Origin of the sequence: Peribacillus sp. NPDC076916, from assembly GCF_050269675.1 — a bacterium.
In the GTDB taxonomy this organism is placed as follows: Bacteria; Bacillota; Bacilli; order Bacillales; family DSM-1321; genus Peribacillus; species Peribacillus aracenensis.
This window is the reverse complement of record NZ_JBNNIU010000005.1, coordinates 1-57,671: the sequence shown is the minus strand read 5'-3', so window position 1 is coordinate 57,671 and position 57,671 is coordinate 1. Positions and strand designations below refer to the sequence as shown.

Annotated in this window: 56 protein-coding genes, 1 rRNA gene and 1 riboswitch (1 of these 58 running past the window's edge); of the genes, 35 read left to right on the top strand and 22 right to left on the bottom strand. The window is 41.8% G+C overall.

The window, feature by feature from the left end; all coding sequences use genetic code 11:
• From ACQKFG_RS17050 to ACQKFG_RS17035, 4 genes are all read left to right on the top strand, one after another.
• Window positions 1-609: the 3' portion of a DUF4097 family beta strand repeat-containing protein gene (locus ACQKFG_RS17050; RefSeq protein WP_353871496.1), read on the top strand. 186 nt of this gene lie to the left of the window's left edge; the window shows 609 of its 795 coding nt (coding positions 187-795); its start codon lies beyond the left edge, outside the window; its stop codon occupies window positions 607-609.
• Window positions 610-1,016: 407 nt separating this feature from the next.
• Window positions 1,017-1,979 (top strand): sensor domain-containing diguanylate cyclase, encoded by a 963-nt coding sequence (locus tag ACQKFG_RS17045; protein WP_427560906.1) that lies wholly within the window; start codon window positions 1,017-1,019, stop codon window positions 1,977-1,979.
• A gap of 344 nt (window positions 1,980-2,323) precedes the next feature.
• Entirely contained in the window at window positions 2,324-3,529 is a 1,206-nt protein-coding gene (locus ACQKFG_RS17040; protein WP_427560903.1) for an MFS transporter, read from the top strand.
• A 159-nt stretch (window positions 3,530-3,688) separates the two neighbouring features.
• Window positions 3,689-8,353 carry a hypothetical protein gene (locus tag ACQKFG_RS17035; protein ID WP_427560900.1) on the top strand — a complete coding sequence of 1,555 codons (4,665 nt, stop codon included), beginning with the start codon at window positions 3,689-3,691 and terminating at the stop codon, window positions 8,351-8,353.
• 329 nt (window positions 8,354-8,682) lie between these two features.
• Here the strand turns inward: ACQKFG_RS17035 and ACQKFG_RS17030 are convergent, their stop codons facing one another.
• Window positions 8,683-9,609, bottom strand: a complete 927-nt coding sequence (locus tag ACQKFG_RS17030) for a hypothetical protein (RefSeq protein WP_427560897.1) — start codon at window positions 9,607-9,609, stop codon at window positions 8,683-8,685.
• 228 nt (window positions 9,610-9,837) lie between these two features.
• Here ACQKFG_RS17030 and ACQKFG_RS17025 point away from each other — a divergent pair, with 228 nt between their 5' ends.
• From ACQKFG_RS17025 to ACQKFG_RS17005, 5 genes are all read left to right on the top strand, one after another.
• Window positions 9,838-10,068 (top strand): excisionase family DNA-binding protein, encoded by a 231-nt coding sequence (locus ACQKFG_RS17025; protein WP_260287907.1) that lies wholly within the window; start codon window positions 9,838-9,840, stop codon window positions 10,066-10,068.
• 207 nt (window positions 10,069-10,275) lie between these two features.
• The gene (locus tag ACQKFG_RS17020) at window positions 10,276-11,295 is read left to right on the top strand and encodes an AI-2E family transporter (protein ID WP_228467614.1); all 1,020 of its coding nucleotides are present in this window, start codon (window positions 10,276-10,278) and stop codon (window positions 11,293-11,295) included.
• A 340-nt stretch (window positions 11,296-11,635) separates the two neighbouring features.
• Complete coding sequence (locus ACQKFG_RS17015) at window positions 11,636-12,457, top strand: basic amino acid ABC transporter substrate-binding protein (RefSeq protein ID WP_427560892.1); 822 nt, start codon at window positions 11,636-11,638, stop codon at window positions 12,455-12,457.
• 78 nt (window positions 12,458-12,535) lie between these two features.
• Window positions 12,536-13,192 (top strand): amino acid ABC transporter permease, encoded by a 657-nt coding sequence (locus ACQKFG_RS17010; RefSeq protein ID WP_061461716.1) that lies wholly within the window; start codon window positions 12,536-12,538, stop codon window positions 13,190-13,192.
• Window positions 13,189-13,911: an amino acid ABC transporter ATP-binding protein gene (locus ACQKFG_RS17005; protein ID WP_192207860.1), complete on the top strand. Its 723-nt coding sequence runs from the start codon at window positions 13,189-13,191 to the stop codon at window positions 13,909-13,911. The genes ACQKFG_RS17010 and ACQKFG_RS17005 overlap by 4 nt, the downstream gene beginning before the upstream one ends.
• 70 nt (window positions 13,912-13,981) lie before the next feature.
• Here the strand turns inward: ACQKFG_RS17005 and ACQKFG_RS17000 are convergent, their stop codons facing one another.
• From ACQKFG_RS17000 to ACQKFG_RS16990, 3 genes are all read right to left on the bottom strand, one after another.
• Window positions 13,982-14,353 (bottom strand): hypothetical protein, encoded by a 372-nt coding sequence (locus ACQKFG_RS17000; RefSeq protein ID WP_427560887.1) that lies wholly within the window; start codon window positions 14,351-14,353, stop codon window positions 13,982-13,984.
• A gap of 161 nt (window positions 14,354-14,514) precedes the next feature.
• Window positions 14,515-15,396: a cidABC operon transcriptional activator CidR gene (gene cidR / locus ACQKFG_RS16995; protein ID WP_192207862.1), complete on the bottom strand. Its 882-nt coding sequence runs from the start codon at window positions 15,394-15,396 to the stop codon at window positions 14,515-14,517.
• Between the two features lie 167 nt (window positions 15,397-15,563).
• A complete protein-coding gene (locus tag ACQKFG_RS16990) occupies window positions 15,564-15,989 on the bottom strand; it encodes a universal stress protein (RefSeq protein ID WP_427560884.1) in 426 nt (141 codons plus the stop codon).
• A gap of 164 nt (window positions 15,990-16,153) precedes the next feature.
• On the opposite strand from ACQKFG_RS16990, the gene ACQKFG_RS16985 reads away from it, so the two are divergent.
• From ACQKFG_RS16985 to ACQKFG_RS16965, 5 genes are all read left to right on the top strand, one after another.
• Entirely contained in the window at window positions 16,154-16,555 is a 402-nt protein-coding gene (locus ACQKFG_RS16985) for a MerR family transcriptional regulator (protein WP_342615099.1), read from the top strand.
• Window positions 16,556-16,623: 68 nt separating this feature from the next.
• Entirely contained in the window at window positions 16,624-17,391 is a 768-nt protein-coding gene (locus tag ACQKFG_RS16980) for a 3-hydroxyacyl-CoA dehydrogenase (protein ID WP_427560880.1), read from the top strand.
• An 80-nt stretch (window positions 17,392-17,471) separates the two neighbouring features.
• On the top strand, window positions 17,472-18,617 hold the full coding sequence (locus tag ACQKFG_RS16975) for an acyl-CoA dehydrogenase family protein (RefSeq protein WP_349729707.1): 1,146 nt from the start codon (window positions 17,472-17,474) through the stop codon (window positions 18,615-18,617).
• A 27-nt stretch (window positions 18,618-18,644) separates the two neighbouring features.
• Window positions 18,645-19,817 carry a thiolase family protein gene (locus ACQKFG_RS16970; protein WP_427560876.1) on the top strand — a complete coding sequence of 391 codons (1,173 nt, stop codon included), beginning with the start codon at window positions 18,645-18,647 and terminating at the stop codon, window positions 19,815-19,817.
• Between the two features lie 111 nt (window positions 19,818-19,928).
• Entirely contained in the window at window positions 19,929-21,509 is a 1,581-nt protein-coding gene (locus tag ACQKFG_RS16965; RefSeq protein ID WP_427560873.1) for a fatty acid--CoA ligase, read from the top strand.
• A 402-nt stretch (window positions 21,510-21,911) separates the two neighbouring features.
• Here the strand turns inward: ACQKFG_RS16965 and ACQKFG_RS16960 are convergent, their stop codons facing one another.
• The 3 genes from ACQKFG_RS16960 to ACQKFG_RS16950 form a co-directional block, all read right to left on the bottom strand.
• Window positions 21,912-22,094 carry a YfhD family protein gene (locus ACQKFG_RS16960; protein WP_192207869.1) on the bottom strand — a complete coding sequence of 61 codons (183 nt, stop codon included), beginning with the start codon at window positions 22,092-22,094 and terminating at the stop codon, window positions 21,912-21,914.
• Between the two features lie 109 nt (window positions 22,095-22,203).
• Window positions 22,204-22,326 carry a YfhE family protein gene (locus tag ACQKFG_RS16955; protein ID WP_081088510.1) on the bottom strand — a complete coding sequence of 41 codons (123 nt, stop codon included), beginning with the start codon at window positions 22,324-22,326 and terminating at the stop codon, window positions 22,204-22,206.
• Between the two features lie 53 nt (window positions 22,327-22,379).
• The gene (locus tag ACQKFG_RS16950; RefSeq protein ID WP_427561270.1) at window positions 22,380-23,300 is read right to left on the bottom strand and encodes a TIGR01777 family oxidoreductase; all 921 of its coding nucleotides are present in this window, start codon (window positions 23,298-23,300) and stop codon (window positions 22,380-22,382) included.
• A gap of 125 nt (window positions 23,301-23,425) precedes the next feature.
• Between ACQKFG_RS16950 and recX the strand changes: the two genes are divergently transcribed.
• Window positions 23,426-24,223: a recombination regulator RecX gene (gene recX, locus ACQKFG_RS16945; RefSeq protein WP_349729704.1), complete on the top strand. Its 798-nt coding sequence runs from the start codon at window positions 23,426-23,428 to the stop codon at window positions 24,221-24,223.
• A 75-nt stretch (window positions 24,224-24,298) separates the two neighbouring features.
• Complete coding sequence (locus ACQKFG_RS16940) at window positions 24,299-24,610, top strand: YfhH family protein (RefSeq protein ID WP_034305394.1); 312 nt, start codon at window positions 24,299-24,301, stop codon at window positions 24,608-24,610.
• Between the two features lie 41 nt (window positions 24,611-24,651).
• Here the strand turns inward: ACQKFG_RS16940 and ACQKFG_RS16935 are convergent, their stop codons facing one another.
• On the bottom strand, window positions 24,652-24,807 hold the full coding sequence (locus ACQKFG_RS16935) for a small, acid-soluble spore protein K (RefSeq protein ID WP_034305387.1): 156 nt from the start codon (window positions 24,805-24,807) through the stop codon (window positions 24,652-24,654).
• 113 nt (window positions 24,808-24,920) lie between these two features.
• Here ACQKFG_RS16935 and ACQKFG_RS16930 point away from each other — a divergent pair, with 113 nt between their 5' ends.
• On the top strand, window positions 24,921-25,187 hold the full coding sequence (locus ACQKFG_RS16930; protein ID WP_192207871.1) for a YfhJ family protein: 267 nt from the start codon (window positions 24,921-24,923) through the stop codon (window positions 25,185-25,187).
• 54 nt (window positions 25,188-25,241) lie between these two features.
• Here ACQKFG_RS16930 and ACQKFG_RS16925 read toward each other — a convergent pair whose 3' ends face one another.
• A complete protein-coding gene (locus tag ACQKFG_RS16925) occupies window positions 25,242-26,219 on the bottom strand; it encodes a metal-dependent hydrolase (RefSeq protein ID WP_192207872.1) in 978 nt (325 codons plus the stop codon).
• Between the two features lie 206 nt (window positions 26,220-26,425).
• Here ACQKFG_RS16925 and mutY point away from each other — a divergent pair, with 206 nt between their 5' ends.
• Together mutY and ACQKFG_RS16915 are read left to right on the top strand one after the other, a co-directional pair.
• Window positions 26,426-27,544 carry an A/G-specific adenine glycosylase gene (gene mutY / locus ACQKFG_RS16920; RefSeq protein WP_427560867.1) on the top strand — a complete coding sequence of 373 codons (1,119 nt, stop codon included), beginning with the start codon at window positions 26,426-26,428 and terminating at the stop codon, window positions 27,542-27,544.
• A gap of 50 nt (window positions 27,545-27,594) precedes the next feature.
• Complete coding sequence (locus ACQKFG_RS16915) at window positions 27,595-27,864, top strand: hypothetical protein (protein WP_192207874.1); 270 nt, start codon at window positions 27,595-27,597, stop codon at window positions 27,862-27,864.
• Between the two features lie 81 nt (window positions 27,865-27,945).
• Here ACQKFG_RS16915 and ACQKFG_RS16910 read toward each other — a convergent pair whose 3' ends face one another.
• Window positions 27,946-28,170 carry a hypothetical protein gene (locus ACQKFG_RS16910; RefSeq protein WP_192207875.1) on the bottom strand — a complete coding sequence of 75 codons (225 nt, stop codon included), beginning with the start codon at window positions 28,168-28,170 and terminating at the stop codon, window positions 27,946-27,948.
• A gap of 68 nt (window positions 28,171-28,238) precedes the next feature.
• Here ACQKFG_RS16910 and fabL point away from each other — a divergent pair, with 68 nt between their 5' ends.
• The 5 genes from fabL (at window position 28,239) to ACQKFG_RS16885 (ending at window position 32,533) form a co-directional block, all read left to right on the top strand.
• Window positions 28,239-28,988 carry an enoyl-[acyl-carrier-protein] reductase FabL gene (gene fabL, locus ACQKFG_RS16905; RefSeq protein ID WP_192207876.1) on the top strand — a complete coding sequence of 250 codons (750 nt, stop codon included), beginning with the start codon at window positions 28,239-28,241 and terminating at the stop codon, window positions 28,986-28,988.
• 81 nt (window positions 28,989-29,069) lie between these two features.
• On the top strand, window positions 29,070-29,345 hold the full coding sequence (locus ACQKFG_RS16900; protein ID WP_192207877.1) for a gamma-type small acid-soluble spore protein: 276 nt from the start codon (window positions 29,070-29,072) through the stop codon (window positions 29,343-29,345).
• Between the two features lie 159 nt (window positions 29,346-29,504).
• On the top strand, window positions 29,505-29,759 hold the full coding sequence (locus ACQKFG_RS16895) for a YgaB family protein (protein ID WP_427560862.1): 255 nt from the start codon (window positions 29,505-29,507) through the stop codon (window positions 29,757-29,759).
• Between the two features lie 234 nt (window positions 29,760-29,993).
• A complete protein-coding gene (gene ntdP, locus ACQKFG_RS16890) occupies window positions 29,994-30,524 on the top strand; it encodes a nucleoside tri-diphosphate phosphatase (RefSeq protein ID WP_063234823.1) in 531 nt (176 codons plus the stop codon).
• Between the two features lie 260 nt (window positions 30,525-30,784).
• Entirely contained in the window at window positions 30,785-32,533 is a 1,749-nt protein-coding gene (locus ACQKFG_RS16885; RefSeq protein WP_427560858.1) for an ABC transporter ATP-binding protein, read from the top strand.
• Between the two features lie 87 nt (window positions 32,534-32,620).
• On the opposite strand, the gene ACQKFG_RS16880 is transcribed toward ACQKFG_RS16885, so the two are convergent.
• The 5 genes from ACQKFG_RS16880 to ACQKFG_RS16860 form a co-directional block, all read right to left on the bottom strand.
• Complete coding sequence (locus ACQKFG_RS16880) at window positions 32,621-33,541, bottom strand: EamA family transporter (RefSeq protein ID WP_192207880.1); 921 nt, start codon at window positions 33,539-33,541, stop codon at window positions 32,621-32,623.
• A 292-nt stretch (window positions 33,542-33,833) separates the two neighbouring features.
• Window positions 33,834-34,181: a hypothetical protein gene (locus ACQKFG_RS16875; RefSeq protein WP_192207881.1), complete on the bottom strand. Its 348-nt coding sequence runs from the start codon at window positions 34,179-34,181 to the stop codon at window positions 33,834-33,836.
• A 13-nt stretch (window positions 34,182-34,194) separates the two neighbouring features.
• A complete protein-coding gene (locus ACQKFG_RS16870) occupies window positions 34,195-34,725 on the bottom strand; it encodes an NAD(P)H-dependent oxidoreductase (RefSeq protein WP_192207882.1) in 531 nt (176 codons plus the stop codon).
• 18 nt (window positions 34,726-34,743) lie between these two features.
• Window positions 34,744-36,363 carry a DHA2 family efflux MFS transporter permease subunit gene (locus ACQKFG_RS16865; protein ID WP_427560853.1) on the bottom strand — a complete coding sequence of 540 codons (1,620 nt, stop codon included), beginning with the start codon at window positions 36,361-36,363 and terminating at the stop codon, window positions 34,744-34,746.
• 40 nt (window positions 36,364-36,403) lie between these two features.
• Window positions 36,404-37,042 carry an HlyD family efflux transporter periplasmic adaptor subunit gene (locus ACQKFG_RS16860; protein ID WP_076371153.1) on the bottom strand — a complete coding sequence of 213 codons (639 nt, stop codon included), beginning with the start codon at window positions 37,040-37,042 and terminating at the stop codon, window positions 36,404-36,406.
• 321 nt (window positions 37,043-37,363) lie between these two features.
• On the opposite strand from ACQKFG_RS16860, the gene ACQKFG_RS16855 reads away from it, so the two are divergent.
• Window positions 37,364-37,822 (top strand): MarR family winged helix-turn-helix transcriptional regulator, encoded by a 459-nt coding sequence (locus ACQKFG_RS16855; protein ID WP_260287935.1) that lies wholly within the window; start codon window positions 37,364-37,366, stop codon window positions 37,820-37,822.
• A gap of 58 nt (window positions 37,823-37,880) precedes the next feature.
• Here ACQKFG_RS16855 and ACQKFG_RS16850 read toward each other — a convergent pair whose 3' ends face one another.
• From ACQKFG_RS16850 to ACQKFG_RS16835, 4 genes are all read right to left on the bottom strand, one after another.
• A complete protein-coding gene (locus tag ACQKFG_RS16850; protein ID WP_192207886.1) occupies window positions 37,881-38,972 on the bottom strand; it encodes an FUSC family protein in 1,092 nt (363 codons plus the stop codon).
• A 328-nt stretch (window positions 38,973-39,300) separates the two neighbouring features.
• A complete protein-coding gene (locus tag ACQKFG_RS16845) occupies window positions 39,301-43,773 on the bottom strand; it encodes a glutamate synthase-related protein (protein ID WP_427560848.1) in 4,473 nt (1,490 codons plus the stop codon).
• Window positions 43,774-44,102: 329 nt separating this feature from the next.
• Window positions 44,103-45,392 carry a glutamate-1-semialdehyde 2,1-aminomutase gene (locus ACQKFG_RS16840; RefSeq protein WP_427560845.1) on the bottom strand — a complete coding sequence of 430 codons (1,290 nt, stop codon included), beginning with the start codon at window positions 45,390-45,392 and terminating at the stop codon, window positions 44,103-44,105.
• A 143-nt stretch (window positions 45,393-45,535) separates the two neighbouring features.
• A complete protein-coding gene (locus tag ACQKFG_RS16835; protein WP_192207889.1) occupies window positions 45,536-45,856 on the bottom strand; it encodes a hypothetical protein in 321 nt (106 codons plus the stop codon).
• A gap of 150 nt (window positions 45,857-46,006) precedes the next feature.
• Between ACQKFG_RS16835 and ACQKFG_RS16830 the strand changes: the two genes are divergently transcribed.
• The 3 genes from ACQKFG_RS16830 to ACQKFG_RS16820 are packed head-to-tail and all read left to right on the top strand — an operon-like array spanning window position 46,007 to window position 48,644.
• Window positions 46,007-47,014, top strand: coding sequence for an ABC transporter ATP-binding protein (locus tag ACQKFG_RS16830; RefSeq protein WP_427560841.1), 1,008 nt, complete (start codon window positions 46,007-46,009; stop codon window positions 47,012-47,014).
• Window positions 47,015-47,062: 48 nt separating this feature from the next.
• Complete coding sequence (locus ACQKFG_RS16825; protein WP_427560838.1) at window positions 47,063-47,854, top strand: ABC transporter permease; 792 nt, start codon at window positions 47,063-47,065, stop codon at window positions 47,852-47,854.
• A 4-nt stretch (window positions 47,855-47,858) separates the two neighbouring features.
• Window positions 47,859-48,644 carry an ABC transporter permease gene (locus tag ACQKFG_RS16820; protein WP_048678294.1) on the top strand — a complete coding sequence of 262 codons (786 nt, stop codon included), beginning with the start codon at window positions 47,859-47,861 and terminating at the stop codon, window positions 48,642-48,644.
• A 41-nt stretch (window positions 48,645-48,685) separates the two neighbouring features.
• Here ACQKFG_RS16820 and ACQKFG_RS16815 read toward each other — a convergent pair whose 3' ends face one another.
• Window positions 48,686-49,159 carry an acyl-CoA thioesterase gene (locus ACQKFG_RS16815; RefSeq protein WP_370662512.1) on the bottom strand — a complete coding sequence of 158 codons (474 nt, stop codon included), beginning with the start codon at window positions 49,157-49,159 and terminating at the stop codon, window positions 48,686-48,688.
• Entirely contained in the window at window positions 49,159-51,465 is a 2,307-nt protein-coding gene (gene metE, locus ACQKFG_RS16810; RefSeq protein WP_427560834.1) for a 5-methyltetrahydropteroyltriglutamate--homocysteine S-methyltransferase, read from the bottom strand. Before metE ends, ACQKFG_RS16815 begins: the two co-directional genes overlap by 1 nt.
• A 144-nt stretch (window positions 51,466-51,609) precedes the next feature.
• Window positions 51,610-51,802: riboswitch (cobalamin riboswitch) on the bottom strand.
• A gap of 239 nt (window positions 51,803-52,041) precedes the next feature.
• Here metE and ACQKFG_RS16805 point away from each other — a divergent pair.
• The 5 genes from ACQKFG_RS16805 (at window position 52,042) to perR (ending at window position 55,809) form a co-directional block, all read left to right on the top strand.
• Window positions 52,042-52,461, top strand: a complete 420-nt coding sequence (locus ACQKFG_RS16805) for a potassium channel family protein (RefSeq protein WP_034305333.1) — start codon at window positions 52,042-52,044, stop codon at window positions 52,459-52,461.
• Between the two features lie 62 nt (window positions 52,462-52,523).
• Entirely contained in the window at window positions 52,524-52,994 is a 471-nt protein-coding gene (gene bcp / locus ACQKFG_RS16800; protein ID WP_192207895.1) for a thioredoxin-dependent thiol peroxidase, read from the top strand.
• Window positions 52,995-53,005: 11 nt separating this feature from the next.
• Window positions 53,006-54,115 carry an aminopeptidase gene (locus ACQKFG_RS16795; RefSeq protein WP_427560831.1) on the top strand — a complete coding sequence of 370 codons (1,110 nt, stop codon included), beginning with the start codon at window positions 53,006-53,008 and terminating at the stop codon, window positions 54,113-54,115.
• Between the two features lie 149 nt (window positions 54,116-54,264).
• The gene (locus ACQKFG_RS16790; RefSeq protein ID WP_427560828.1) at window positions 54,265-55,209 is read left to right on the top strand and encodes a D-2-hydroxyacid dehydrogenase; all 945 of its coding nucleotides are present in this window, start codon (window positions 54,265-54,267) and stop codon (window positions 55,207-55,209) included.
• Window positions 55,210-55,371: 162 nt separating this feature from the next.
• Entirely contained in the window at window positions 55,372-55,809 is a 438-nt protein-coding gene (perR, locus tag ACQKFG_RS16785; RefSeq protein WP_192207898.1) for a peroxide-responsive transcriptional repressor PerR, read from the top strand.
• 100 nt (window positions 55,810-55,909) lie between these two features.
• On the opposite strand, the gene ACQKFG_RS16780 is transcribed toward perR, so the two are convergent.
• Window positions 55,910-56,263: a YgzB family protein gene (locus ACQKFG_RS16780; RefSeq protein ID WP_076371179.1), complete on the bottom strand. Its 354-nt coding sequence runs from the start codon at window positions 56,261-56,263 to the stop codon at window positions 55,910-55,912.
• Window positions 56,264-56,436: 173 nt separating this feature from the next.
• Here ACQKFG_RS16780 and ACQKFG_RS16775 point away from each other — a divergent pair, with 173 nt between their 5' ends.
• Both ACQKFG_RS16775 and ACQKFG_RS16770 read left to right on the top strand, forming a co-directional pair.
• The gene (locus ACQKFG_RS16775; protein ID WP_394572804.1) at window positions 56,437-57,312 is read left to right on the top strand and encodes a nucleotidyltransferase-like protein; all 876 of its coding nucleotides are present in this window, start codon (window positions 56,437-56,439) and stop codon (window positions 57,310-57,312) included.
• A 281-nt stretch (window positions 57,313-57,593) separates the two neighbouring features.
• Window positions 57,594-57,671: ribosomal RNA gene (locus ACQKFG_RS16770) — 16S ribosomal RNA — on the top strand; the annotation flags it as partial.

The window sequence follows — 57,671 nt, the reverse complement described above, 5'->3', positions numbered from 1 at the left end:
AATGATAAGGAGACCAGGATAGAATTGGTTTCAAAAGGGATGGATGTTTCCAAGTTGGATTTCACTGCCGATGTGGAAGGGAAGAAGCTTTCGGTACAATTAAAAGATCGACGTACCTTTAGCTTTGGTTTTCATATTCAATCCATACATTTAAAGGTGTATCTGCCTGATGAATCTTATAAATCCTTTGTCGTCGAATCCGATAATGGAAAATTGCAATTATCAGGATTGAAAAGTGATGATCTGTATGTGAAATCTCAAAATGGCCGGGTAGAATTAAATGATATAATAACCGAAAAAGTTGAAGTGAAATCTGCTAATGGAAAAGTAGATCTTAATAATGTGGAGGGAAAACTGGTTGGGTCATCGAATAACGGTAAAATTACATTGGACACGAAAAACCTGGATAGGGAGATCGACTTCAAAAGTAATAATGGTAAAATCATGATCAAAACGGAAAATGAACCGACAAATACAACTTTCGATGTTCATGTTGACAATGGGAGAGTGGATATCCTTGGAAAGTATGAGGGCGACACTGTCATTGGCAAAGGTGAAAACTTAGTGAAATTGGAAACGAATAATGGGAAAATCGAGATAACGAAATAGTGAAGCATGAAAAAGCCGATCCAATTGGGATCGGCTTTTTTAAATTATGCGGCCATTTCATCTCCATGAACAGCAGGTGTTTTACAATAATGTCCATTTAGAAATGAACCATAAACAGAAGCCAATATTTGTTGGAACAAAGTACTGGCAGGCTGGAGAGGAATAGACGAGTTTCCGATAATAGAGAAGGTGTCAGTGGTTCCTCTGTTTTTAATTTTATTACATATATGGTAATAAGGTGGGGGGGTGTCCCCTTTCTAGAAAATATATTTATAGTTTTTCCTTTAAGTTGTTTAGAATTATAATATGGAAAAGATAATTATGTTAAAAGTAATGAGTGTAAGTCCGCCATCAAATCTAAGGAAAAGATTTTAATGAAAATGACTTCAAAGTATGGGGGCTGTAGAATGAAATTCAATAAGTTGTCATTAGATATATTTAAAAGTATGATCTTCACTCGCAAGAAAAGGGAAAAGGACTATCTGAAGAAAGGATTCGAAGAGCAAAAAAATGTTTTTAATATAGTGGAAGGTTCTAAGGATATTATCTACTGCTACGAATCAATCCCAAGTTCCAAGTTCAGGTATCTAAGTCCGTCTATCAATACACTTCTAGGTCAAGGCGTCTTGGAAGAAGCGTACAATGACCCCTCCTCGCCTTTTGAAAGGATTCATCCTGATGATTTTGATATCTTAAATGAAAAGGTATATGTTGGGATTGATTATACTAAGCCGGTCATTCAACGCTGGAGAGATATAGAGGGAAATTATTGGTGGTTCGAGGAATATGCTACACCTATATATGAAAAAGAGCAATTGGTAGCCGTTCAAGGAATTATTCGGAATATTGATGAAAGAGTGAGATTCATACAGGATATTGAGTATCAAATGTCCCATGACCCATTAACGAATATCCATAATCGACAGTTTTTCGATAAAATATCTGCCAAATCCAATCTTGATTTTGACACTCCGGTTGCCATGATATTGTGTGATCTAGATGAGCTGAAATTTATGAATGATACGTATAGCCATAAGAAAGGGGATGAATTGATTAAAGAAGCGGCCAATCTATTGAAACGGATTTTCTCGGACATCGCTGTTGTAGCGAGAGTGGGAGGAGATGAGTTTGCCATTCTGCTGATTGATAGAAGCAAGCGGGAAGTAGAATCTCTTTGTGAATTATTAAAGGAAGAAATCCTTCTGCAAAACTCCCTGAAAAAAGGCCCTCATATCAGTATGTCATTCGGGCATGCTTACCGTTCGCATTCCAAAGGGAATATGGATAGCTTATTCATGGAAGCGGATCAAAAAATGTTTCAAAATAAACGGCGAAGAAAGGAACAGAAACTCGTTCGGGCGGGGAGATGAAACATAGGGAATACAATAAGCTAGGGCAAGGGCAATACCACCATTCTTCACTTGCAGAATGGTTGATACCTGGGTGGTTTAATGGAACTTTGAACTAAAACGATTTCAAGTCATTCCGCTGTAAGAATGATGAATAGAAAAGCTTGGCGAACTTAAATCGTTAGTTTTCATAAGGAAAGTAAATGGACGGAAACGAACATATCGGCATTTCGTATGAAGGGGTAGCCCAGTGTCATACTGGGCTTTTATTTATATATATTTAGGTATACGAAATAAATCATTCGCTTATTTTAACCAATTTTAGTAAACTGGCAATGACTATTTTAATTAGAAGGTGAAGGGAAATGAGGGAAACCTTAGTGGATGAACGGGTTAGAGGCACTGATAAAATCTGGACACGTGATTTCATCATGATCTGTTTGGCAAATATGTGCATCTTCATGGGGTTTCAAATGACGATGCCGACCCTCCCGCTGTATGTTGAGCAGCTTGGCGGTGACGATCGCCTGGTGGGGGCTGTCCTTGGAATCTTCACTTTTTCGGCATTGCTTGTTCGGCCAATTGCCGGCAGATTATTGGAGACGAAGGGTAGACGCATTGTTTTTTCTGCCGGCTTGGCCATTTTTGCATTGTCCGTGGGTTCCTTCGGCTTCATGGGGAGCATCGGCCTGTTATTCATGATGCGGATTGTACAGGGCGTCGGATGGGGATTTTCTTCAACGGCATCAGGAACGATCGCTTCCGATATAATCCCTGCGAAACGGCGTGGCGAGGGGATGGGGTATTATGGATTATCGGGAAACTTAGCACTTGCATTAGGGCCATCGTTGGGTCTTTTTCTAGTTCACGTCATTCCTTTTCAAGAGTTATTTTTGATCTGCTCATTATTAGGTTTGTTTGCCATCATTGCGGCATCGCTTATTCGGTATCGAAAGGTGGGAAGTGATCCTTTGGCGGCTGTCAGAGCCAAAAGGTTTGATATATATGAAAAAAGTGCCCTTCAGCCATCTTTGCTCATTTTCTTCATCTCCGTTACATTCGGTGGAATTGCAACCTTCCTTCCGCTATACACTGCGGAAAAAGGTGTAGATGGCATTCAGTGGTACTTTTTAGTATATGCAATGGCCCTCATGGTCACGAGATTATTCGCGGGGCGATTATATGACCGAAGGGGGCATCGAGCCATATTCGTGCCTTCAACATTACTCATCATGACTGGGATGCTGTTGCTTGCATGGATGCCGAGTGAAACTGTTCTTTACATTGCAGCAGTGCTTTATGGATTTGGATTCGGTTCAGTCCAGCCAGCGCTTCAGGCATGGTCGATTGAAAAGACGCCACCAAATCGGAAGGCGATGGCGAATGCAACATACTTTTCATTTTTCGATCTTGGAGTGGGCATAGGTGCCATCGTGTTCGGGCAAATAGGCTTCCTCTTCGGCTATAGGAGCATATATATCACGGCTGCCGCCTCCATTTTCATTTCAATGATCGTTTATTTGTGCATCATCAGAGGCGAGGATAAAATAAAATCAGTGGAAAGACGTTGAATGGCTTCTATAGAAGCCATTCTTTTTTGATGCAGGAGAAACACCGCTGTTTTTCTATTCCGCCCTTAATATTCAATAAATGTAAAAACTTTGTTATTATCAAAAAGAGAATATACATAAGATGATAGAAGGTCTATTTGAAGGAAGGGGAAGCTTGGGATGAATGATTCTTCAAACGAAGAAATGACAATAGAAAGAAGGAAGCGTATTTTCCAAGAAGAGCTGGGTGTTTTATGGGAAAGGCGGCTCATCCCTAAATCAGAATATATCCGGATTAGCAGGGCATATGATCGGCATTTCCAATTAGCCCTCCATAAACAAAAGCGCTTAGGACAGGAAAAAAAGATCCAAGGACATGAAACGATTATCGGTGAAAGTGCAGAGGTGAGGGGACAAGATAGCCTACTCGAGAAATCTTCATTGAAATTACGTGAATCCAGTGGAGTGAGCGAAACGATAACGAAAGATGAGAAGACCTCGTATGAAACTAATGGATCGGCTTTCGAGGAAAGTCTTGAACCTGTCAAGGAGATCACTGATAGGAAACCTGGTATTCAAAAGCAGGCCATCAAGCGGGAGAAACAGGTAAAACCGGCAAAGCCGAGGAAAACACCTGAGCAAATCAGGGAACGGAATATCTCAGTCATCTTGCTCACCGGGGTCATATTGCTTCTGTTCGGCGGGTTGATTTTAGCAACTTCCTCATGGGGGGAGCTGAATGCGGTCCTGAAAGTTTTCTTCATTGGAATGGTATCCGTCATTTTTGCAGGGATGGCCTTCATCGCTTCAAAGCTGAAGATTGAACAGACCGCTTTTGCATTCCTGACACTAGCGGGTTTATTCATTCCGATTACGATTTTATCAGCTTCATATTATCGGATTTTTGGAGAGTACCTTTCACTTAATGGTGGGGGGAGGGGGCTACTGGGGTTTCTTGGGGGATTACTTTGTTTAGCGATTTATTGTAAGATTGCTGACTACTTTAAGTCGAAAATATTCATTTTCATTTCGATATTCACGTTTGGCATAACCGGCTATTTCGGATTGGCTTTTGTGACGCCGACTATCGAGTGGATGTTTTTGGCGATAGGCATTCTTAATTTAATACTATTATGGAATATTGAGCAATTGAAAAATCAACAAGCATTAACGTTATTCAAACCATTCATTTTTCAATTCATCCAGTTTAAGATCATCGTGGAAGCCTTTGTGATCCTGACGTTATTTTCAAGTAACTTGGTGTACTCGCTAACGTTGATGGTCTTTTCTGTTTTGTTTTTAATTTTTTCGGTCAAATTCCAAAAAAAATATTATGAAATGGCTTTTAGCGCCGTTTTCACGTATGGATATATCCATTTAATCTTTAACTCATTTTTAAGTGAGTATATGATCATTGCTTTTGCACTTGTACCAATCATTTTTACTATGCTATCAAAATATCTGGCTAAATCCAAAATGACTAAGCTTTCCAAGAACTTCATGTTCACCAGTTTGATTGAGAGCGGGATCGTTTTCTTATATTGTAACGCGATGGTGTACCAGGAGAACTATGCGCAAATATTCGTCGCGCTCATGATAGTATCCGCTCAGCTTGTCCATGTTTCCCTTCAATCGAAAAATTCAGGCTTCACGTACCCGGCTGTTGTTGTTTTCAACTTAGCGTTCCTGTATCTTTTCTTTGCTTTGCCAGTCTCTTTTTCTACCATTTTAAGTCTTGTTTTCGTTCTTCAGGCCATTCAATATGTTGGAGTATATTTATATAACCGTCACCCAAGGTACGGCCTGTTTAAGAAGAGTATCTTACTTATCTCCCCAATGATCATGTTAGTGATACTGACCATTAAAGTCAGTGAAATGGATTGGCTTGCAGTTAGTGCCGCACTCGCCATGATCTCGGGACTTTTCTTCATCACATATATAAAAGACGATTCAAAGCATATGAAGGAAAACGCCATATACGGATTTCCAATCACTTTCGTACTGGCTCTGGTTGCTTTCAATCCATATTTGTTGGAGAGTTTAGAGTGGGCCCGGTCAAATATAACGCTCAGCGTCTATTTAATGGGGGTTTCACTGATTTCCATCGGTGCAGCTTACACATTTAGAAGGGGTTATCATAAATTCTTTCCTGTTTTTGCATATAGCGCGCAGATTCTTTCCTTCCTTTCCTTGGTATCGATTCCATTCGATTCACTGAAGCCTTTGGAGGAAAGCGGAGTCATTGCCATTGCTACGGCAATAAACGGCTGGGCCGTCCATATACATCGGAAGCACATATTCTGGGTGCCTGTCGTGATTACAAGTGCAGGCCTATATGCCTCACTCTACGATGTTTTTGATTTTGGTTTAATGGTATTGAAGCTTGCGTTTGTACTGCTAGGTCCTATTATCTTTTTCCTTTTAGGAGAATGGCTTGGTAAATATTCGTACAAAGGGAAATTGTACTTCCAATATACTAGTCACCTTGCCAATTTACTGGCGATTCCTGTTGGATATTTGCTCATTGTTTATACGGAAAGTTCTCCGTTCCTATATGCTGCACAACTGTTGATTTATATGTTGAGTTCTTTAAGGACACATGTGAAATGGGAAAAATATGTTTTTACGTACCTAGGGTTTTCAGCCCTTTTCCTGCAGGTCCATTTATTTTTTGCAAACGAGGGGCAAAGGGCATTCATAACACCAATATCCATGATGATTACAGCAGGGATCATAACCATCCTGTGGTCGGTTTCCAATAAGAATTGGAAAGGAATCATGGAGTATTATCTTATTCCATTCATTCATTTAGGAATAAGCATATCCATATTGGAAACGGCCATCCGGGGTCTTCCGCTTAATAGGGAATTGGTCTGGGTAGGAGTGATGACTGTACAGTTCTTGTTTGCCTGGTATCTGCTCATGAAAAGGAATTGGCGGAACTATGTTGTCGTTCCTCTAAGCATGGCCTTCATCTTTTATAATATGTATGTAAATACACTACCTTTGGTTATGGCGATCATCGTATTACTTGTATGCATGACTGTGATGGTGATGGTTAGCAGACGCCATTTCAAAGGATTGGTCAACCAAGAGGGAACGAAGAGAGTCATTGATTATTATCGGATTTTTGGCTTGTTATATCTGTGCACCCTGAATCTGGAAGTGTTTATGAGCGATAAGGGTTCAGCAATTTTGGGGATTTTTGTTTCCCTGCTGTTGCCTGGCTACTTCATCCTTATGGAAAGATTCACGATCCATAAGAAAGAAAGAAGCATTTATTTGGGAATAGCGGCCATCATCGGACTTTTCCCGTTCATCAATATCATGGACTTTGCCCATGCACTCCCAATCATCACGAGCTTGGCCGTTCTTTTTGGCTGTATGGCAGGAATGCTATTGTTAAGCAGGCTGTATTCCAGCCGGTTACTCAAGAAAGACGGATCAGGCATCGTAATCTTTGATCCTTACAGGATTTATGGTTTATTCTTTTTGATCGATATGAATGCGGAAGTTTTTAATGATACTAAACATCCGTTACTCCAAGTCTTCGTATCGCTTCTGTTAACCGCTTATTTCATTTTCCTGAGAAGCATGACAGCGGAAAAGCCAGAAAGGAAAATCCATTCCAAAATTGCTGCACTAGTCAGTCTGTATCCCTTCCTAGTCATCGTCGGCTATGCCGACAGCCTATCGGTTGAAATGGGATTGATGATCCTTTTCGGCTGTATGTCAGGGATGTTGCTTTTAAGCCGGCGTTATTTCGATGGTTTAATAAAAAGGGAAGAAACAGGCATTTCCATCGATGCATACAGGATATATGGCCTGCTTTTCTTACTTGCCATGAATAGGGGAATTTCAGTAACTGAAACATCAAGCCAGTTACTCGAGGTTGTCGTATCACTCTTGATCACGGTTTACTTCATCTTGATTGGAAGTTTCACAAAGGATGTAAAAGAAAAGGGCATCTACGTTTGGCTGACGGGAATTCTCAGTTTGTATCCCTATTGGACCATCATCATGTACGCGGACACATTACGGCCTTTCATTGGCGTGGCAGTCCTTTTTGGGTGTACGGCCATAATGGTACTGCTAAGCAGGAAATTCTTTAAAGGCTTGCTATATAAAGGTAGGTCAGGACTTCAATTGGATTTTTACAGAGTCTATGGTCTGCTGTTTCTTCTTGCCATGAACATGGATGTTTTAACGGGGGGACCAGCACATTTCATTTTGGAAATCTTCGTGGCGCTTCTGATTCCGGCCTACTTCATTTTGATGAGAAGCACGACGACAGGAATGTTGGAAAGAAAATCCCAGTTGGCTGCAGCGATATTGTTCAGTTTATATCCATATTGGGTCATTGTCGATCAGCTCACGATACCTCCTGTACTTGAGGAGGAGGTGAATATTCTGCCGCTGTTCATTGTCAGTACCACTCTGCTGAGGAAAATCTTCGTTAAAGGCAAAATCACACAATATATCGAAAGTGGTATTGTTTTTCTCTTGTTTTCAGCCCTGATCATTGATGCGATGGCAGGAAACACCTTATTTGATGCGCTCATTATCGGCACGGTGTCATTGGCAGCAATGCTCTTTGGATTCATGATGAAATACAAATCCTATTTCATCGCTGGAACTGGGACCATTTTATTCAATGTTTATATGAATACCAATTCGATGTGGGGCGAGATGCCATGGTGGCTGTATTTAATCATCGGCGGCGGGCTGCTTATCGGAATTGCATCTTTCTTTGAATGGAAAAAACAAAAAGAAAACCGGACATCGAAAGAAGTACTTGAGAAAAATAAACAAAGGATAAAGAATTGGTTCAATCGGTGGAATTAATGAAGAGGGGAAATTCGGCAAAATAAAAACGCTTGGGCATCCAAGCGTTTCAGACTGTAGGCAAACTCGTTAATAATTGAGCTTGTATACAGTTTTTTTTTGTTGCGTTCCACTCCAGGGACTCGCTTTCCGCGGACGGTCCGGGAGCCTCCTCGGAGCGTCCAATGCACCTGTAAGGTCGGTTACTCAGAAACTATCTAAGGTTTCCCGAAACCAATCAATTTACGCTTCCATTGATAAAAAAAGATGGACAATTGGACAAGGCAAGGCAGAGGCCCCATCGCTACAAAACTGAAACGCTTGGGCATACCAAGCGTTTCTTGTGGAGTTCAAGACGAGCAAGAGCTGCATGAAGAACAGCTTGAAGAGGAATCAGAACTGCCGTCATGGGAACCGTTATGACCGCCATGATCGGCATGGCCGGATCCAGAGGAAACTGTGCTCGCTTCATTCCCGAAAATATCTTTAAATTCGCTGTCAAAATCATCGGTGCTTGCATAAGTGAAATAGGCAGGAGCGGCATAGTCCGTCTGGTCGTACGTTTTCCGCCAATTCAATTCTGGCATGGGGCGATTTTCTTTAAATTGGGAAGTGAAAGATTCAAAGGTCCGTTCCGCTTGCATACTTGTCGGTTTCCTCATATATTTCTCTTTTAACTGCTCCAGTTCCAACGTTTCAAAATCACGGAGAAGCGTTTGCCCTTTATCATGTTTGAAAAATTTTCCCCATTTTTGAATGGAATGGGAATCCACGGTAAATAGCTGAACATAGTAAAAGTCGAAAAGAGTGCGCTCATCGGGTTTGAAAACAGGTTCTGAATGAGGATGGTGCTGAATGGTCCTACCGATGAAAGCCTGGCAAAACTCATCATATTCCCGTCTGGATTTCAACATGATGTGCCACAACTCATCGATGACTGAATTAAACATTTCAACTTTTCCAAACACTGCAGCCATGATCAAGTAGCGTTTCAATTCACGCCAAGCCTGATTGACCTTTAACTGTGAGTACCGTGGATGCTTCAGGCGGAATTCAGTATTGACCTTCTCCATATAATTGAAATCCAGTGCATGATTAAGCTTTTCTATCAATGCCTCTGAAACGATTTCCGTTGCATGCAGATCTAAAGTTTCAGCATGGTATTTACGGAATTCATTTTGATAGCGTTCTAATTTAGCTGGTTCACTTAGTCCTTTAACGAAATTGACCAGTAAAACAGCAAAAATTGCCGCAAGAATGACATAAAAGAAAGTCATTTTTGTCCACTCCTCTAAATATATGGGTATATTACTTTAATATTATCTTACATGTTCTTGGAAGGGATTGTAAGTTTATTTGAACAAATCGTTCCATTGACGAAACTCGATTAAGCTGAGGAGGTTGCATGCCGGTTTCGTCCTCAGGCAAAGGGGGTTTAAATCAAAAACCAAGCACTTCAAAATATGCTTCATATCTAGTATAGTTAGGAGGAAAAGGGGTGAAGCATGTACTTGACAGTAAAAGAGACTGCGGAATATCTATCGATGCCGGAATCTTATATAGAAAGTTTGATCGTTCAAAATAAAATTCGCACCGTTTATGATGGTGAGCAGCATTTGATTTTTAAAGATCAGTTTAATATGCATCTTGAACAGATGGAGAAGTATAAGAAGGAATTGGCGGATTATTATAACGAACCCATTCCAGAAGATATCGATGTGAAGGATGAAGATTAGCATCTGCCGGTTTGGCAGATGTTTTTTCATGCAGAAATGGCTTTGGATAAAAGCTTGGATTTTCCTAAAAGGTCTTAACGGCGTTTTACTGATCATTCAAATAATTTTGTTGTCAATGGAAGGTAATTGTAGTAGAATTCCTCAATTCCGTGTAAAATAAAAGGTAAAGGAATTATTACGGCAGAACGGTAGTTAGGAGATAGGTAAGTGGTAAAAGAGTATTTGCAAAGCGAAGGTTTTTCAAGGTTAATTACATTAATTGTGTTAGTCCTCTTTTTAATTAGCATCGGTAGTATGGTTAATATCGTGTTATTCACATTTGTTTTCACTTTCCTGATGGGAAGGCTGGAGCAAATTATCATGATTCGGCTGAATAAAGTGATGCATATCAATCCCAAGGTTGTTATAAGCTTTTTATATGTAGTCGTCATTTCTTGTTTAGTCATCGTTCTTTATAAATATCTACCGGTCATTACGCTACAATTCACGGAATTAGTGACACAGATCGTTTTCTTCTTTCAACATCCACCAGATAGCAGGGTCATTCAATATGCCATTAATATAATGAACGAGCTGAAATCTCCGCTCGATCTTCAAACACAGATGAATACACTCTATCTTTATATATCCGATTTCGGTAAACTGGCATTTCAAATTTTCATTTCCATGTTGCTTAGTCTATTTTTCTTATTGGAAAAAGATAAAATCATTCGTTTCACTTCTAAATTCAAGCGGGCCAAATTTAAATCTTTCTTTATAAACTTAAGCCACTTTGGCGTCAAATTCATCAATTCATTCGGAAAGGTGATTGAGGTCCAGTTCTTGATAGCCATCACGAATGCCGTCCTATCTGTAACTTTCTTATGGATTCTTGGCTTCCCGCAGTTGCTCGGTCTAGGGATCATGATTTTCTTCCTGGGTTTGATTCCTGTTGCAGGGGTCATCATCTCCCTCATTCCACTTAGCATGATTGCCTATAGTATCGGTGGCATGCCCAAAGTGATTGCTGTATTAATCATGATTGTTGTGATCCATGCAATTGAAAGCTATATTTTAAATCCGAAATTCATGTCGGCAAAAACAAATCTTCCAACATTTTTCACCTTCATCATCCTATTGTTTTCCGAGCATTTCCTTGGGATATGGGGATTGATCATCGGAATACCGATCTTCATCTTCCTGTTGGATATGTTGGATATTGAAGAGGGGAATACGGAAGTCCCATAATAATCATTCGAGCAGCGGCCACGCTAATATGGCTGCTGCTTATTTTTGTTCCATTAAACCTTTTGAAAGATGGCGCTAACTGTTTTCAATATAATATCCATTAATTTGAGTAAAGGGGAAAAGGATGCGTCTTTCCCAATTAGAGCATAGTTGCGTTTTTGGTTTACCAAGTTAATTGATTAAATTTTTATTTTACTAAAGTTATTTATCGGCTTTTTATTGCATAAAAAAACAAATAAACGTATAATATTCTTAAAAGAATATACTGAAAGTTCTGTTAAGTTAGATTTATCTGTTTTTTTCAAAAAATAGAGTTTACGAGAGAGAAGAGGGGATAATTTTGAAAAAGGTTTCTTTTTTAGTGTTTGTCATGGTTGCTTCTTTGTTACTTGTCTTGACAGGATGCGGGAAGGAAAAGGAAGTCTCGACAACTGGTAAAGAAGAAGGGTCCAATGGGAAAACACTGAGGATTGTGACGGACGCCAACTATGCTCCATTTGAATATCTTGAAGGGGATAAGATTGTAGGATTCGATGTTGATTTCATCAATGCCGTTGCAAAAGAAGCGGGTTATGAAGTTAAATTGGAAAGTGTTGGTTGGGATCCGATTTTTGTTGAAATCGAAGGTAAGAGAGCGGATGTCGCCATATCTGCGATTACAGTGAATGACGAAAGAAAACAATCTTATGACTTCTCTGTTCCGTATTTCTTATCCACAAATAAGATTCTCGTTCCTGAGAATAGTGATATAAAATCAGGAGATGAATTGAAAGGAAATGTCATTGCCGTTCAGACTGGTACTACTGGACAGGAAGCGACAGAGAAACTCCTTGGAAAGAATCACAAGGATATCAAAAAATTCGAAAATAATAACCTGGCCATTCAGGAATTACTAAAAGGCGGAGCTTCGGCTGTCGTAGCTGATAATACGGTCGTTGAAGAATATGTGAAAAATAACCCCGATCAAAAACTGAAAGTCGTTGAAGATAGTAAAAGCTTCAATGAGGAGTTTTATGGACTTATGTTCCCAAAAGGCAGTGAATTAAAATCTGAGTTCGATAAAGCCGTGAATGCCATTTATGAAAATGGGAAATATGCGGAAATCTATAAAGAGTGGTTTGGTACTGATCCAGATATTGAAACGTTGAAAGCACAACAATAAAAACAAATGGATAGTAAAAGATTGCGTAACTTTACGTGTGAAGTTACGCAGTTTTTTTGGTCTTAGGAGGGAAACAATATGAGTTTTCGCTGGGATATTATTTTTGAATATGCTCCTTTCTTATTAAAAGGAACGTTGCTTACAATAGGGCTGTCGGTTTCCTCCATCCTCATCGGAACTTTTTTGGGGTTATTGATCGGTTTAGGGAAAATCATGAGAAACAAAGTGCTTGCCTTTCCATTTTACTGTTATGTCACGGTTTTTCGCGGAACACCGCTTTTAGTTCAAATCTTTTTAATCCATTTTGGAATTGTGCCCTTTTTTACTGGGGAAACGAATGCAGTAACTGCCGGTGTCATTGCTTTATCTTTAAATGCAGCCGCATACATTGCCGAAATTTTCCGGGCGGGCATTCAATCCATCGATAAAGGGCAAATGGAAGGGGCGCGTTCATTGGGAATGACCCATACCCAAACAATGATACATGTTGTATTGCCCCAAGCTTTCAAACGAATGATTCCTCCGTTAGGAAATGAATTCATCGTATTATTGAAGGATTCATCCCTGCTTTGTGTCATTGCTGCCCCGGAATTGATGTATTGGGGGAAAGCGATGGGGAGTCAATACTTTAAAGTGTGGGAGCCATACTTGGCGTGTGCCTTCATCTATTTATTCCTGACCCTCATTTTAAGTTTCGTATTAAATAGACTCGAAAGAAGGTTGAAAACAGAATGATCAAGGTGGAGAATCTAAAGAAGTCATTTGGCGAAAATGAGGTATTGAAAAATATCAATGCAATCGTTTCCCCTCGGGAAGTAGTCGTGGTGATTGGTCCTTCTGGGTCGGGTAAATCCACTTTCCTCAGGTGTATCAATCAACTTGAAACGATAACGGGAGGCCATATTTTCATTGAAGGGCTTGATACGACAGACAAGAAGGTCAATATCAATAAAGTCCGGACGGAAGTTGGCATGGTATTTCAGCATTTTAACTTATTTCCTCATAAGACTGTTCTTGAGAATATAATGCTTGCGCCTATAAAGGTCCGCAAAATATCCAAAGAGCAGGCTTCCCAAAGAGGGATGGAACTGCTTAAGAAAGTGGGACTTGCCGAGAAAGCGAACGCATATCCGGATTCATTATCGGGGGGACAAAAGCAACGTGTCGCAATTGCCAGGGCGTTGGCGATGGAGCCCAAAATCATGTTATTCGACGAGCCGACTTCCGCTCTAGATCCGGAAATGGTCGGTGAAGTTCTTGAGGTCATGAAGCAACTGGCTAAGGAAGGCATGACCATGGTAGTTGTGACCCATGAGATGGGGTTTGCAAAAGAAGTTGGAGATCGCGTGATTTTCATGGACGAAGGTTATATTATTGAAGAAAACATTCCAATTGAGATTTTTAATAATCCCCAGCAGGAAAGAACCAAAGCCTTTTTGAGTAAAGTGCTTTAATTACACATAAAGAAAAAAACCTTCCATTAAGGGAGGTTTTTTTTGGAGCATATCAGGTTATCAGGGTGCTTTATTTGATGTATGAAGCGCCTAAAAGCGATTCAGGGCTTTTACCGAGCACGAGCATACTGATTTTGGCATAACCAATATTTTGAATATGGGAGAAGGTCTGAAGTAATACCTGGATATTCGGATCATCCTTTAACTTTTGAACTTCCTCTATATATAATCCGATAACGGAGGGCATAACGAATTCAGGGGTATATTCGTTTGGGTTTTCATCCATGATTAATGTGCCCATAAATTGATATTTAAATTGAAGAGCCCGTGTTAAGGCAACGACATGGAGCAGTTTATTAAATAGTTCGGGGTAAGAATATTTAATTTTCTCCAGAGCTGCTTCTGTTGCCTGTAACTCATCTACACTAGATAAAGTGATCATGAATATCTCCTTTTTAGAATATATTGGATCCATCAGCATTTACCGTGCATTTTACTTTACTAGTCTACCCTCGCCGTAGCGCCTTGTAAAATGGTTAGATATTATCATGTGCATAACTTAAATCTATGATAGTGCTTACATCAATCATGCTAGATAATTCACTACTTACGAGACAGCGCTTCCTTCGTATATTTCAGCCATTCTTTTGCAGCGTATGAAAGGTAATGGTCCTTACTCCATATAAATCCTAAATTCCAACTGATGGAGGGGTTTTTAACCTTGATTGTCTTTACGCGCTCATCATGGCGGCATAAACCTTCCGGTAATAGAGCAACGCCAAGTTTACAGTAGACCATTTCCTCAATAAAATCCCAGCGTGAGCTTTCAGTAACAATATGTGGAGAAAAACCAGCTTCATTACAGGATGAAATGATGAGATCTCGGAGGACGTAATCTTTATTGAATAAGATGAAAGATTCGTTTTCCAGGTCGGCCAAATCGATTTCTTCCTTACATGCATGCGGATGGGTGGGATGAACAATCAAGTTGATGTCTTCTTCCAAAAAGGCAAAGTGATGAAAATGTGCGGTGTTGGTTGGCAGGACTATTACTCCTATATCAATTAAGTCATTTTGGACGGATTCTTCTATCTTCTTTGAACCATCCTCTACTAATTGAAAGGTAATATTGGGATAGTCCTCGTGAAAACGGCTAAGAATCCGGGGGAAGAAAGAAGCGTCAATGATCGGCGGCAGCCCGATGCGTATATGTCCCTTTTTTAAACCTAATAAATTGTCCATTTCCGTTTCTAAATTGTGAAAGGCCTTATCAATCAATTTTGCCTGCTCTAAGACAACCCTGCCTGCATCGGTCAAGATCAGTTGCTTGCGTGAACGGTCAAAAAGCTCAACACCTAGCTCGGTTTCCAGGTTTTTAATCATCTTGCTGATGGTCGGCTGGGTAATGAATAAATGGTCGGCAGCACGAGTGAAGCTATTGAAATTAGTTACTTCTATAAAGTATTGCAAATGTTTAATATCCATTGCGTCACCTGTTATCCTCGTTTAAAATTAGTTTCATTTTACCCGTAAACGGAAGTGTTTGTAAAACATGATAAGCTTTACTTGGTTTTCATGCACGCATAAATAAGCTGGATTCCCAAGGGGAACCCAGCTTATGGAAGGACCGGCAATAATATCCGCCGTGAATTTTATTTGACCAACAAGACGGGCACTGGGGAATGTTGAACGATGTAGTGGCTTACACTGCCAAGGAATTCCTTGAAACCACTCAATCCGCGGCTGCCCATGATGATAAGGTCACAATTCTGGGATTTTGCATGTTCCAATAATGTCGTGATGGCTGAGCCCTCTACGACAAATGTTTGGGATGAATTCGGGATTTCAGATAAAAGCTCCTCCGCTTTTTTAATCACTTCCTTGCCATACTTGAGCATGGATTCTTCAATTTCCTGAAATGCATTGCCATATATATTTGATTTGATTGGCAATGTTACAGCGTGAAGCACTTGGATTTCGATAGCGGGATCCAGCTTCGCTAATTCAATCGCTTTTTCTAAAGATTTAAGTGCCAATTCAGATTCATCATAAGCAACTAATATCCTTGAACATAGCATTGGTCGATCATTCCCTTCTTTTAATTAATATACCTATAGTATATCAATTTAAATCTTTCATATAGTTTCATATATTATAAATTTTGTGAATATTTATTGAAGTTTACGTTTACGTCAATGTTAGAATAAAGGTAAATAATCCCTTTGTAAAGTGTGGTTTTTACATGTACACCATTTCTGAGTTAGCAAAAGAATTCGGATTGACGACAAGGACCCTCCGTTATTATGAGGAACTGGGTATGCTTAGGCCAAAGCGTACCGAAACGGGAAAAAGAGTTTATGGAAAGAAAGAATATGCACAGCTCAAAATCATAATGCGCGGTAAGAAGTATGGTTTTTCGTTAGTGGAAATAAAGGATATAGTCCTTCTATTCGAAAAGGATAGGACAGGCATTAAGCAGTTGGAAAAAACGATTGAAACTGCAGGACAGAAATTAAACGAAATTAATGAACGCATTAAAGAGCTGGATGGATTAAAGCAAGATTTTGAACAGGTAATCAAAGGCTTTACCGAAACCCTACATGACTTGAAAGTGAACGATAAAACAGGCAAGCGGTGTAATTAATCTTGAAAATAGGTTTTGATGATAGTAAGAGATGAATATATATTCTAGAAAACAAATGGGGTGGGAATTTGGAAATTCAAGAAACCATTGCAGTTGTGACAGGCGGGGCTTCTGGTCTGGGAGCTGCAACAGTAAGAAACATCATTAAAAAAGGTGGAAAAGCGGTCATATTTGACCTCTCGGAAGAAAACGGCGCTAAAATGGCGCGGGAATTGGGAGATTCAGTGCTGTTTATAAAAACGGATGTAACTAGTGAAGAAAGCGTATCGGTAGCATTGGATGAAGGAATGAAAAAATTCGGGAGCATCAATACGGTCATCAACTGTGCAGGCATTGCGATTGCAGAGAAGGTCATAGGCAGAAAAGGTATACATGAATTGAAAGCGTTCTCAAATGTCGTGCAGATCAATTTGATCGGTACGTTTAACGTAATCCGGCTTGCGGCTGAAAAAATGGTCGAAAATGAACCGAACCAAGAGGGGGAGCGTGGGGTCATTATCAATACAGCTTCGGTAGCTGCCTTTGAAGGACAAATCGGACAAGCCGCATATAGTGCCTCTAAGGGGGGGATTGTTGCCATGACTCTCCCGATCGCAAGGGAGCTTGCCACCAATGGGATACGTGTCGTATCGATTGCACCCGGTCTATTCCATACTCCGATGTTCGATTCATTGCCTGAAGAAGCCAGGACGTCATTAGGTAAAACCGTGCCATTCCCACCAAGGCTCGGGTATCCCGAAGAGTACGCTAAACTAACGGAAAGCATCATAACGAATCCAATGCTGAATGGGGAAACCATCAGGCTTGATGGGGCCATTAGAATGGCACCCAGGTAAGTTGTTAATTCCTTCAGGGAAATCCATTGTAAATCTGGAAAAAGAGCCTCCGGCAAGGAAATGGAGAGGAGAGAAAACAGATGAAGCATCCATACCTAAGTGAAGATCATGAAATTTTCCGTAAGTCATTCCGAAAGTTTTTAGAGAAAGAAGCAGTTCCCAACTATGAACGGTGGGAAGAAGAGAGAATCATTCCCCGGTCATTTTGGGTGAAAATGGGGGAACAGGGTTTTTTATGCCCGGACCTTGGAGAAGAGTATGGGGGTTCCGGGGTAGATTGGGGCTTTGCTGTCATAATTAATGAAGAATTGGAAAGAGTGGGTTCTGGTTTCATTGGTTTCGGACTTCACAGTGACATCACCGTTCCGTATATTTCCGCATACGGAAATGAGTCGCAGAAACGGCGTTGGCTTCCTAAATGCACGACAGGGGAAATCATTACAGCCATTGCCATGACAGAGCCTGACACAGGTTCAGATTTGGCCAATATTAAAACGACTGCCATTTTGGATGGAGATCATTACATATTAAATGGCCAAAAGACATTCATCACAAATGGCATTCATTCGGATTTGGTCATCGTTGCCTGTAAAACGGATCCAAGTGCCGTTCCGAAACATAAAGGCGTTAGCTTAGTCGTGGTCGAAAGGGATACACCCGGATTTTCCAGGGGGAGAAAACTGAAGAAACTTGGCTTGCACAGTCAGGATACAGCAGAACTCATCTTCGAGGATTGCCGTGTTCCAAAGGAAAACCTGCTTGGTGAAGAAGGCAAGGGGTTTACTTACTTAATGGAAAAATTGCAGCAGGAACGCCTTGTGGTGGCGATTTGTGCTCAAACTGCATCTGAGGATATGCTGGCCGATACGATTGAGTACGTGAAGGGCAGGGAAGCGTTCGGAAAATCCGTAAGTCAGTTTCAAAATACCCAATTCAAAATGGCGGAAATGGCAACGGAAATCAAAATGGGGCGTGCCTTCCTAGATCAATTGATCGCCAAACATATGGCTGGTGAACAGGTTGTAATGGAAGTTTCGATGGCAAAATGGCGTTTGACGGAGACTGCCCGAAAAATATCCATTGAATGCATGCAGCTCCATGGCGGCTATGGATATATGGAGGAATACAAGATTGCCAGAAGGTATCGGGATGTTCCCGTAGCAAGCATCTATGCCGGGACAAATGAAATCATGAAGAAAATCATCGCCAAGAATCTGGGTCTATAATAAAACGATGAGAAGGGGAGAGAGTATATGCGGGAAGTGGTTATCGTTGAAGGGATCCGCACGCCAGTTGGCAGAAGGAACGGTGTCTTGAAAGACGTTCGCCCTGATGATCTGGCAGGGGAAGTATTGAAGAAGCTGATTGAAAAGGCGGGCATCGATCCGGCTATTGTCGATGATGTCATTTTAGGTTGTGTTTCACAGTCGGGCGAACAGGCCGGTGATATAGCAAGGGTTGCTGCACTGATTGCCGGATTTCCAATTGAAGTGCCGGGAACGACGATCGACCGTCAATGCGGATCAAGTCAGCAGGCAGTCCATTTCGCTTCCCAGGCCATCTTGTCAGGTGATATGGATGTCGTAGTGGCCGGTGGTGTGGAGAACATGTCACGAGTTCCCATGGGGTCTAATTATCAAGGTGCTGGAACAAGCCAAAAGTATATGGACTCGTATGAGGTGATCAACCAAGGTTTGTCAGCTGAGAGAATCGCCGATAAGTGGGGAATAACACGGGAAGATTGTGATCAGTTTTCCGTTGAGAGCCATGCCAAGGCAATACGCGCTCAAAAAGAAGGGCATTTTACCCGTGAAATGATATCAGTAACGGGTACTGATAAAGAAGGAAATCAAATCGAAGTTACGGAAGATCAAGGCCCAAGGGATGGAACCACGCTTGAAGTACTTGCTGGATTGAAACCGGTTTTTCAAGAAGGCGGTTTAATCCATGCAGGGAACTCCAGTCAGATCAGTGATGGTGCTGCCGTTTTATTATTGATGGAACGCAGTAAAGCCGAAGAACTTGGATTGAAACCGCGCTTTAAAGTGCATACACGGGTTGTTGTCGGGTCAGATCCCACCCTGATGCTTACGGGACCGATTCCCGCCACCAAAAAAGCTTTGGAAAAAGCAGGTCTTACAATTGATGATATCGATATCTTTGAAGTGAATGAAGCTTTCGCTCCTGTACCGATTGCCTGGCTAAAAGAAACGGGGGCAGACCCCCAAAAGTTGAATCCAAATGGCGGGGCGATTGCCTTGGGTCATCCTCTTGGCGGAAGCGGGGCCCGATTGATGGTGTCGATGATCCATGAGTTAGAAAGGACGGGCGGCCGTTATGGGCTGCAAACAATGTGTGAAGGCCACGGCATGGCTAATGCAACCATCATTGAAAGATTGAACGGAAGCCGGACTATCGATTTATGAACATTCGTAATTCGCACGAAAGTAAAAGCTGAAAAAGGGATGAAGCCGACCATCGGCAGGCTTTGCCTGAACTCTGCCTGTTGATGGTGGTTACTTGAGGAGGAACATGATATGTCAGTAACGATTAAAAATATCTTTGATCATACGGTTCAGAAATTTCCCATTAAAGAAGCTATCTACGACGTGAGAAGAAATATCCGCTATACGTACATTCAATGGAATGAGCAGGTGAATAGGTTGGCGGCGGCCCTCCAAGCGGAAGGGGTGCGAAAAGGGGACAGGGTCTCTACGTACCTTTACAACAATGAAGAGCTTGCAACAGCATTCTTTGCCTGTGCAAAAATCGGCGCAATCTTTAATCCGATCAACTTCCGATTAATGCCGGAAGAGTTGGCCTTCATCTTGAACGATGCTGCTCCAAAGGTCGTTTTATTCGAACACGAACTGGAAATGAACGTTGCCGCGGTTGAAAAGCGATTTCCGGAAACGGCTTTTTGGTATATTGATGATAATGTGCCTGGATATGCAAAAGGTTACCGCCAGAAGATGGCAAGTATCTCATCAAAGCCAGATGAAGTGGACGTTCACGAAGATGATATTTATGCCATCATGTATACGAGCGGGACAACCGGTCGTCCAAAAGGGGTCATTCACCTTCATAAAGATATGGTCAAACAAGCCGAGATTTTAATTGAGGCCATGAAGTATGAACGCTCTGATATCGGTTTGATTACTGCACCGATGTTTCATTGTGCCGAATTGCACTGTTCCTTTTTACCTCGCATACAGGTTGGTGCCGCAAATGTCATATTGCATCAGTTTAATCCCAAAAAGGTCATGGAACTGATTGAATCGGAAGGGATCACCAAGTTTTTTGCTGCACCTACGATGTGGAACATGCTCCTCCAGGAAAATTTGGATGAGTACAAATTCCAGAGTTTGAGGCTTGGGCTTTATGGAGCAGCCCCGATGGCTCCAACACTTGTACGTGCCTGTCAGGAGAAACTCGGCATCCAGTTCATCCAAGCTTATGGAATGACTGAAATGGGTCCTGCCATCACTCTCCTATTGGAGGAAGACCAAATTAGAAAAGCGGGTTCTGCCGGCAAGGCATGTTCCGATCATGAAATAATCATTGCCCGTCCGAATGAAGAAGGGCCATCGGATCCCGAGGATATGCTGGAACCTGGGGAAACAGGGGAAATTCTTGTGAAGGGTCCGTGTATCATGCAGGGGTATTTTCAAAAAGATAGAGAGACCGAAAAGGCGCTTTACAAAGGCTGGTACCATTCCGGTGACATCGGTTTCCTGGATGAAGACGGATATCTGTGGGTCAAGGACCGGGTGGACGACATGATTATTTCTGGAGGGGAAAATATTTATCCACGTGAAGTGGAAGATACACTATATGAGCATCAAGGAATTCTCGACTGTGCAGTACTTGGTCAGCCGGATGATCAATGGGGGGAAACGGTGACGGCCTTCATCGTAGCCAAAGACCCAACGCTTGCGGAAAACGATTTAGAAGCCTGGTGTAAAAACAGTGTTACGCTAGCAAACTATAAACGTCCAAGAAGATATATCTTCTGTAATGAGCTGCCTCGTAACGCAAGCGGGAAGATACAAAAGTTCATGCTTCGTAAACAGTTAGAAGAAAACGTTAATGGAGAAAGTTTAGGGAACTTTCTTTAATGCAGGGGTCAGTAGCGGATGCAACCACTGACAAGTTAGGGGGAAAAGTCATTTAGAATTGCTTGGCTTGCAATCATACTTGGAAGGAAGAAATTTAATAAAGAGACGTATGGATGAATGATTATATAAATAATAATCCTGTGGAACAAATCAAGCAGAGAGAATAGTTATCCACAACAAAAATACAGCGTGGGTAGCATAACATCCACTTTATCCACATAACCCACAGGGTTATCCATAAATAACATTATTTTCATGTTAATAAAGTGAGTTATTGTACTTATATTTTATCAGTATTTTCAGAATATATCCACAATATACACAGGGGTGTGGATAAGCTATGTAAATAAAGAAAACACAAGGGGCTGATTTACAACCCCTTGGTTTGAGTTATCATGCTTATTAACGGCGATTATGAGCACGGCGGTCAGCTGCATTTGCCCGGGCTTGTGCCTCGATGTCTTCCTGGTCAGCCAGTTCGGAAGAATATTCAACGTCAAGTCCGTCACTCTTTAGGTTTTTAGGAACCTGAGGAAGTTTTTGTTTGTTCTTATCTCGATTATGGTGTATGCTTTTTCGTCCCATGTTAGCGCCTCCCTAGAATGAAAAATAAGCTGGAGATGAATTCACTAATCATCTCCAGCTTATTTTGTGTTGGGTGGCTATTCAAAATGTACGGAAAAAAACTCCAAACTTAACGACGGGATTTCTTCTCGGTATAACCGCCAGCTCGATCTGCTTTTTTAAATTCACGAGCATAAAGAATCGCTTGGGTACTAGTTAAGTTACTTTTCTCTTTATCGTGTTTTTTGAGCAATTAGATCATCTCCATTTCACTTAATATCCCTATTTTTTCCTAAAATGACCCTTTCATACGTGAGAATCTTCATTCAAGATATTTTGTAAAGCTTCTTTAAGGATTGGAAAGGAGAAAGTGAATCCTTCGTCTTTAAGTTTAGTGGGAAGGACATTTTGTCCTTCAAGCACAAGTATGCTCATTTCCCCCAGCAATTTTTTGAGGAAGATGGGAGGTACGGGTAACCAATGTGGCCGGTGCAGGACAGCTCCTATCGTTTTCCCGAATGTATCCATCTGAACGGGGTTCGGCGCCGTAATATTGACTGGACCCTCTATCCGCTGATCGTTCATGCAAAAGATGATTGCCCGGACCACGTCATGGATATGAATCCAGGAAAGCCACTGATTCCCTTTGCCCATCTTTCCTCCGCCGAATAGTTTATAGGGGAGGACCATCATTGGCAGTGCGCCATCTTTTTCTCCAAGAATCACCCCAAATCTTGTTAGGACCAACCTATTACTGTAAGAGCGTGATTTAGCCGCTTCCTTTTCCCATAGTTGAACAGTACGGGCCAAGAAATCATCACCAACGGATCCAGAGGTTTCGGTAAAGGTCTCATCGTCCGAAATACCATAATATCCGACTGCACTTGCATTAATGATGACGGACAATTTATCGGGCAGCATGGAGATGATCCGGTTCATCTCTTTGGAAGCTTCGACCCGGCTTTCGACAATCCGGCGTTTTCGTTCAGGTGTCCAACGCCCGCTGTTAAGGGATTCACCAGCAAGGTTAATGAAAACATCTAGCCCCGCCAAGTGCTTTTCCGGCTGTGCCTCCTTGGCCAACCAGCTAATATATGTCAAATTAGTCTGTTTTTTAAATTTTTCGGGATGACGGGTCAAAATATATATATCATGATTTTCTTTTGATAATTCATCAATAAGGGCTGTGCCGACAAAACCGCTTCCACCAGCAATGGCTATTTTCATCAGAACCACTTCCTTTCCCTTTCTTTCCTTCACTTTAACATGTCCATGTTCTTTTTTCATTTTTAGACATGCTATATATAGAAATGGTAAACGTAAAGGGGTAAAGTAGTGGTGGGGGTGGATTTATGCCAAACATAACAAAAATAACAACCCAAAAGAAACGTAAAGATCGTTATAACATTTTCGTTGACGAAAAATATGCCTTCAGTGTAGATGAAGAAGTGCTATTGAAATTTCATTTGAAAAAGGGTATGGAACTTGATGACCTGCTTTTGGCAGAAATACAATTCCATGATGAAATCCAAAAAGCATTTACCGATGCAATTAATTATTTATCATACCGAATGCGCTCGGAATCGGAAATTCGCCTTTATTTAAAAAAGAAGGAGACGGAAGAGCCGATCATTAAAGAAGCGATACATAAACTATACAGTTTTAACTATTTAGATGACCTTGAATTTGCCAAGGCTTACGTACGGACCCATGTGAATGGAGGTAATAAAGGGCCCACTACCCTTAAGCTCGAGCTTAAGGAAAAAGGGGTGCAAGAAAAGTTGGTTATCGAGGCATTGAAGGAATACCCCTATGATATTCAGATTGAACATGCAAGGAAACTTGCTGGAAAAGCGGTCAAAAAGGAAAAAAACATTTCCGAACGAGCTTTAAGGTTGAAAGTTGAACAAACCTTGTTACGGAAAGGTTTCCCTAGAGATGTCATCCATGAAGCACTTGAAGATGTGACGGTTGAAAAGGATGAAGATGAACAATGGGATTCTCTTTGCCACCATGCCGAAAAAATGCAACGCCGATATAAAAACCATGAAGGCTTCGAATATGAACAAAAAATGAAGCAGGCATTATACCGAAAAGGTTTTCCAATAGAATTGATTGAGCGTTTTCTTTCCCTTTCAGATGCGGATTAAGTGCATCGATAGCCAAATCACTAAATTTTGTTTAATATAGAAGTAAATTAATATTTCATTTAAGGAGTCATATATATGAGTGACGTAAGATACAGCAAGTTGTCCGCCTATGAACTACAACAGGAAATTGCAGCGTTGACTGAAAAAGCGAGAAAAGCAGAGCAATTGGGAATGGTTAATGAATACTCTGTATTGGAACGAAAAGTGACGATGGCCAAGGCCTATTTGTTAAATCCTGATGATTTCAAAAAAGGTGAAATATATCAAATTGACGGAGATCCCGGGGTCTATTTCAAAATTGATTATATGAACGGCGTATTCGCCTGGGGTTACCGCTTAGGTGGTAGCGGAAAGGAAGAAGCACTTCCGATTTCAATGCTGAAATAAAAAAGGAATCGGGGAAAACCCGATTCCTTCTGGTGTACGAGTTAATTCGATCGCTCGTTTGATGCTTTCATTCTTTCTTGAGGGTGTGTATTAATACTGCCATCTGCACGCTTTGAAGCATATCTTGCCTTTGCACGAGGCTCGCCTTGGAATTTATTATTGTTTTGGTTGGGGAATCCTTTTTGTTTATTTCGCAAATTTTTCTCCTCCAAGCATCAGATTAAAGAAAGAAGCGTTTCCGCTTACAACTAGTATGGGTATGGGACAGTATAGTTCATTCTGTAAAAATATTGGCAATGAGGTGGTTCAAATGAATGATTACCATGAAAGGTTAACCAAGATACTGCTTGAGAAAAATGATCACATCACGTATGAGCAAGCTTTGACTTGGGTGGAATTATTATGGGAAGATTTCGAAGCGACCTATGCAAAGGCTGGGCATGAATATGCCGGAGAAGAAATGACATCGCGCGTTGTAAGGACCTGGATTGATAACTATGGTGAGCAATTCCACGAATTCATTGCAAAGAATCCTAAATACCGACAGTTATTAAATCAGCAGAATCGACTGCATTAAAATAGCTGATTCCAGGGGGGGCCCTGGAATCAGCTATTTTTCAATATACAGCGACTACAAAATAATATTCAATTTCTTCTGCAGTTTCGCTTCGCTGAAAATCCAGCCGGTATAAGAATTCAAGATATTCAATTCGCTGTCTAAATGGACCACTGCCACAAACGGGTAATATCCATTGCTTCTGTATCTTAAATCGATGAAACGGACTTCATAATATTCTTTTATCTGTTCAATTTCAAATCGGTAAACCGGAGAAAAGGACAGAAAGGCTGCCAAGTTGATATCCTTCTTGGCGGCTTCGAGAATTTCACTTTCAGGTAAGGGCACTCGATCGAACGTATCAAGAATCGTCACATATCCATTATCGGCTCGTGCCACATAATAATTCTTTTCAGTAATAACCGCAATTTTCCAGCGGTGAAAACGCATGGTCGGTGATAAAAGAATTTTCCTTGCTCCAGGAATTTGCCGTTTGACCACTTTCTTTATAAAAGCTTGTTCCCTGAATCTGGAAATGTAGTAAATGACGAGTATTCCGTAAATGGAAAGAAATAAATAGCCTGGAGGAAATCCAAAGCCCCATAATATCAAGCCGGCAACATGTATTCCAAAAATGAACGGATCAAATGTATTGATGACTCCTAAAGCTACCCATTTTGATGAAATTGGCCTAAGAGCCTGGGTCCCATAAGCATTGAATATATCCACGAATACATGAAGGAATACGGCTAAAAAGGTCCAAAGCCAAAGATGAAGGTAATTTGCTTCAGGTATGAAGGCGAAAAGTGCTCCACTAATTATCAAGGGCCAAAGTAATACAGCGGGAATGGAATGCGTGATTCCACGGTGATTTCGAATATATACAGCGTTATTCCTTAATTTTAAAACGGTGTCAATGTCTGGAGCTTGTGATCCCAATATCGTACCTGCTATGACTGCACTTGCGGTGACTGGGCTCTGCGCAATGACAGGATCTAATGTGGCAAGACCTCCAAGAGCAATTCCCATGACAAAGTGAGTACCTGTATCCAAAAAACTAACCTCCCTGCCACAATTTGAAAAAAATGATCTTCTTTCATCATACCGTATTTATATATTAACCATCAAATGAATAAAATTTTTACTTATTTCCGTGCCCGTTATAAATAAATGGATATGAACATGCTATTAAAAAAAGAATGACCTATTATAGGTATTCCCATTTTTGATAAGAGTTTAACATCTTTGGAGGAACTGATGTGAAAGAAATAACGATCCCCACAATAGAAAAAATAACAATCGAAGAATTTCAAAAAGATTTGGTTTCCTGGTTTCTCGAAGAACAACGAGAATTGCCATGGAGGAAAAATAAAGATCCATACCGTGTTTGGGTTTCTGAAATAATGTTGCAGCAAACGAGAGTGGATACGGTGATTCCTTATTTCAACCGATTTGTGGAATGGTTCCCAACACTCGAGGATTTTGCCAATGCCGATGAAGAGAAAATCCTAAAAGCATGGGAAGGGCTGGGATATTACTCACGTGTAAGGAATCTGCATAGTGCCGTTCAGGAAGTGAAGGCTTCCTATAATGGAATCGTACCGGATGATCCCGCGGAAATTTCAAAATTGAAAGGTGTCGGTCCTTATACAGCTGGTGCGATTCTTAGTATCGCATACGGCAAGCCTGAGCCAGCCGTTGATGGAAACGTCATGCGTGTTTTATCAAGGATATTGATGATATATGAAGACATAGCAAAGCCAAAGACAAGAAAAACATTCGAAGCTGCCGTCAGAAAGCTGATCGATCATGAACATACCTCTGCCTTCAATCAAGCCTTGATGGAGCTTGGTGCATTAATCTGCACACCAGGTAAGCCTGCCTGCCTATTATGTCCTGTTCAAAGTCATTGTCTAGCATTTGAATCCGGGGTTCAGTCGGAATTGCCGGTGAAAACCCAAAAGAAAAAAACACGGGATGTACCAATTGTAGCTGCTGTTCTAACGAATGAAAAAGGTGAATATTTAATTCATAAGCGAGCATCAGAAGGGTTGCTTGCAAATCTTTGGGAATATCCGAACTTCGAAAACCATTCATCCCTTTTGCATAAGCGGGAATTCTTCGTGAGTCGGTTTCAGGAAATGTATGGCGTCAAACCTGAAATCACTGAATCACTTGTGAGAATTGAACATGTTTTCTCACATCTCGTTTGGAAAGTGGACACATATATCGGAGCGGTCAAAGAGGCCATCAGTGAAGAGACACTAAGAGAACAGCAACTTAAGTGGGTGAGTGAAGCAGAGATGGAGGAGTTGGCATTTCCGGTTTCCCACCAAAAAATGATGAAGGCGTATAAAGAGAAAGAACATGTTGAATAAAGGATTTTTTTCAAGTATATGGTAATATAAGGGTGTTAGGGGGCGGGGGAATGAGGATAGTCATTCAAGCATTCATGGGTTCAATCATCATTCATGCTTTATATTTTGGGAGTATGATAATGGTCGGGACCATAAAAACGAGCAGATATAAACCGGATATTGAAAATGCATGGGAACAAGTAGGGGCACTCCAGAATGAAACGGTATTCGGTAATGTCCTTTCACCTTCTTTATATTCGTTAACATTTTTGGGGACAGCCCTGATTTGCGCAATGGCTATAACGTCTTATAATAAAAATGTGATTAAAAAAAGGCGCTAGTGAAATGGGTAGCATGAAAGAGGATATCTGCTAAGATATCCTCTTCCTTTTGTTGATTTTCAAAGTCATATCCGTATAAAATCAATCGTAAATGGTTTTCGTTCCATGAGTATAATCGGCTTCCTGCCTGTTAAGTCCGCCTCTATTTTCAATTTCTTTGATGATTTCGCTATGGATACTCTGTCCTTCTTGGTTTAAATAAGGTACCATTTGTTGAAGGGAGTGATGAAAATAGGCAAGTTCACTATTTTCCCAATCCGATTTTTTCATCATCGACAACTCTGTCATATCACGTCCAACATACATAACAGTAACACTCCTTAAAAAAATGATTTTTATTACTCGGTGTTTACTCAGAAAGGATGAATAAACGAATGGAACAAAAAGTGGCACTCGTTACAGGTAGCAGTAAAGGTTTAGGCAGAAGCACGGCAATAAAACTTGCGGAGGAAGGTTACGACCTCGTTATTAATTATGCCCGGAGCAAGTCAAAAGCATTAGAAGTGGCAGCCGAAATTGAAGCGTTGGGGCGTAAAGCCCTTGTAGTTAAGGCAAATGTCGGTGACGTTGCGAAAGTGAAAAGCATGTTTGAGGAAATCGATGCTTATTATGGACGTTTGGATATATTCATCAATAATGCGGCCTCAGGAGTGCAGCGTCCATTGATGGAGCTGGAGGAATCCCATTGGAACTGGACCATGGACATCAATTCAAAGGCCCTTCTTTTCTGTGCACAGGAAGCGGCAAAATTAATGGAGAGGAACGGCGGGGGGAAAATCGTCAGCATCAGTTCACTTGGATCCATTCGCTATTTGAAAAATTATACAGCTGTTGGAGTTTCCAAAGCTGCGCTTGAAGCCCTGACAAGATATTTAGCGGTCGAATTGGCTGAAAAAAATATTTGTGTCAATGCCGTTTCAGGCGGTGTGATCGATACAGATGCCCTGAAGTCTTTCCCGAATCGGGATGAAATGCTTGCCGAGGCGGCAGAACAGACTCCGGCCGGACGGATGGTCGAGGTGGAAGATATGGTGAATACCATCCTATTTTTAATTTCCGACGGAGCCAGTATGATTCGTGGACAAACCGTAATAGTTGATGGAGGCATTTCATTGCTTGTTTAATGTAACTGGAAAAATTTAAATGTTTTTAGTGGGATAACACTCCTGGATAATGGTTATCTTATTATCGTGGAGGTGATATCAATGGCTAAAAACATGAATAAATCACAAGCAGGTACTGATGTTCAACAAGTGAGACAACAAAACGCTCAATCTCAACAAGGTCAAGGCCAATTCGGTACAGAGTTTGCTTCTGAAACTAACGTTCAAGAAGTGAAACAACAAAACGCGCAATCTCAGCAAAAAAAGGGCCAAGGTCAAGCACAAGGTCAATTCGGTACAGAGTTTGCTTCTGAAACTAACGTTCAAGAAGTGAAACAACAAAATCAAAAATCTCAAAGCAATAAAAGCCAAGGCTAATCGCCGATAAAAAGCATCCTTCTTTTGAAGGGTGCTTTTTTTGACTTTCATTGGATTCGACAAATGTTTCTTCGTGTTTACATATTATGTCAAAGGAAAAAACGGATAAAAATAGAATATACATATTATAGAAAAAATACAGATTAGGAAGGTGCATTCATGGAGGAATTTAACCGGCTTATAAACAACCAGTTGAAAACGATGGATAAGCTTTTACTTTTACAATCCGAAATCGAAAGATGCCAAGATATAGAGAAGCAACTCCTTGCCCTGGAAGAGGAGAGTGAAGCAGACACCATTCAGGAAGAGATTCAACTCAAAAAGCGGGAATTGAAAAGTATCCATGATATGTTCGAGAAGCAAACGGAAGAAGTCATCCGTTATTTTCAGCAAGGACAGGCTGCCATACGATGAATAACCGGCTAATTTCTTAGTTAAAATGGGTGGATGGTCAGACTTTTTCGACTTATTTACACATTTTCACTGGGAGATTAGCCACTTTTGTTTTAAATTTATGAATAAATCGCTATAATATAGGAATATAGGGTAAATGGAAAAAAGTATATATTTTTAAATACACACAACAACTGCAAACGGAATAGGGCACAGTACGCTGTCAGGGTGTCTATAGAAAGTAGGGAGAGATAAATGGGGATTGTTCCTGCCGAAGGAGGAAAAATCCAAATCCATAGCTATAAACATAATGGACATATCCATCGTATCTGGGAAGAGACGACCGTTTTAAAAGGGACCCAAAATCTGGTGATAGCAGCGAATGACCGTACTATGGTAACGGAATCAGATGGAAGGACCTGGATTACGAGAGAGCCGGCGATTTGCTATTTTCATTCAAAGTATTGGTTTAATGTTATTGGTATGTTGAGAGAGGACGGGGTTTATTACTATTGCAATATCAGTTCGCCGTTCACATACGAATCGGGAGCATTGAAATACATTGACTATGACCTGGACATTAAAGTATTCCCAGATATGACGTTTAATTTGCTGGATGAGGATGAATATGAAAGGCATCGGAAAGAAATGAATTACCCGGATGCCATCGATTCAATATTGAAACAGAACGTAGACTATTTGATTTATATGATACGCCAGCGAAAAGGACCATTCTCCGCAGAATTTATTGATAGTTGGTATGAACGCTTTTTAACCTATCGATGATAGAAAAGGCCTGCTGCATAATTGGCAGGCTTTTTCATTATGTATCGTGCCTACACATCTGATTCAATCTTTCAAGAATGCAGGAACCATTAAACCTCCTATATATGGTTATGAAAGTTAGTGAATGAAATCCTTTTGATAGTTAATCATCGAAAAGGAAAATATAATTGAATGGTGTATTTAAGATATAAGATTCCAAATTGACTGTTATGGACTTTTTTTATCATTTGGATTTAATGATTCAGAAAAGGAGGAAATCCGTGGGGAGTATTAAGAGATATTTGCAATTCGTCAAACCATATAAATGGCAGATAATCGGGACGGTACTGATTGGATTGCTAAAGTTCGCGATTCCGCTTTTGCTTCCATTGCTCAGTAAGTATATTGTGGATGACATCATCGGAAATGGTGACCTGTCCAAAGCCGTGAAGTCCGAACGCCTTTTATGGGCAATGGCCATCATGATATTCATTTTCGTTGCAGTCAGACCGCCGATTGAGTATTACCGTCAATATTTCGCTCAATGGACCGGAACGAAAATCTTATATGATATTCGTAATGATTTATTTACTCATATACAGAAACTGAGTTTTAAATATTATTCCAATACAAGAGTGGGCGAGGTCATTTCAAGGATGATCACGGATGTGGAACAAACGAAGAACTTTGTCATCACGGGTCTGATGAACCTTTGGCTTGATATCGCAACGATCATCATAGTGATAGTCATCATGTTTACGATGGACGTGAAGCTAACCATTGTATCCATCATCATGCTTCCATTTTACGCATTTTCGATCAAGCATTTCTTCGGCAAGCTGAGAACCTATACAAGGATTCGGTCCCAAGCGTTGGCGGATGTACAGAGTCACCTACATGAACGGGTTTCAGGGATGTCAGTCATCAAAAGCTTTGCGATAGAGGACAGGGAACAGGAATTGTTTGCGAAGCAGAACAAGAATTTCCTTGATAAGGCCCTAAAGCATACGAGGTGGAATGCTAAGTCATTTGCTGTCGTGAATACGATCACGGATATTGCCCCCCTGCTCGTGATAGGATTTGCCGGTTATCAGGTCATTCATGACCAATTGTCACTGGGTACCATGGTTGCTTTCGTCGGTTTCATAGACCGGCTATATAATCCCCTCAGACGTTTAGTTAACTCTTCTACGACAATGACCCAGACATTGGCGTCCATGGACAGGGTTTTTGAGTTTGTGGATGAGAAGTATGATATCGATGACGAACCAGGGGCGAAAGAGTTGAAGCATGTGGATGGCGGTATAACCTTTCAGGATGTATCGTTTGCTTATGACGAGAAAGAGGCACCCGTTTTAAAACATATCAATTTGGATGTTAAACCAGGGGAAACCATTGCACTTGTCGGGATGAGCGGAGGCGGGAAATCCTCGATCGTCAGTTTGATTTCCCGTTTCTATGATGTGACGGAGGGAAGGGTATTATTGGATGGGACGGATATCCGTAAATATCAAGTCCGCAGCCTAAGAGATAAAATAGGAATGGTTCTACAGGATAATATCTTATTTAGTGAATCGGTTAAGGCCAATATCCTTATGGGCCGGCCTGATGCAAGCGATGAAGAAGTATTTGAAGCGGCAAAGGCGGCGAATGCTCATGACTTCATCATGGGTCTAAAAGAAGGATATGAAACGAAAGTCGGGGAGCGGGGAGTTAAATTATCCGGAGGCCAAAAACAACGGGTGGCCATTGCGAGGGTATTTTTGAAAAATCCGCCAATCCTTGTTCTCGACGAAGCCACATCGGCATTGGATTTGGAAAGTGAACACTATATCCAGGAGGCGCTGGATATTTTGGCGAAAAACCGGACCACCATCATCGTGGCACACCGGTTATCGACCATCACCCATGCCGACCGGATCGTTCATATCGATAATGGGGAAATTACGGAAATGGGAACACACGAAGAACTCATGAAAAAGCAAGGGCATTATTACAACCTATTTCAAGTGCAACAATTGGATGCTTAAGGAGAAAAGGAAAAACAATATATAAAAGAAGACCATTCCGCTAACGGGAATGGTCTTTCTTATTCTTATCCGAACCGGTGGATAATGTTATGAAATCCTTTTTTCATGCAGCGTTTTTTTTCTGTCAGGAAGAAATCGCGGCAGATGCTTTATTCCCTCAGGCAAGGCGATGCCGACAATGATCAAGCACATCCCGAACCATTGCAGTGACGTAACCTGTTCATTCAAGAAGATGACGGAAACGACCATTGCTGAAGGAAGCTCTGCTGCACAAAGAATCGTTCCAAGCCCGACACCCACTTTCGGCAAACTGACTGCAAAGAAAAAGAAAGGAACTAAAACACCCAATGTGCCGAGGAGCAGACCGTAGTACCATAGGTTCGTTTGGACAAGATTCGTCACAAGTGTGACGGGGTTAGTCGTGAATACAGCAGTCAGCATGGCACCTGTTGCAATGAAAAACAACCGTTTCATTGAAGATTCCCCAACTGCGAATTGAGAGTTGCAGTACATATACAGTGCAAAGAGCAACGCAGACAATAATCCGAACAATACGCCTTTCAGGCTTAGACCGGATAGTGGCTGACCAAAAATCGCCCCCGCCAATAATGTACCGATGAAGAGAACGAAAATGGCAATGAGTTTATTTTTATCCGGGCGTCTTTTATTTAAGAAACTTTCTATAAGGACGCCTATCCAGGTAAATTGAAATAAAAAGACAACGGCAATCGAAGCGGGAAGCTCGGATACGGAAACGGCATATGCCTTTCCGACGAAAGTGGACATCATGCCCGTGATTAATAGTAATCCGGCACTCTTCCATGAAACTTTATATTTAAACGAAAAAAGAAATAACACAGAGACAATCAGCCAACCGACGAGGTATTGACTGCCGACCAGTTCTCCGGAAGAATGGCCATCCATGAATCCAAATTTGATCATCGTGGATAATGTACCATATGAGATCGAACCAATTAAGACCATTATGGAATACTTCAAAAGTTGCATGTTTTTCCCCCCTGTAAAAATAAAAATCGCCACCTGCCAAAAAGGCAAGTGACGAACGAAAAAAGGAAATCCTTTTAAAATTCCGTCTCTCAACAAAAGTTGAGTTTAAAAAATTGTTTGTGTTGCATTACCTTAGCTTAAAGTCTTAGTGAATAGTTGTCAACCAGAAAAATAAGTTAAACCAGCAGTCGATCTTTAAGCTAAAGGCGGCGGCGGAGGTCGGAAATGTTCCTTTCATGCATAGTAATTGAAAACCCAAAAAGAGGCGAATAGCCGAATGGGGGGATGTGTTTCAGTCACGATTTTCCTGGAAGTCTTCCAAAGTACCACGATATTCCGCGTCTTTCATTTTGCGGAGATTAGGTTTTTTTTCTGCAGTTGGCTCATCATTTGGCTTTTGATTGTGAAGCTTGGAAAGAGCCAAACGATAATCCTGATCTTTCATTTTCAATTCATCATTGTCTGTTGGGGAGATGATTTCGGTAACGGAATCATCTGCCGAAGAGATAGAGGACTCTTCCAATGAGTTCTCTTCCTCGACCCCCGGCGGCTTATCATCAGGTGATAAGGCTTTGATATTGAATGTGATCAAGCCCGTAACCGCTATTATGGCAACGATGATAATTAGAATTATGCCCATTGAATCAAGCCTCCTAGAGCTCGTTTATGAATGAACGTGTGACATGGGCTACCCGTTTTCCTAATGCTTCTCCAAGCTGCAAGTCATTTTTGGTGATGTTGTCATCCACACCGGGGGGACAGCTTATCCCTACTCCATAGTAGGAACCGTATAAGGCGTTTTCCGGAACAGTGCCGGGTAAGCCCACAATGATCATGCCTTGATGAAGCATTGGGGTGATTAAGTTCAGCATGGTAGCCTCGAGTCCGCCGTGTACGGTGGCCGTCGTACAGAATACTGCCCCCACTTTATTGATCAGCGCACCCTCCGCCCATAGATAACCAAGTTTATCAATCCATGTTTTCAAACTCGAACTGATGGTGCCGAAATGACCGGGACAGCCCCAAATGATTGCATCCATTTCCTGAAGCTTATAAACATCCGCCTCGTTAACATGGTCAATGAGAACCTCAGCCCCAGGAACCGAAGCGGCTCCTTGAGCTATTGATTCGGCAAGTGCTTTCGTATGGTTGCCTTCACTGTCGTAAACAACATAGATCTTCATTTTTATTCCCCCATTTAGTTAAACCGATTTTTTTACTGGTGAAGGAAGCAAAGGTACATCCAAATGTTCCTGTTTAGCTTTTTTCATTGCTTTGTCCTTCCGAACGTCACGCAAAAACAGTGAGAGAACGATACCGGCAATTGCGAAGCCTGTTGCCCAAAAGAATGCATCATTGATTCCCATTACATTTGCTTGACCCTGGATTTGGGAAGAAATCAGCGACATGGCCGTTTCCTGTGCCTGTTCACTAGTTTGATTCATCGAACTCATGATGGATTGGACGATTGTTTGGTAATTCTGAACAAAACCGGGATCACTCGTACTCATTTCCGTTCCTAAAGCAGTTCCATGGAATGAAGCACGGGTCGTATAAATGGTCGTCACGAAGCTGGTACCAATGGCTCCGGTTACTTGTTTCAGCGTATTGCTCATTGCCGTACCATGGGTATTCAAATGCTTAGGAAGCTGGTTCATCCCAGCTGTCATGATCGGCATCATCAGTAAAGACATTCCTAGTGCACGGATGGCATAGATGATGACCAAAGTCGAATAGGACGTTTCCGTAGTCAAATTAGCAAATTCGAAGGTTGTGACTGCAGTGATCGCTAAACCAAAAAGTGCTAATGGACGAGGACCGATTTTGTCAAATAATGCTCCTGAAATGGGCGACATCACCATCATCACAAGTGCTCCGGGTAACATCAATAGACCGGATTGAACTGGTGTGAAGCCTCTTAAGGTCTGCAAATATATTGGCAATAAGAATATCCCGGTAAACATGGCCACTGTGACGATGGCGGAAATGATATTCGATAATACGAACATGTCATACTTGAATACACGGAAGTCGAGCATAGGTGTTTCCGATTTTAGCTGTTGAATCACAAATAGGGTCAATAGGGTCAGCCCGATGATGATCGTTCCCAGAACGAGTGAATCCGTCCAGCCTTTCGAACCTGCTTCACTGACACCGTATAGTAATGATGCAACACCTAGCAAGGATAAAGAGGCGCCCAATAAATCCAATTTGATTTTCTTTGGTTCTGCTACATTATGCATGCTTAAAAGGGCAAGTATTATTACGATAATGCCTAATGGCACCATTGCGTAGAACATCACCCGCCAGCTATATTCCTGAATGACCCAACCTGATAAAGTCGGGCCGATGGCAGGGGCAAACATAATGGCAAGTCCGAATATCCCCATTCCTTTCCCGCGCATTTCCGGAGGGAAGATGAAAAGGATAATCGTCATGACCAATGGCTGGAGAATCCCGCCGCCAGCCGCCTGGATCAGCCGGCCTGTAAGGATGACGGGGAAATTAGGTGCAATCCCGCAGATGAATGTCCCGACAGTGAATAGAAACATGGCAGCAAGGAATAAAACCCGCGTGCCAAACCGTTCTATTAAGAAAGCGGACAGTGGGATCAAGGCTCCGTTCACGAGCATGAATCCAGTTGATAGCCATTGAATCGTAGTCGCAGCTACATTGAATTCTGCCATCATCCTCGGCATGGCGACACTAAGCAGAGTTTGATTCAAAATGACCATGAACAAACCTAGCATTAAGATAATTAACATGGGGGCAAACTGTTTCATTCCCTTGTTTTCATTTACTGAGATGGTTTGAGAAGCCATTTATTGAAAAGCCTCCTTTCTGTATAACTGTGTAGCCGGTTTATTTAGTTGAAATTTTCACTTCTGCGTTCATTCCAGGCAGAACTTTATCGGATGGTGCTTTAATGGAGATTTTAACTGGTACTTTTTGAGTGACTTTCGTATAGTTCCCGCTGCTGTTTTGATTGCCCATCACTGAAAAGACAGACGTTGTGGCATAACCGATCTGTTCCAATGTACCTTCGAAAACAGTATCGGGATCTCCATCGATGATAATATCGACGCTGTCACCTTTTTCGATATCCTTCAATTTATTTTCCTCAATATTAGCCGTTATGGACAGGTCATCCATATTGATGGTCTGAGCTAGCGTTTGACCCGCTTGAACAAGCTGCTCATCATGCACTTGTGTTTTAACGATTGTACCTTGTGCTGCGGTTTTTACTGCTTCTTTTCCATCTAAGGTGGTTACATTGGCAACTTGGTCATTCTTACTTACATTGTCTCCTTCGTGTAAGTCCCAATCTGCTAATTTACCGGCAGCGGGGGCAACGATGGTATATAGCTCTCCCGACACTTTCGCTTCATCCGTTTTAATGAAATTCGTGCTTTCATAATAGTAATAAGCCCCACCGGCTAATACCGCTACTATAATAACCAAACCAATGACATTGATTAAAACTAAACGTCCTCTATTCACTTGTTTCGCCTCCAAAAATATTGATGATGTATTCCCTTTGATTAACGTTCATTAGCCAGAAATGATATCGCCTCCTATTCTTAAGTTTATTTATTAATTTTAATAAATATTAATTTTTGTAAGTATTAATATTATAAGTAAAGAGTTTACCAGTTTAATTATTTTTTGTCATGTAAAATATTCTGAATAATAATGGGAAATAAATACAGTTAAATAGTGAAAATTTGAATTTTTTTAGATTTTTAGGATATATGGAAAGTAAATTTGACAATGGAATGGCATTTAATTAAATTTAAGAGGTAGGATTGTCCTATATAAGGAGTGAGAAGGCTGGAATTCAAATGGGAAGTAACTAATAGTATAGAAATGCAGATTTTTCGGATTAGGAAGAAGCTTAGGGCCATCGTAGCAAAAAATCTTCAGCCTTATGGATTAACGTCGCCTCAGTTTTTCATATTATTGATTTTGAAAAAAGAGGGGTCGATCAAATCGACCAAGCTGGCTGACTTCTTAACAGTAAAGCCAAGTGCGATTACCGTATTTGTAGATAAGCTGGTCGAAATGGATTATGTGAAACGGCAGCCCTCTGAAAAGGATCGCAGGGTCATCAATCTTGAATTGAAAGAGGCAGGGGAAGCTATTTTGGGGAGAGTCCTTGCGGATCATAACCAATTGATGGGCAAGAACTTCAACTCATTCTCAGAAGATGAGCTGCAGGATCTTTTGCATAAATTGGATACGATTGAAAAGGCTGCTGATAAGAACCTTTTGGATAATTGAATGAGGGGCCTGCTCGAAATAGAGACGAAAAAAGACGGTTCCCGGGAACCGTCTTTTTTTAATCTTCTACATACTGGACAGATAATTCGTTATCTTCCTTATGGAAGGACTGGAAGCTGACGATCAGCTTTTCAAGATGTTCCAATTGTTCGTCATATTCTATGACTGCAGAAATCAATGGTACAAGGCGGGCAGAGAGATGGCCCAGATTATCATGCATTTCGTCCACTTGATTTTGCTGTTCGAAAAAGTGGGCGAGCAGCTCTTTACGACTTAGGCAATCCTGGTCCCAATCTTCAATTTCGTCGATGGACTTGATTTTTTCGATATGCAGTAATATCAACTGTTCATGCTTGCGGATCAAGGAATCAAGCTGCTGTAAGATGCTCCGTTGGAAATCTTCAGGCATTTGATATACTTCATTCTCGAATTTATGGACTCTCTTCAAGGTTTCAAACGCTTTTTTTGTCGTTATGATCATCTGCCGATAAACGACAAGCTTTCTTGCTTTAGCTACACTGTTCTTCTTGAAATATTCCCGTTCCTCTTTGTACATGGAATAGATATGTTCCAGATCGAGTAACTCCGCCTTCAATCGGCTGATGTCTTTTTTCAATAAAGTGTGTTCTGTAGCATGCCTTGTGCTGATTCTGATCCATTTCAAGATGTCTTCCGTTACATCCGTGATGCGTGCATAAAGCTTTGCTTCGTACTTTGGAGGAATGAAAACCAGATTCACGATGAACGAAGAAATGATACCAAGCAAAACGGATGAGAGACGAATAAAGGCAAAATTCAGGAATTCCCCGTCCTGGCTTTCCATGATGGCAATGACCGTCACGATGGAAAGGACGATCGTTTTATCCATTTTCAGTTTTAAATTGATGGTTATGACAACCATTACGGCAAGACCGATTATAAAAATATCATTTCCGAACAACAAAACGAAGGAGACAGAAACCAATGCTCCGATGATATTTCCTTGAATTTGCTCCAACACCGTTTGATATGAACGGTAAATGGTCGGCTGTATTGCAAAAATTGCAGCAATCCCAGAAAGGACAGGAGCAGGAAGATTAAGCAGTTCCGATAGATAAAGCGCTAAAACAATTGCTATTCCTGTTTTGAGAATGCGGGCACCAAACTTCATATATGGGTTAATCCTTTCTTTGTGTTGTAATGGAACGTGGTATGAATAGACTCTATTTATATATAGGCTTTTGCCTAAAGTTGTATTCTAACTTATTTGTTAGTACTTTACACTAAAATAAGAAGATGTAAACAAAAAGTAATATACAGGATTTTCCTAAGGGTTACAATAGCTAAAATCAAGTTTAATATATAAAGAAACGATAGGCAATTTCTTGAGCCTTTCAACTGTGTTTTCCATCGATTAAAGACTATCCCAGAGGTATATGACTGGAAAAGGCTGATGCTCGAATTGAAGAGCACCAGCCTTTTTTTATATACTTTTGGCATCACTCCGTGGATACGGCAGGATCCGCCTGTTCTTTAACTGGAACGACCTGAAGGAAGTGCTCCCCAGGATTTTGAAGCAGTGTCTCTAAAGAGGCCGCTTCTTCGGGTTGACCATGATCCTTCAAGAGGGCCGTGTATTTGCCCAGGAGTTCGGCCACATCCTGCAGGCCTTTTTCGGAAAGGGGCTCAATGGAAATCTTTGCCCCTTTCGCAACCCGTTTCTTAATGACCTCTTTGGTTAATCCGGATTCGGGCTGTTGCCGTAAATAAACGACACCGCCTGTCATCCCTGCGCAAATCCATGGACCGGGATCACCCAGAACTAAACCTCTTCCATTTGTCATGTATTCAAAAGCGAATCCCTTAATATTGGAAGTTACCGCAATATTACCGTTTTCCTTTTCAGGAAGCGGTTGTTTTAATAATCCCCCAATGATCATATCCGCTCCGGAAAGCCGGATTCCCGCCCTGGCATCGGCATCGCCTTGGGCAATGAGGAGACCATGCTGTGCACCGTAACCAAAGCCCTTACCGACGGAGCCATTGTAGAACTTCCCATCTTTTCCTGGAGATTTAAAGATGGCAATATTCCCGCCAATCGATGTTTTGCCAATGCCATCCTGGGCACCGCCATTCACGCTGATTGAAATTCCCTCCGTATTGTATGCCCCAAGTCCGTTGCCCGGGATGGAACCATCCTGGTAGGATAGGTGAACGGGAGGAAGTTTTTTGTATGATCCATCCAATCTGCCCCTAACGCGGTGACAGGACACCCTGCTGCCGAGTACACGCTGCTCGGAAGTGATCGAGTTATAGCTACGGGATTGCTGCAGATCATCTACATGCGAATCAAGATATTCAGCGCCAACGGCTACCTGCATGGAGCCTTCATTCAAATATGCCGCCGTTTCTTTATGGGAGAACGGTGTAATATCCAGGTTTTTTAATAAATAGGTTAAATCCAATGATTGTTGACCTTTAACTTGCTGGAGCAAATCGGAACGTCCGACGATTTCCTGAAGATTCTTCACCCCAAGTGATCCGGTCAAAGATTTGAGTTCTTTTGCAAATGCACTGAACATATTCGTTAATCCTTGAACGGCTAAATCGAATTTTCGTGGAACAAAACGGCGCAGCCCATGTTCTTTCGCCTGCGCTTCCGATTCAATTTGGGTGGCAATTCCCACATGGCAAGTATCAAGGTGACATCCGCGGCACGTTGTACAGCCGACGGCAATCATCGAAAGGGTCCCAAAACCTACACGGTTTGCACCAAGCAGCATTACCTTTAATACATCCATCGAGCTTTTTAACCCACCGTCAGCCCAAATTTCAACATTCTGTCGGATACCTGACTCAAGCAGCGCATTATGGGCCGCTTTCACACCAATTTCAACTGGTAGACCGACATGTGCGAGTGCATGGATCCTGGCAGCACCCGTTCCGCCATCAAAACCGGACAGCGTTATGATATCTGCCCCCGCTTTTGCGACGCCGACAGCAATCGTACCGATGTTTGGAACGACTGGTACTTTGACAGCAACTTTCGCTTTGTCATTTGCCGTTTTTAGCTCATGGATCATTTGGGCCAAATCTTCAATTGAGTATATATCATGGTTATTGGAAGGGGAGATCAAATCGGAACCGATTGTTGCATTTCGGGCTTCTGCGATTTTCGCTGTGACCTTGGAACCGGGAAGGTGACCGCCTTCACCAGGTTTTGCCCCTTGCCCAATTTTAATTTCCAATAGATTTGAAGAGTTCAAGAGTTCTGCATTGACACCGAAACGGCCGGAAGCGATTTGCTGGCCGCGGGATTTCGGGTACTTGCCAAGCATATCCTTTATTTCCCCGCCTTCACCATTCATGCTGATCATGCCTAACCTCTCGGCAGCTTCCGCATAGGCACGGAAGGCAATCTCATTTTGTGATCCAAAGGACATGGATGCTATGACGAACGGCAATTCCTGTTCGCCGACCGAAAGACTGACTTCTTCAGAAGGGATGGAAGCATCTGAGGTTTTTAATGATGTCAAGTGGCGGATCGTCGTAGGATTGGATTCTTCCTGTTCGGTGATCTTCTCGCGATAAGCATCATAGTCCCCGGTTGAAGCAACCTCCCCGATAGACTTCCAAATCCTAGGGAACAGATGGAAGGTCTTGCCCATCCGTTCTTTTTCATTGCCGTAATCTTCCGCCCGCTGAATGGCATCTGCCTTGATTTTATCAAAATTATAGTCCAGATCATTCGATCCGAAGAAGTTAGCCACATTTAAATATTTCGCGATTTCCTCATGTAAACCGATGCTTGAGAAAAGTCTTCCATAGCCGCGCAGCTCATGAATGCCAATGGTGGAGATGACTTTCTCAAGCCCTTTCGTCAAGGAGTTATATAGATTGGTAACCCCCTTGATGTCATCTGAAGATAAGGAAAGGAACATATAATAGGGGCTGATTAAGTTGGCCCCTAGACCATAAGAAACGATGATATCATGCAGTGACCTTAGCGATGCTGAACGTAAAAGGATGGAACAATCACGGCGCTTGCCTGTGCGGACCAATGCTTGGTCGACGGCTGAAGTGACAAGGTGGGGATCAAGCCAAAGGTTGCCGTTTTGATGGGCAAGGGCATCATCCAGAACAAGCAGCGTTTTTCCTTCATCCACTGCATTGACACTTTCATCCGTTATCCTGGTCAAGGCATCTTTGATGTTTTCATCCTCTTTGAACGTGCTTGAAATGAAGTGCACGAGTTTTTGATCTTGGTTATATTTAATGAACTGATCATAGCTTGGCTGCGATAAGATTGACGAGCACTCATAACCCGTTGACCCTTCAATCAATAAGGGAGTCAGCAGCTCAGTGACATTTCCTGCCTTATTCGCTTCGAATAGGGCAGGACGTTTTCCGATGATGGTTCTTGTTGAGAAGTGCTCGGTTTCCCGGTCACGGTCGATCGCTGGGTTAGTTACAACGGCCACACTTTCCTTGATGAAATCAGCAATGTTGGTCCTTTGGGGATTAAGTGCTGCCAGTGGCGCATCGTGACCAAGTGAACGAATGGGCTCAGCGCCTTTTTCGGCCATCTGTTCCACTAATTGTACATGCTCCCTTTCCCACCCAAAGGCTTTATATTGACCATTATGAATGGCTTGCGTGTTTGTCATGGAGGTAACCTTTTCAAAAACTTGGGACTGTAAGCGGACTCGGTCATTTGAAAGGACGAAACGATCATTGAAGAGTTCAAATACTTTATCCTGGTAATCCTTGTATGTGTACAATTCAATACGGTCGCCGTTCCATTTCAAACCGATTTTTTCCCCAGGACCCATCGGTTTCGGATCTCCGGCATATTCACTGGAAGGGATGATTCCCGGTTCGGAAGTGAACATATAGGATGATTCCGTTTCAATATTCCATAGTGGGCGCAAGCCTAAAGAGTCGACAGAGAACACGGCTTCATCGCCGAAACGGGAGATGATGCCTGCCGGACCTTGTGCAAAATGACCCCATGCTTCCCTTAAATACGTATATAAGTCTTGTAAATGCTCTGGATACTCCTTGATTTCGTTGATGATTGGCGGGAACATAAGATCGACGGCTTCAAATAAAGAGTAGCCATGACGGCAGATGAAAGTCTCGATCGTCTTGTTTAAATCCTGTGAGTCGCTTCCATCTTTAGCGATGGGAACTCCGATCATTTTCGCTTCATCACGCAGCTTGGCGATGGTATTGATTTCGCCATTATGACCAAGTACACTGAAAGGCTGGACCCGGAAGAAGCTTGAGAGGGTATTAGTTGAAAAACGATTGTGTCCCAGTGTCATGGTGGAGGCAGCCAAAGGGTCAGCAAGATCAAGATAATAGGCAGGGAGCGTATCCCCTGCACCCATCACTTTGTATACTGCATGATGCTGGCTTAAAGATGCAACATGGATGAAATCACTTTTTTCGATGTCGGAAGTCAGCTCAAAAAGAACATTTGAAAGCTCCTGGTCATTATTGATGGTGGAGGTACAGGCAAATTGCCAGAACACTGGGTCTTCTTGAATGGCAATCGGTCCCAATGCCTCGGAACGGTAGGCTTTATCCGTTTCGAATATCAATGAGAGACCATGCTGGAGCAGTTTCTCCTTGACTTCGATTTTTAAGTCGTTAGCTTCTGTTTTTTTGCTTAAAAATAAGTGGGCGACTATGAAGGAATCTTGATCGACGATGCTTGAATCGACATTTACCGCTTCAAGCTTCTTTTTCCAAAGAGCCCGGGGAATATCGATATGGATGCCGGCGCCATCGCCCTCACCATTGATGAAACCGCAGCGATGATTCATTTTAACCAAGGCGTCGATACAGGCAAAGATGTTTTCGTTTGTAGGGATTTTCTTTTTTTCGATGCAGGAAACGATACCGCAGGCATCATGTTCTTCTTTGTGAAATTCCTTGAATGTAGCAGGTGTCCATTGTTGGGCCATAAATGTGGCATGAATAAGGTTACCCTTATTCTCTGCCTTTCACCTCCTGTAGCATGTGTTTAGTGGGGGAAATATTAGTAAACCCGAACAATAGTCCAAGTTTTGATAGATTGAAAGAAAGTGTATAAATGTATACATATCATATCATTTAAATATTCAGAAATCAATTTTTTATACAGTGGGATGGATGCTGTGATTGGTGGGATTTATGTGGAAAGTGGCGTGGAATGCCAATATTAAAGATTTATTACAGGGGAATAAGAAACCCCCAAGATTGATGTACAACCTGGGGGTGTATAAAAAATGAATAATTACGCTGATTCGATTTATTATATTAGGTTTTTGAATGCATGTTCAACCGCTTTTAGAGTATAAGCGATATCGTCATCCGTGTGAGCAATTGTCAAGAACCAGGCTTCGTATTTTGACGGTGCCAAATTGATTCCCTGGTTGAGCATGAGTTTGAAGAACTTAGCGAACATTTCGCCATCCGTATTTTCCGCCTGCTCATAGTTTTCAATTTTTTCTGTCGTGAAATAGATCGTCAGCGCTCCTTTAAGGCGGTTGATGGTGATCGGTACATTATATTGGCGAGCCGCTTTCAGGATGCCTTCTTCAAGGGTTTTCCCCAGCCGGTCAAGCTCGTCGTACAGCCCGTCTTCTTTAAGTACTTCTAAGCAAGCGATCCCGGAAAGCATGGAAGCTGGATTTCCTGCCATTGTACCCGCTTGATAGGCTGGTCCCAGCGGGGCGACAGAATCCATGATCTCTTTTTTACCGCCATAGGCTCCAATAGGAAGCCCGCCCCCGATGATTTTTCCGAGCGCGGTCAAATCGGGTTGAATTCCCAAGTAGTCCTGTGCCCCTCCATACATGAAGCGGAATGCTGTGATGACCTCGTCGAAAATGACGAGTGATCCGGCTTCGTGAGATAATGAAATGACTTCTTCCAAGAAGCCTGGGCTTGGTTCCACGATCCCGAAGTTGCCGACGATCGGTTCAACCAGAACGCCAGCAATTTCATTGCCCCATTTATCCAGTGCTTCTTTAAATGACTTGATATCATTGAAAGGTACCGTGATGACTTCTTGTGCGATGCTTTTCGGAACGCCGGCAGAGTCCGGTGTACCTAAAGTGGACGGGCCGGAACCTGCAGCGACGAGAACAAGGTCGGAGTGTCCGTGGTAACAGCCTGCAAACTTGATGATCTTATCCCGTCCTGTGTAAGCGCGGGCAACGCGGATGGTGGACATGACGGACTCGGTTCCTGAATTGGTGAAGCGGACTTTATCCATGGATGGTATGGCTTCTTTCAACATTTTGGCAAATTTGACTTCATGTTTTGTCGGTGTGCCGTATAAAACGCCCGTTTCCGCAGCTTTAACGATAGCCTCCGTAATATGTGGATGCGCATGACCTGTGATGATCGGGCCATATGCAGCTAAATAATCGATATATTTATTGCCGTCAACATCCCAGAAATAAGCACCCTTGGCATGATCCATCGCAACCGGTGAACCGCCTCCTACAGCTTTGTAAGAACGGGATGGGCTGTTAACCCCGCCAACGATATGTTCCAATGCCTCTTTATGTAAAAGCTCCGAATTACTAAAATCCAATCTTAAAACCTCCTAAGAATATAAACATATTTCCTCTTAATCATAGCACTTTTCCGTCCGTAAATCTGGGGTCGAAGGCTAGGAAATGTGATGCGCTCCCTCATGGAAGCGCTGCAACCCTAGAACATCAGGATTCAGGGCCTTCATTTTGTTTGCGAAAGGGGGTTGGATCCCAGAACCCCGGTTATGAAAGTAAGAATGGCCAAGATGGTGTCAGGGTTTTCGATGTCGAATGATTGGCGGTTCATTTCGCCCTGGGCTTGGTAATAGATTAGTTGGCCGGTCCCTTTCTCTTCATTAATGCAAAGATGGAAGCTGATGGGGGTGCTTTCAATCGACCCGCTGGAATCCCTTTGGATGACCTGGCATAATAATTCCCCATACTCATCTTCATAAAGGAAGTCATATCGAAGGTCGAAAACGACCTTTTCAATTTGTGATAGTAATAATTTTTTGATATTCATAGCATACTCGTCTCCTTTATATATGTGTCTGATACAACGATCATTTTGTCCTGAAAATGGCATTTGGCATCCAAGCATTTTTATTGTCTAAAAAGGGTAGATTGGATAAACTAATTCATTAGGACAAGAGATTACGGAGGATGTAACAGGATGAGTGATGCAATTCAAGTGAAACAGCTTCGGAAGGAATTTAAGTCGGCATCAAGCCGTTCAGGGCTAAAGGGTGCCTTCCGGGATTTACTTACCAGAAATTATAAAATCGTCCCTGCCGTCAATGATATCAATTTTACTGTAAAAAAGGGTGAGATGGTAGCGTATATCGGGGAAAATGGTGCAGGGAAATCGACCACGATCAAAATGCTGACAGGTATTTTGGAACCGACAGCAGGTGAAATCACGGTCAATGGCATGAACCCACATAAAGAAAGGGAAAAGTTCACTCAGACAATCGGAGTCGTATTCGGTCAGCGCTCACAGCTTTGGTGGGATATTGCGGTTCAAGAGTCGTTTAGGCTGCTAAAAAAGGTCTATAAGGTAACGGATGAACAATATAACGATCATATGGAACATGTTATCAAGACGCTCGATATCGGACCTTTGCTGGACAAGCCAGTGCGTAAACTCTCACTTGGTCAGCGAATGCGCTGCGAGCTTGCGGCAGCATTGATCCACAATCCGCCTTTGCTGTTCTTGGATGAGCCGACGATTGGACTTGATGTACTCGTGAAAATGAAGATTCGTGAGTTCCTGAAAGAAATAAATGAGAAATATAATACGACGATCCTTTTGACTACCCATGATTTAGGTGACATTGAAGCATTATGTGAGCGCGTAATCATGCTTGATGAAGGACAGATCATTTATGATGGGGAATTACAGAGTTTGAAAGATAACTGGGCTGAGGAAAAACAGATCCATTTTCAATTCATCGAGCCGATCGCATTAAAGGAATTGCAATCATTGGCGCTCCCATTTACTGCAAACTGGGTTTATGATGAGAAAGATCAAACATACATTGCCTTGTTGAAAGAAGAAAATGATCACATTTCACAGCTTGTTTCGGCTGTTGTATCTCATTTTAAAATAAAGGACATCAAAATCCATGAAACGTCCATTGAAGAGATTGTTCGCAACATTTACGAAGAAGGCACTGTCTGACTCTCTTATCATTAAGAAACAACGTGTCTATCAAGAAGGGGGAGGGCCATGGGAAAGTATCTTGCAATGATCCGCATGCGTTTTTTGATGATGCTTGCGTATCGAACGGATTATTATACCGGCATTTTAATTTATAGCATCAATATCGGTGCCTATTATTTCTTATGGAATGCGATATATGGAGAAAAAAGCTCCATCGAAGGACTATCAAGTATGCAGATGACAACCTATGTCGCAGTTGCATGGATGGCGCGCGCTTTTTATTTCAATAATATTGACCGCGAAATTGCCACTGAAATTAAAGACGGCAAGGTCGCCATTGAAATGATCCGGCCGTATAACTATTTAGGCATGAAAACGATGCAAGGACTTGGGGAAGGGGTATTCCGTTTCTTCTTCTTCTCGATTCCGGGGATGCTTCTGGTAGCATTCATTTTTCCTATCGAATTGCCGCACGAGCCGGCTACGTGGGGGATGTTCGGCATTTCCTTGCTGTTCAGCTTCATCATCAATACACAAATTAACTTATTGACGGGAATCACTACCTTTTTCTTATATAATAATGCCGGATTAATCCGCGCTAAAAGGGTTATCATTGATTTATTTTCCGGTCTGCTGCTGCCCATCAGTTTCTATCCTATATGGGCGCAGGAAGTGATGAAATATTTACCCTTTCAAGGGATCAGCTATGTACCAAGCATGATTTTTACGAACGGGTACAGTTCAGGCGAAATTGGCATGGCACTTTTACAGCAGTTAATTTGGTGCATCATTCTCATAATACCGATTCAGCTTTTATGGATAGTCGCAAAAAAACAGCTGATTATTCAAGGAGGTTGACAGGATGTTTTATGTATCGATGTTTTTTCAATATGTAAGTCAATATATGAAAACAAGACTGCAATATCGAGCCGATTTCTTCATGGAAATCCTATCTGACCTGCTGAATCAGGTCGTGAATCTGGTATTTATCTTAGTCGTTTTTGGACATACACAATTTTTAAGCGGCTGGAGCCGAGAAGAAATCATATTCATTTATGGATTTTTCCTTATCCCATTCGCCCTTTTTTCAGCCTTTTTCAACATCTGGGATTTTAATGACCGCTATATCGTCAAAGGTGAAATGGACCGGATATTAACAAGGCCGATACATAGCCTATTTCAAGTCATTTTAGAAAGAATCGAGCTTGAAGCGTTATTTGGTGTTGTGACGGGTTTGATCATTATATTCTATTCTGGGATTTCATTGGACCTTCAGCTTGCGTGGTATGATCCGATTCTTTTCATCATTTTTGCAATAGGAGGGGCCCTTGCTTATGCAGCCATATTCGTTGCGATAGCTAGTATCGGGTTCTGGTCGGATGCGAAAACCTCCATCATGCCAATGATGTACAATATCGGGAACTACGGGCGCTATCCAGTTGATATTTATAATAAGGTCATCCGTTTTGTCCTTACGTGGGTGCTGCCATTCGCGTTTGTTGGTGTCTATCCGGCATCTTATTTCCTAAGAAAAGAAGAGTGGTATGCATATGCATTTGCCACACCTGTAATCGGGGTTGCCTTTTTCGTGATATCCGTTTTCATATGGAATCAAGGAGTGAAGAGGTACCGCGGGGCAGGGAACTAAAAAAACCCCTTCAACAGCATTCATGTTGAAGGGGTTTTTGTTTAGTTCCTTTTTTTCTTTCTTTCAATATATCTTGCTTGTGCTTCATCATATTGCTGCTTTTCCTCTTCCGTTTCCGGAATGACCTGAGGTACTTTTGTCGGCTTACCGTCTTCATCAATGGCCAGCATCGTTAAAAAGGCGCGTGCCGTAAGCTGTTTTTCACCTGTTAATAGGTTCTCACGCTCCACTTTCACGAATACCTCCATTGATGTGCGATGAGCACAGGTGACATAAGCTTCAAGATTGATCGCATCCCCTGTCTTGATGGGGGCCAAAAAATCAAAAGAGTCGCTTGAAGCAGTCACAACGGGTTTTCGACAATGGCGCATAGCTGAAATGCAGGCTATTTTATCAACATAGGCCATTACTTTTCCGCCAAAGATGGTATTGTGATGATTTGTATCCGGTGGAAAAACAAGGTCGGTTAAAAAAGTCCGTGACTGCTGTGTTGGATGGGCAACATTCTTTTCCATCATTGGCCTGTTGGTTTGGCCAAAAGGTTTTCACGAACGATTTTTGCTGCTTCGACCATGTTTTTCAGGGAAGCGACGGTTTCCGGGATACCCCTTGTTTTCAGGCCGCAGTCGGGATTGATCCAAAACTGGTCTTTATTCAATACCTTGATGCCCCGTTCAATCATATCGACCATTTCTTCCACTGCCGGCACACGCGGGCTGTGAATATCATACACACCCAGGCCAATGCCTTTTTCATATGTTTTTTCCTCGAATGCGGAAGCAAGCTCCCCATGACTGCGAGATGTTTCGATGGAAATTACATCGGCATCAAGGGAGGAGATGACATCCATGAAACTGTTGAAGTCGCAATAGCACATATGCGTATGAATTTGGGTTGTTTCCTCCACGCTTGATGTGGATATCAAGAATGAATTTACAGCCCAGTTCAAATACTCGTCGCGATCGCTTTTTTTCAATGGCAGACCTTCTCTAAGTGCAGGCTCATCAACCTGAATCATTTTAATTCCAGCAGATTCCAATGCAATGACTTCCTTTTCCAAAGCGAGCGCCAGCTGATAACAAACATTCTGCCTGGAAATATCATCACGGACAAATGACCAATTCAAAATCGTAACAGGACCTGTAAGCATTCCTTTTACCGCCTTCTTCGTCAGTGATTGTGCGTAAACACTTTCCCTGACTGTCATCGGTTCGATGAAATGGATGTCGCCATAGATGACTGGTGGTTTTACGCAGCGGGATCCATAGGATTGGACCCAACCCTTTTCCAGAAAGGCGAATCCGCCTAACTTATGGCCGAAGTATTCAACCATATCCGTCCGTTCGAATTCCCCGTGAACGAGAACATCCAAACCGATTTCTTCTTGGATTTCAATCCATTTGCCGATTTCTTCGTTAACGAATGTTTCATATTGCTGAGCGGTCCAATCTCCTTTTTTGAATTTCCCGCGTGCTTGTTTAACTTCAAGTGTCTGCGGAAAGCTACCGATCGTAGTCGAAGGAAGGAAAGGCAATTTGAAAAATTCCTGTTGTTTTTGGTAACGCTCTTTAAATGGAATTTGACGGCCGGCGGTCCTGGTTTTAACCTTTTCGACTTTCGATCGTACAGTCCCATGATTCCGTGCATTCGAACTTGCTAACGTTTGAACCGTAATTTTATTGGCATCGACTTTTTCGGCGATTGCTTCAAAGCCTTGATTATTCCCTTTGACCAAGAGTGTGATTTCCTCAAGTTTCTCGTCAGCGAAAGCGAGGGCCTGTTTCACTTCTTTTGAAAGGGAGGATTCATTACGAACGGTCACTGGGACATGAAGCAGGGAACAAGAGGGCTGAAGCCAGATTTGGTCTTCGGCTACCTTTTTCTTAAGAGTCTCGATCAATTGAATTTTTTTCGATAAATCAGATAGCCAAATGTTTTTTCCGTCAATCACACCTGCAGCAAGCACTTTGTCCTTCGGGAAGCCGAATGCTACAAGATTACTTAGATTCCTCCCTTTATCATGTACAAAATCAAGACCGATTCCTTGGACTTTTAATTCGATGACTTCTTGGTAGTGTTCCACGGCATCAAAGTATGTTTGTAGCATGATGTTCAGGTTTGGTGCTGCTTCATTCAGCTTTTCATAGAGGTAAGTAACAGTTTGCATATCATCCTTGGAAATGGATGAAACAAGAGTAGGTTCATCCATTTGTACCCACTTCACGCCTTCTTGCTCCAACTCCCGCAGGATTTGCGTGTATAGGGGAAGCAAGCTCAAGATGATGCCAGGGATCTCTTGTTTATTGAAGCCTTTGGAAAGGGAGATGAAGGTATAAGGTCCGATCAACACGGGCTTCGTTTCAATCCCTAGCTTTTCCTTGGCTTCCCGATATGCTGCAAGTGGTTTATTTTCTGTTAAAGTCAGCTGTGGCAGTTTTAATTCAGGGACAATATAGTGATAGTTCGTATTGAACCATTTCGTCATTTCGGAAGCGACTTCATCATTGTTTCCGCGAGCCATTGAATAATAGACGGAAAGGGGAACGCTACCGCCTTCATAGGCTGAATAACGTTCAGGAACAAGACCGAACATGACGGACATATCGAGCATTTGATCATAGAAAGTGAAGTCGTTGACAGGAATGATATCAATGCCCCGCCGCTTCTGTTTTTGTAAGTTGCCTAAACGGATTGCTTTTAGTTGTGCCGTAAATTCCGCTTCATCGATTTTACCTGACCAGTAAGCTTCCAATGTACGTTTCCATTCACGATCTTCCCCGATTCGAGGGTAACCCAAACTACTGCTTTTCAAAATTCCCATCCTCCCAATTCATATTATTGAACAATAAAAAAAGCATCCCTAACCGTCAAAAGAGAAAGTTAGAAATGCTTAAAATAAGAGGCACGCAGAATGCCACTTACAATTATAAGGTCCCTAACACCTCCCTATCTCCCGTAGGTTAAAACAGTGTTGTTGAAATAGGCAGGTCTCCTGACTTAGGGATTATCATTAGCGGCGGGCCTTCCCGATCCGTTGATCAGTGGCATATTGGATGGCGCTAACACTCCCATTACAGTGGCGGGACCGTGCCGGAATTACACCGGACTTCCCTTTTAATCCTAATTTATAATTAGGAACCTAATTCCACATATGAAATTTTACAAAACCTGCCTTTATAAACTGTTTGCAGGTTGAAGATTTTTAAAATAAAAACTATTTTAAAAATTTAGACAACCTTAACATATCCAACCAAAAGGGTCAACATGAGATTCGGGAAAAGAATCCGTTTTTTGAGTGTGTTGGTGATGAGGATAAGGTCTGTTCCTAAAAAAGAATATATTGTTTGGACAGGGAGTATGTATAGAGGGAGTGGCGTATTGAAATGGGGCGTTGGGGATGACTTTCTACATCTTGATTGCAGGAATCATTTTTTGCATGGTGATGAGCATTCGTACGTTATTTCTTGTTGAGTCGGGAGGAAAGAAGTTTTCTCTGGAGGATATGCTGTGGCTTGGCAATTTATATGCGACGATATTGGTTGGATTTGCACTGATTTATTTATTATACGAGCTTCAGAATCATTCGGTGATTCTTGATATGGGCAATCGGTTGGATGGCACTTTCTATGAACAGTTGAAGACTTCCTTTTACTTTAGTGCGATGACGATGTTTTCTGTAGGTTATGGAGATATAGCCCCGATTGGCATGGGAAGGATGATAGCTACCATTCAGGCTTTCATCGGGTATACACTGCCGGCAGCGTTCGTGATTCGGACAGTTATCGATTTGGAGCAGAAAGATAGGAAGGATAAATGAAAGTTGTGTTTCTTTCGATTATTGGGTACTCTTACCATAATGAAAGAAATGGAGGGTTCAATATGACTGTTAAAATTGGAGAAAAAGCACCTGATTTCAAACTCCCTGCAAACAATGGTGAAATGGTTTCCCTATCGGATTTTAAGGGGAAAAACATTGTTTTATATTTTTATCCAAAAGACATGACGCCAGGTTGCACGACGGAGGCCTGTGATTTCCGGGACCATAATGAGCAATTCGAGGAATTGGACGCGGTCATTATTGGTATCAGCCCAGATCCAGCGGCACGTCATGAAAAGTTCATCGAAAAGCATGGATTGCCTTTTCTGCTGCTTGCTGACGAAAATCATGAAGCGGCTGAATCATTTGATGTTTGGCAATTGAAAAAGAACTTTGGCAAGGAGTATATGGGCATTGAACGTTCAACTTTCCTGATAGATAAGGCTGGTAAGGTAGTCAAAGAATGGCGTAAAGTAAAAGTCAAAGGCCACGTCGAAGAAGCTCTTGAAACTCTTCGCGACCTCGAAAAATAAGGGACAGGCAGATGAAGGATGAGCGAATAACGAAGCTTGCAGCCAGGCTGATTCATCATTCGATACAAATACAGCCAAAAGAGAGAATCCTCATACGGGGGCATATCAACACGAAACCATTATTGAAAGAGCTGATTGATGAAATATACAGAGTGGGTGCTTATCCATATGTAGAACTCGAAGACGATGAGATAAGCCTCCACCTGTTACAAGGGAATGTGAAGGAACAACTTGACACATCTTCGCAATGGGCTCTGAAGAAATATACGGATATCGATGCAGTCATCATCATCACAGGGGAAGAAAACGAAGTGGAAATGACTGATGTTCCCATCGAGAGGCACCGTCTTCAGGGGGAGGCCATGAATTCCCCCACTCTTTTCTATGTAAACAACCGACGTTGGGTCTTACTTAATTATCCCACCAACGCATCAGCGCAAAAAGCCGGCATGCCCTTCAACACGTACCAAGACTTTCTGTTGAACGTTTGCACCATGGATTACGGGAAAATGGAGGCGGCCTTGAAACCGTTAAAACAATTGATGGAACGGACTGAAAAAGTCAGGATCGTTTCACCAGGGACAGATTTGACCTTTTCCATTAAAGGTATGCCGGCCATCATATGTGCCGGAAAAAAGAATTTACCGGATGGGGAAGTGTTTACGGCACCCATAAAAGATAGTCTCAATGGAAGGATATCCTTCAACACACCCACAACCTATGAAGGAATCACCTTTAGTGACATAGAATTAAACTTTGAAAAGGGAAAAATCATTAAAGCAACTTCCAATCGTGACTCAGAAATGAACCAAATTCTGAATATTGATGAAGGGTCCCGGTTTATAGGGGAGTTCGCAATTGGAATCAATCCATATATATTGGAACCTATGGACGATATATTGTTCGATGAGAAAATAAGCGGGAGTCTGCACTTGGCTATTGGACTCTCCTATGAAGAAGCGGATAATGGAAATCGTTCATCGATACATTGGGATATGGTCTTGATCCAGCGTCCGGAATATGGGGGCGGTGACATCTATTTTGACGACGTCCCGATCAGAAGGGATGGCGATTTCATTTTGCCTGATTTACATGCATTAAACCCAAATTGTTTAAAATAAAGCCTTTTTTAATAAGGGTAAGGCTTTTGTCCAACTCAAAAAGGGGACACCTGAATATGCTTTATTAAGGGAATACCTCCTCAGAGAAAGTTGCGCGGGACACATAGAGCCCGTGTTTTTTTTATGTTAATTAAAAGGGAGAGATAAACATGTTAATACTTTCGACTGTCATTCCGAATGAAGGCATCCAAACGAAGATGGTGGAAGCTTTTCCAGATTTGAACTTCATTTATCAAAAAGGATGGACGGATGGGCCGCTTCGTGAAGCGGAAATCCTAATTACATATGGTGAAGACTTAACTGAAGAAATCATTGGGAAAGCGGCGAACTTGAAATGGATCATGGTCATGAGTGCAGGGATGGAATTAATGCCATTTAAAGCCATTGAGGAACGTAGCATTCTGGTGACAAACGCAAGAGGCATTCATAAAATCCCGATGGCCGAGTATACGATAGGGATGCTTTTGCAATATGAAAAGAAATTGAAAATGCTTATCAAGAATGAAAAGGAAGAATTGTGGGATAGAAAGATTGAAGTAGGGGAATTGAATGGCAAGACTATGCTCGTTATTGGTGTCGGTGCAATTGGAGGGGAGGTGGCTCGTCTTGGGAAAGCCTTTGGGATGACGACGATGGGAGTGAACCGGAGCGGGAAGCCAGTGGAATCCATCGATCACCTTTATACTCTGGATAATTTATTGGAAGCCATACCGGGAGCTGATTATATCGTATCCGTCCTGCCAAGTACGGATGAAACGAAGGGCCTTCTGGAAAAAGAGCACTTTAAAGCAATGAAAGAATCTGCAGTTTTCGTGAATATTGGCCGCGGAGACCTGATTAACGATGAAGTGTTGATCGAAGCCCTGGATGCCGGGGAGTTGTCTCATGCCATCTTGGATGTATTTGACCCGGAGCCTTTGGGAAAAGGGCATCCGTTTTGGAGGATGGAGAATGTCACAGTCACACCGCATCTATCAAGTAAAAGCGGAGAATATCTACCAAGAACCTTTGCCATTTTCGAAAAAAACATGCGTGAATACCTGAAAACTGGAAATGACTTCACCAACGTAATCGACTTATCTAGGGGATATTGAACTCAAAGCAGAAATGGTATAGATTCATTGTGTTCATGAATAAACTAAAAAAGAATGGTTAAGCCATTGAATTATTGACAAATTCAACGCATAAAAGGTACACTATTTATAAATATTACAATTTAAGAATTCATACTTAATTAGAAAAAGAGGTGGACGACGGTGTCTGAAGTTCAGTTAAAAGAAGCGTTGGATTCCTTAAAAGATACCGGTGTAAGAATAACTCCTCAACGCCATGCGATACTTGAGTATTTGATAAACTCCATGTCCCACCCCACCGCTGATGATATATATAAAGCGCTGGAAGGCAAGTTTCCGAATATGAGCGTGGCAACGGTTTATAACAATCTGCGTGTGTTCCGTGAGGTAGGTTTGGTAAAAGAACTTACGTATGGTGATTCTTCAGCAAGGTTTGACTTTGTGACGACGAATCATTATCATGTAATTTGCCAAACTTGCGGGAAAATTGTGGATTTCGATTATCCTGCATTGGATGAAGTCGAGCATTTTGCTGCACAAGTCACAGGTTTCAATGTTAGTCACCATCGGATGGAAATCTACGGCGACTGTACGGATTGTGCGAAAAAAGAATCGCATTAAAAAAAGTTCCTCCACTTGGTTGGAACTTTTTTTCATGTTATCTAGAAATGATACAATTGTTAAAGACTTCTTGAAAGGGAATTCAGCTAGCGGAATTCCTCTAGTCATGCAGGCTTTTTCGGTTATATTTTTCGTTGAATTCTTCGCCTTCCAACTTTTTGTCAAGTGTCAATGGTTCTTCACAATGCATGCAAATATCTACACGCCCTAGTATTTTTGTGGGTTTGCTGCAATTAGGGCAGACAACCTGGATCGATTTTGTAGAAAGCATTCCAATCCAAAAATAAACACCTGTGCTTGCGATGATGAATAAAAGGCCCAGCCCCATGAAAATCGTCATGACAACAGGATTCGTTTTGAAGAAAAGTCCAAGGTACATTACGATGAAGCCTATGAAAATCAAACTCAAAGCAAAAGTACGTATTTTATTGATTTTGCTAGAATATTTAGCCATGGATTGTCCCTCCTAAAATATAACTTTAACTATAACATAAACAATGCATGGAACAAAAAAGAAATAAAGGATACATATTACTTTTGAATTCAATAGTTTGGGTAAGGGAAATAAGCAGGAATTTGAAGAGTTTTGTCGAAAATCTAAAAAAAAAGGTTTTGGAGGAATTTATGATGGAAGATATCCTTCGCCCGATTTATCAAGAGCGAGCAAGTTTAAAATCTACACTTGGAATCTTGTTAATAGAAAAAAGAGATGATAATAGCGCAATCACCGATACATTTGACTACATCCTTTTTGTAATTGCAGACGAAGCCGAAGAGGCCGTGTTTTTAAAGCATTACACTTATCAGGATAAAAAGGCAGCCTTGCATATCGTAAAGGAAGACCAGTTAAAAGAATGGCTTCTATTAGGCACGAACCGAAAAGTAATTGACTGGATATATAACGGGAAGGTCCTTTTTGACCGGAATGAATATTTGGACCGTTTGAAAACCGAAATCCGTGAGTTCCCCTTCTATGGAAGGAAGTTAAAGATGGGGATGGAATTTGCAAAGTTAATTCGCAGGTACATGGATGGGAAAAGCTTCTTTGAAAAAGGCCATCATCTTGAGGCATACAACCATATCGTTCATTCCCTGCATCACTTGGCCCGTTTGGAAATAATTGAACAAGGCTTTTATCCGGAGGTTACGGTCTGGAACCAAGTGAAGCATATGGAACCTGAAATCTTCAAGTTGTATAAAGAATTGATCAGCAGTGAGGAAACTCTCGAAAAAAGATTGGAGCTTCTATTCCTTGCGAGTGAGTTTCTTATTTATTCTCGGACGAATGCGGGTTCACAGCATTTGGTTGAAATAATGGGGACGAAAGAAGATCCGTGGACGATTGCGGAGCTAATGGAGCATCCGGAAGTGAAGTTTTATTCAGTGGACCTAGGTGTTTTATTGGAATATTTGATAGAGAAGAAGGTAATCGACGTCATCAAAGCGGAGACCAAAGGGCACGAGGTATATCATCGGTTTTATAGGGTTTCAAAAAACTTTTAAAAAAATGTAATTTTATTGTTGACCATTAATAATATAGGTGTTATATTAATACATGTCGCTGCGGGACATCAGCTTTCGCAGCTTCATCAAAACGAGAACAACTTAAAAAAAATGAAAAAAACATGTTGACAACGAAGTTGAAAACATGATAAGATGTAAAAGTCGCTTACGAGGTAAACGACAGCGAAATTGCTCTTTGAAAACTGAACAAAACAAAGCGCCAACGTTAAATTTTAAGTGAGCACACACTATTAAAAAAGCAAGTGAGCAAGTCAAACATTTCTTCGGAGAGTTTGATCCTGGCTCAGGACGAACGCTGGCGGCGTGCCTAATACATGCAAGTCGAGCGAATCGACGGG

Coding starts and splice junctions, on each gene's coding strand:
- ACQKFG_RS16970 (WP_427560876.1), top strand. CDS start 18,645: ATGCGGGAAGTGGTTATCGTTGAAGGGATCCGCACGCCAGTTGGCAGA.
- ACQKFG_RS17025 (WP_260287907.1), top strand. CDS start 9,838: ATGTACTTGACAGTAAAAGAGACTGCGGAATATCTATCGATGCCGGAA.
- ACQKFG_RS17035 (WP_427560900.1), top strand. CDS start 3,689: ATGAATGATTCTTCAAACGAAGAAATGACAATAGAAAGAAGGAAGCGT.
- ACQKFG_RS16780 (WP_076371179.1), bottom strand. CDS start 56,263: ATGGCTAAATATTCTAGCAAAATCAATAAAATACGTACTTTTGCTTTG.
- ACQKFG_RS16985 (WP_342615099.1), top strand. CDS start 16,154: ATGTACACCATTTCTGAGTTAGCAAAAGAATTCGGATTGACGACAAGG.
- ACQKFG_RS16850 (WP_192207886.1), bottom strand. CDS start 38,972: ATGAAGTTTGGTGCCCGCATTCTCAAAACAGGAATAGCAATTGTTTTA.
- ACQKFG_RS16975 (WP_349729707.1), top strand. CDS start 17,472: ATGAAGCATCCATACCTAAGTGAAGATCATGAAATTTTCCGTAAGTCA.
- ACQKFG_RS16795 (WP_427560831.1), top strand. CDS start 53,006: ATGAAGGATGAGCGAATAACGAAGCTTGCAGCCAGGCTGATTCATCAT.
- ACQKFG_RS16965 (WP_427560873.1), top strand. CDS start 19,929: ATGTCAGTAACGATTAAAAATATCTTTGATCATACGGTTCAGAAATTT.
- cidR (WP_192207862.1), bottom strand. CDS start 15,396: ATGGATATTAAACATTTGCAATACTTTATAGAAGTAACTAATTTCAAT.
- ACQKFG_RS16940 (WP_034305394.1), top strand. CDS start 24,299: ATGAGTGACGTAAGATACAGCAAGTTGTCCGCCTATGAACTACAACAG.
- ACQKFG_RS16825 (WP_427560838.1), top strand. CDS start 47,063: ATGGGAAAGTATCTTGCAATGATCCGCATGCGTTTTTTGATGATGCTT.
- ACQKFG_RS17000 (WP_427560887.1), bottom strand. CDS start 14,353: ATGATCACTTTATCTAGTGTAGATGAGTTACAGGCAACAGAAGCAGCT.
- metE (WP_427560834.1), bottom strand. CDS start 51,465: ATGGGAATTTTGAAAAGCAGTAGTTTGGGTTACCCTCGAATCGGGGAA.
- ACQKFG_RS16805 (WP_034305333.1), top strand. CDS start 52,042: ATGACTTTCTACATCTTGATTGCAGGAATCATTTTTTGCATGGTGATG.
- ACQKFG_RS16875 (WP_192207881.1), bottom strand. CDS start 34,181: ATGGGCATAATTCTAATTATCATCGTTGCCATAATAGCGGTTACGGGC.
- ACQKFG_RS16880 (WP_192207880.1), bottom strand. CDS start 33,541: ATGCAACTTTTGAAGTATTCCATAATGGTCTTAATTGGTTCGATCTCA.
- ACQKFG_RS17040 (WP_427560903.1), top strand. CDS start 2,324: ATGAGGGAAACCTTAGTGGATGAACGGGTTAGAGGCACTGATAAAATC.
- ACQKFG_RS16815 (WP_370662512.1), bottom strand. CDS start 49,159: ATGGAAAAGAATGTTGCCCATCCAACACAGCAGTCACGGACTTTTTTA.
- ACQKFG_RS16865 (WP_427560853.1), bottom strand. CDS start 36,363: ATGGCTTCTCAAACCATCTCAGTAAATGAAAACAAGGGAATGAAACAG.
- ACQKFG_RS16870 (WP_192207882.1), bottom strand. CDS start 34,725: ATGAAGATCTATGTTGTTTACGACAGTGAAGGCAACCATACGAAAGCA.
- ntdP (WP_063234823.1), top strand. CDS start 29,994: ATGGGGATTGTTCCTGCCGAAGGAGGAAAAATCCAAATCCATAGCTAT.
- fabL (WP_192207876.1), top strand. CDS start 28,239: ATGGAACAAAAAGTGGCACTCGTTACAGGTAGCAGTAAAGGTTTAGGC.
- ACQKFG_RS16915 (WP_192207874.1), top strand. CDS start 27,595: ATGAGGATAGTCATTCAAGCATTCATGGGTTCAATCATCATTCATGCT.
- ACQKFG_RS16895 (WP_427560862.1), top strand. CDS start 29,505: ATGGAGGAATTTAACCGGCTTATAAACAACCAGTTGAAAACGATGGAT.
- ACQKFG_RS17045 (WP_427560906.1), top strand. CDS start 1,017: ATGAAATTCAATAAGTTGTCATTAGATATATTTAAAAGTATGATCTTC.
- ACQKFG_RS16960 (WP_192207869.1), bottom strand. CDS start 22,094: ATGGGACGAAAAAGCATACACCATAATCGAGATAAGAACAAACAAAAA.
- ACQKFG_RS16835 (WP_192207889.1), bottom strand. CDS start 45,856: ATGAATATCAAAAAATTATTACTATCACAAATTGAAAAGGTCGTTTTC.
- recX (WP_349729704.1), top strand. CDS start 23,426: ATGCCAAACATAACAAAAATAACAACCCAAAAGAAACGTAAAGATCGT.
- ACQKFG_RS16775 (WP_394572804.1), top strand. CDS start 56,437: ATGGAAGATATCCTTCGCCCGATTTATCAAGAGCGAGCAAGTTTAAAA.
- ACQKFG_RS16900 (WP_192207877.1), top strand. CDS start 29,070: ATGGCTAAAAACATGAATAAATCACAAGCAGGTACTGATGTTCAACAA.
- ACQKFG_RS16990 (WP_427560884.1), bottom strand. CDS start 15,989: ATGCTATGTTCAAGGATATTAGTTGCTTATGATGAATCTGAATTGGCA.
- ACQKFG_RS16845 (WP_427560848.1), bottom strand. CDS start 43,773: ATGGCCCAACAATGGACACCTGCTACATTCAAGGAATTTCACAAAGAA.
- ACQKFG_RS17005 (WP_192207860.1), top strand. CDS start 13,189: ATGATCAAGGTGGAGAATCTAAAGAAGTCATTTGGCGAAAATGAGGTA.
- ACQKFG_RS16930 (WP_192207871.1), top strand. CDS start 24,921: ATGAATGATTACCATGAAAGGTTAACCAAGATACTGCTTGAGAAAAAT.
- ACQKFG_RS17030 (WP_427560897.1), bottom strand. CDS start 9,609: ATGACTTTCTTTTATGTCATTCTTGCGGCAATTTTTGCTGTTTTACTG.
- ACQKFG_RS16820 (WP_048678294.1), top strand. CDS start 47,859: ATGTTTTATGTATCGATGTTTTTTCAATATGTAAGTCAATATATGAAA.
- ACQKFG_RS16910 (WP_192207875.1), bottom strand. CDS start 28,170: ATGTATGTTGGACGTGATATGACAGAGTTGTCGATGATGAAAAAATCG.
- ACQKFG_RS16830 (WP_427560841.1), top strand. CDS start 46,007: ATGAGTGATGCAATTCAAGTGAAACAGCTTCGGAAGGAATTTAAGTCG.
- ACQKFG_RS17010 (WP_061461716.1), top strand. CDS start 12,536: ATGAGTTTTCGCTGGGATATTATTTTTGAATATGCTCCTTTCTTATTA.
- bcp (WP_192207895.1), top strand. CDS start 52,524: ATGACTGTTAAAATTGGAGAAAAAGCACCTGATTTCAAACTCCCTGCA.
- ACQKFG_RS16950 (WP_427561270.1), bottom strand. CDS start 23,300: ATGAAAATAGCCATTGCTGGTGGAAGCGGTTTTGTCGGCACAGCCCTT.
- ACQKFG_RS16790 (WP_427560828.1), top strand. CDS start 54,265: ATGTTAATACTTTCGACTGTCATTCCGAATGAAGGCATCCAAACGAAG.